The organism is Nostoc sp. S13 (assembly GCF_029379315.1).
In the GTDB taxonomy this organism is placed as follows: Bacteria; Cyanobacteriota; Cyanobacteriia; order Cyanobacteriales; family Nostocaceae; genus Nostoc.
Genome location: NZ_JAQYWQ010000036.1, coordinates 1 through 52,830, shown reverse-complemented (window position 1 = coordinate 52,830; position 52,830 = coordinate 1). Strand labels below are relative to the sequence as shown.

The 52,830-nt window shown below is 42.2% G+C and carries 53 protein-coding genes and 1 pseudogene; 21 read left to right on the top strand and 33 right to left on the bottom strand.

Annotated elements, in window-relative coordinates; translation table 11 throughout:
• The first annotated feature begins 579 nt into the window (after positions 1-579).
• Positions 580-1,524 carry a hypothetical protein gene (locus tag PUQ00_RS13800; protein ID WP_300417226.1) on the top strand — a complete coding sequence of 315 codons (945 nt, stop codon included), beginning with the start codon at positions 580-582 and terminating at the stop codon, positions 1,522-1,524.
• Between the two features lie 163 nt (positions 1,525-1,687).
• Here the strand turns inward: PUQ00_RS13800 and PUQ00_RS13795 are convergent, their stop codons facing one another.
• The 6 genes from PUQ00_RS13795 to PUQ00_RS13775 form a co-directional block, all read right to left on the bottom strand.
• Positions 1,688-5,053: a phytase gene (locus PUQ00_RS13795; RefSeq protein WP_300417236.1), complete on the bottom strand. Its 3,366-nt coding sequence runs from the start codon at positions 5,051-5,053 to the stop codon at positions 1,688-1,690.
• A 718-nt stretch (positions 5,054-5,771) separates the two neighbouring features.
• Complete coding sequence (locus PUQ00_RS32820; RefSeq protein ID WP_366145960.1) at positions 5,772-5,909, bottom strand: hypothetical protein; 138 nt, start codon at positions 5,907-5,909, stop codon at positions 5,772-5,774.
• A gap of 63 nt (positions 5,910-5,972) precedes the next feature.
• Positions 5,973-7,079, bottom strand: a complete 1,107-nt coding sequence (locus PUQ00_RS13790; RefSeq protein ID WP_300417224.1) for a hypothetical protein — start codon at positions 7,077-7,079, stop codon at positions 5,973-5,975.
• 30 nt (positions 7,080-7,109) lie between these two features.
• A complete protein-coding gene (locus tag PUQ00_RS13785) occupies positions 7,110-7,805 on the bottom strand; it encodes a hypothetical protein (RefSeq protein ID WP_300417221.1) in 696 nt (231 codons plus the stop codon).
• 326 nt (positions 7,806-8,131) lie between these two features.
• Complete coding sequence (locus PUQ00_RS13780) at positions 8,132-8,914, bottom strand: COP23 domain-containing protein (protein WP_300417219.1); 783 nt, start codon at positions 8,912-8,914, stop codon at positions 8,132-8,134.
• 281 nt (positions 8,915-9,195) lie between these two features.
• Positions 9,196-9,921 (bottom strand): Uma2 family endonuclease, encoded by a 726-nt coding sequence (locus PUQ00_RS13775; RefSeq protein WP_300417216.1) that lies wholly within the window; start codon positions 9,919-9,921, stop codon positions 9,196-9,198.
• Between the two features lie 208 nt (positions 9,922-10,129).
• Here PUQ00_RS13775 and PUQ00_RS13770 point away from each other — a divergent pair, with 208 nt between their 5' ends.
• Complete coding sequence (locus tag PUQ00_RS13770; protein ID WP_300417213.1) at positions 10,130-10,330, top strand: hypothetical protein; 201 nt, start codon at positions 10,130-10,132, stop codon at positions 10,328-10,330.
• Between the two features lie 337 nt (positions 10,331-10,667).
• Here the strand turns inward: PUQ00_RS13770 and PUQ00_RS13765 are convergent, their stop codons facing one another.
• Both PUQ00_RS13765 and PUQ00_RS13760 read right to left on the bottom strand, forming a co-directional pair.
• The gene (locus tag PUQ00_RS13765) at positions 10,668-10,880 is read right to left on the bottom strand and encodes a hypothetical protein (RefSeq protein WP_300417210.1); all 213 of its coding nucleotides are present in this window, start codon (positions 10,878-10,880) and stop codon (positions 10,668-10,670) included.
• A gap of 413 nt (positions 10,881-11,293) precedes the next feature.
• Complete coding sequence (locus PUQ00_RS13760; RefSeq protein WP_334740047.1) at positions 11,294-11,458, bottom strand: helix-turn-helix domain-containing protein; 165 nt, start codon at positions 11,456-11,458, stop codon at positions 11,294-11,296.
• Between the two features lie 588 nt (positions 11,459-12,046).
• Between PUQ00_RS13760 and PUQ00_RS13755 the strand changes: the two genes are divergently transcribed.
• The 4 genes from PUQ00_RS13755 (at position 12,047) to PUQ00_RS13740 (ending at position 14,974) form a co-directional block, all read left to right on the top strand.
• Positions 12,047-13,108: an SGNH/GDSL hydrolase family protein gene (locus PUQ00_RS13755; RefSeq protein WP_300417207.1), complete on the top strand. Its 1,062-nt coding sequence runs from the start codon at positions 12,047-12,049 to the stop codon at positions 13,106-13,108.
• Positions 13,060-13,185, top strand: coding sequence for a hypothetical protein (locus PUQ00_RS13750; RefSeq protein WP_300417204.1), 126 nt, complete (start codon positions 13,060-13,062; stop codon positions 13,183-13,185). Before PUQ00_RS13755 ends, PUQ00_RS13750 begins: the two co-directional genes overlap by 49 nt.
• A gap of 98 nt (positions 13,186-13,283) precedes the next feature.
• Complete coding sequence (locus PUQ00_RS13745; RefSeq protein ID WP_300417201.1) at positions 13,284-13,589, top strand: hypothetical protein; 306 nt, start codon at positions 13,284-13,286, stop codon at positions 13,587-13,589.
• A 320-nt stretch (positions 13,590-13,909) separates the two neighbouring features.
• Positions 13,910-14,974 carry a radical SAM protein gene (locus tag PUQ00_RS13740; protein ID WP_300417199.1) on the top strand — a complete coding sequence of 355 codons (1,065 nt, stop codon included), beginning with the start codon at positions 13,910-13,912 and terminating at the stop codon, positions 14,972-14,974.
• On the opposite strand, the gene larE is transcribed toward PUQ00_RS13740, so the two are convergent.
• From larE to hrmK, 3 genes are all read right to left on the bottom strand, one after another.
• The gene (gene larE, locus PUQ00_RS13735) at positions 14,964-15,791 is read right to left on the bottom strand and encodes an ATP-dependent sacrificial sulfur transferase LarE (protein ID WP_300417196.1); all 828 of its coding nucleotides are present in this window, start codon (positions 15,789-15,791) and stop codon (positions 14,964-14,966) included. The two genes, PUQ00_RS13740 and larE, sit on opposite strands and share 11 nt — an antisense overlap.
• Positions 15,792-16,010: 219 nt before the next feature.
• Positions 16,011-16,439 (bottom strand): hypothetical protein, encoded by a 429-nt coding sequence (locus PUQ00_RS13730; protein WP_300417193.1) that lies wholly within the window; start codon positions 16,437-16,439, stop codon positions 16,011-16,013.
• A gap of 156 nt (positions 16,440-16,595) precedes the next feature.
• Positions 16,596-18,416 (bottom strand): hybrid histidine kinase/response regulator HrmK, encoded by a 1,821-nt coding sequence (gene hrmK, locus PUQ00_RS13725; protein WP_300417190.1) that lies wholly within the window; start codon positions 18,414-18,416, stop codon positions 16,596-16,598.
• A 226-nt stretch (positions 18,417-18,642) separates the two neighbouring features.
• On the opposite strand from hrmK, the gene PUQ00_RS13720 reads away from it, so the two are divergent.
• Positions 18,643-19,509: a branched-chain amino acid ABC transporter permease gene (locus PUQ00_RS13720; RefSeq protein WP_300417187.1), complete on the top strand. Its 867-nt coding sequence runs from the start codon at positions 18,643-18,645 to the stop codon at positions 19,507-19,509.
• A 21-nt stretch (positions 19,510-19,530) separates the two neighbouring features.
• On the opposite strand, the gene PUQ00_RS13715 is transcribed toward PUQ00_RS13720, so the two are convergent.
• The 3 genes from PUQ00_RS13715 to lipA are packed head-to-tail and all read right to left on the bottom strand — an operon-like array spanning position 19,531 to position 20,894.
• On the bottom strand, positions 19,531-19,668 hold the full coding sequence (locus PUQ00_RS13715) for a photosystem I protein PsaX (RefSeq protein WP_292825478.1): 138 nt from the start codon (positions 19,666-19,668) through the stop codon (positions 19,531-19,533).
• Positions 19,669-19,696: 28 nt separating this feature from the next.
• Positions 19,697-19,939: a hypothetical protein gene (locus PUQ00_RS13710; protein WP_300417183.1), complete on the bottom strand. Its 243-nt coding sequence runs from the start codon at positions 19,937-19,939 to the stop codon at positions 19,697-19,699.
• 25 nt (positions 19,940-19,964) lie between these two features.
• Positions 19,965-20,894: a lipoyl synthase gene (gene lipA, locus PUQ00_RS13705; RefSeq protein ID WP_300417180.1), complete on the bottom strand. Its 930-nt coding sequence runs from the start codon at positions 20,892-20,894 to the stop codon at positions 19,965-19,967.
• Positions 20,895-21,219: 325 nt separating this feature from the next.
• Here lipA and PUQ00_RS13700 point away from each other — a divergent pair, with 325 nt between their 5' ends.
• A complete protein-coding gene (locus tag PUQ00_RS13700) occupies positions 21,220-21,903 on the top strand; it encodes a response regulator (RefSeq protein ID WP_300417177.1) in 684 nt (227 codons plus the stop codon).
• A 30-nt stretch (positions 21,904-21,933) separates the two neighbouring features.
• Here the strand turns inward: PUQ00_RS13700 and PUQ00_RS13695 are convergent, their stop codons facing one another.
• Genes PUQ00_RS13695 through PUQ00_RS13685 form a run of 3 tightly spaced genes read right to left on the bottom strand, consistent with a single transcriptional unit; the run spans position 21,934 to position 24,115 of the window.
• Entirely contained in the window at positions 21,934-23,130 is a 1,197-nt protein-coding gene (locus PUQ00_RS13695) for an AGE family epimerase/isomerase (RefSeq protein ID WP_300417234.1), read from the bottom strand.
• A 42-nt stretch (positions 23,131-23,172) separates the two neighbouring features.
• Entirely contained in the window at positions 23,173-23,388 is a 216-nt protein-coding gene (locus PUQ00_RS13690) for a hypothetical protein (RefSeq protein WP_300417174.1), read from the bottom strand.
• Between the two features lie 55 nt (positions 23,389-23,443).
• Positions 23,444-24,115, bottom strand: a complete 672-nt coding sequence (locus PUQ00_RS13685) for a LuxR C-terminal-related transcriptional regulator (RefSeq protein WP_300417172.1) — start codon at positions 24,113-24,115, stop codon at positions 23,444-23,446.
• Positions 24,116-24,216: 101 nt separating this feature from the next.
• On the opposite strand from PUQ00_RS13685, the gene PUQ00_RS13680 reads away from it, so the two are divergent.
• Entirely contained in the window at positions 24,217-24,873 is a 657-nt protein-coding gene (locus PUQ00_RS13680) for a DUF3386 domain-containing protein (protein WP_300417169.1), read from the top strand.
• A gap of 93 nt (positions 24,874-24,966) precedes the next feature.
• Here PUQ00_RS13680 and chlP read toward each other — a convergent pair whose 3' ends face one another.
• On the bottom strand, positions 24,967-26,187 hold the full coding sequence (gene chlP, locus PUQ00_RS13675) for a geranylgeranyl reductase (RefSeq protein WP_300417166.1): 1,221 nt from the start codon (positions 26,185-26,187) through the stop codon (positions 24,967-24,969).
• A 133-nt stretch (positions 26,188-26,320) separates the two neighbouring features.
• Between chlP and PUQ00_RS13670 the strand changes: the two genes are divergently transcribed.
• From PUQ00_RS13670 to PUQ00_RS13660, 3 genes are all read left to right on the top strand, one after another.
• The gene (locus PUQ00_RS13670; RefSeq protein WP_300417164.1) at positions 26,321-26,479 is read left to right on the top strand and encodes a hypothetical protein; all 159 of its coding nucleotides are present in this window, start codon (positions 26,321-26,323) and stop codon (positions 26,477-26,479) included.
• A 373-nt stretch (positions 26,480-26,852) separates the two neighbouring features.
• Entirely contained in the window at positions 26,853-27,590 is a 738-nt protein-coding gene (locus PUQ00_RS13665; protein WP_300417162.1) for a L,D-transpeptidase, read from the top strand.
• A gap of 57 nt (positions 27,591-27,647) precedes the next feature.
• A complete protein-coding gene (locus tag PUQ00_RS13660) occupies positions 27,648-27,992 on the top strand; it encodes an SH3 domain-containing protein (protein WP_300417159.1) in 345 nt (114 codons plus the stop codon).
• Positions 27,993-28,175: 183 nt separating this feature from the next.
• Here the strand turns inward: PUQ00_RS13660 and PUQ00_RS13655 are convergent, their stop codons facing one another.
• Complete coding sequence (locus PUQ00_RS13655; protein WP_300417155.1) at positions 28,176-28,331, bottom strand: hypothetical protein; 156 nt, start codon at positions 28,329-28,331, stop codon at positions 28,176-28,178.
• On the opposite strand from PUQ00_RS13655, the gene PUQ00_RS13650 reads away from it, so the two are divergent.
• Entirely contained in the window at positions 28,324-29,340 is a 1,017-nt protein-coding gene (locus tag PUQ00_RS13650) for a sulfate/molybdate ABC transporter ATP-binding protein (protein ID WP_300417153.1), read from the top strand. The two genes, PUQ00_RS13655 and PUQ00_RS13650, sit on opposite strands and share 8 nt — an antisense overlap.
• Before the next feature lie 285 nt (positions 29,341-29,625).
• Here the strand turns inward: PUQ00_RS13650 and PUQ00_RS13645 are convergent, their stop codons facing one another.
• From PUQ00_RS13645 to PUQ00_RS13600, 10 genes are all read right to left on the bottom strand, one after another.
• Positions 29,626-30,237: a DUF4360 domain-containing protein gene (locus tag PUQ00_RS13645; RefSeq protein ID WP_300417150.1), complete on the bottom strand. Its 612-nt coding sequence runs from the start codon at positions 30,235-30,237 to the stop codon at positions 29,626-29,628.
• Positions 30,238-30,386: 149 nt separating this feature from the next.
• Positions 30,387-31,031: a DUF4360 domain-containing protein gene (locus PUQ00_RS13640; RefSeq protein ID WP_300417147.1), complete on the bottom strand. Its 645-nt coding sequence runs from the start codon at positions 31,029-31,031 to the stop codon at positions 30,387-30,389.
• Between the two features lie 153 nt (positions 31,032-31,184).
• Positions 31,185-31,844: a DUF4360 domain-containing protein gene (locus PUQ00_RS13635; RefSeq protein WP_300417145.1), complete on the bottom strand. Its 660-nt coding sequence runs from the start codon at positions 31,842-31,844 to the stop codon at positions 31,185-31,187.
• A 387-nt stretch (positions 31,845-32,231) separates the two neighbouring features.
• Positions 32,232-32,876 carry a DUF4360 domain-containing protein gene (locus PUQ00_RS13630; RefSeq protein ID WP_300417142.1) on the bottom strand — a complete coding sequence of 215 codons (645 nt, stop codon included), beginning with the start codon at positions 32,874-32,876 and terminating at the stop codon, positions 32,232-32,234.
• Between the two features lie 1,138 nt (positions 32,877-34,014).
• Positions 34,015-34,599, bottom strand: coding sequence for a Uma2 family endonuclease (locus PUQ00_RS13625; RefSeq protein WP_300417232.1), 585 nt, complete (start codon positions 34,597-34,599; stop codon positions 34,015-34,017).
• 260 nt (positions 34,600-34,859) lie between these two features.
• Positions 34,860-35,594: an HAD family hydrolase gene (locus tag PUQ00_RS13620; RefSeq protein WP_300417139.1), complete on the bottom strand. Its 735-nt coding sequence runs from the start codon at positions 35,592-35,594 to the stop codon at positions 34,860-34,862.
• A gap of 192 nt (positions 35,595-35,786) precedes the next feature.
• Positions 35,787-36,974: a 30S ribosomal protein S1 gene (locus PUQ00_RS13615; protein WP_300417136.1), complete on the bottom strand. Its 1,188-nt coding sequence runs from the start codon at positions 36,972-36,974 to the stop codon at positions 35,787-35,789.
• A gap of 295 nt (positions 36,975-37,269) precedes the next feature.
• Positions 37,270-37,377, bottom strand: a complete 108-nt coding sequence (locus PUQ00_RS13610) for a photosystem II reaction center protein T (protein WP_084227385.1) — start codon at positions 37,375-37,377, stop codon at positions 37,270-37,272.
• A 113-nt stretch (positions 37,378-37,490) separates the two neighbouring features.
• Entirely contained in the window at positions 37,491-39,020 is a 1,530-nt protein-coding gene (psbB, locus tag PUQ00_RS13605; protein WP_300417133.1) for a photosystem II chlorophyll-binding protein CP47, read from the bottom strand.
• Positions 39,021-39,498: 478 nt separating this feature from the next.
• Complete coding sequence (locus PUQ00_RS13600) at positions 39,499-39,825, bottom strand: hypothetical protein (protein ID WP_300417131.1); 327 nt, start codon at positions 39,823-39,825, stop codon at positions 39,499-39,501.
• 294 nt (positions 39,826-40,119) lie between these two features.
• On the opposite strand from PUQ00_RS13600, the gene PUQ00_RS13595 reads away from it, so the two are divergent.
• The 3 genes from PUQ00_RS13595 (at position 40,120) to PUQ00_RS13585 (ending at position 44,287) form a co-directional block, all read left to right on the top strand.
• Positions 40,120-41,772, top strand: a complete 1,653-nt coding sequence (locus PUQ00_RS13595; RefSeq protein ID WP_300417128.1) for an ABC transporter substrate-binding protein — start codon at positions 40,120-40,122, stop codon at positions 41,770-41,772.
• Positions 41,773-42,207: 435 nt separating this feature from the next.
• The gene (locus PUQ00_RS13590) at positions 42,208-43,233 is read left to right on the top strand and encodes an ABC transporter permease (RefSeq protein ID WP_300417126.1); all 1,026 of its coding nucleotides are present in this window, start codon (positions 42,208-42,210) and stop codon (positions 43,231-43,233) included.
• Between the two features lie 436 nt (positions 43,234-43,669).
• A complete protein-coding gene (locus tag PUQ00_RS13585) occupies positions 43,670-44,287 on the top strand; it encodes a hypothetical protein (RefSeq protein ID WP_300417123.1) in 618 nt (205 codons plus the stop codon).
• Positions 44,288-44,457: 170 nt separating this feature from the next.
• Here PUQ00_RS13585 and PUQ00_RS13580 read toward each other — a convergent pair whose 3' ends face one another.
• Both PUQ00_RS13580 and PUQ00_RS13575 read right to left on the bottom strand, forming a co-directional pair.
• Positions 44,458-45,573 carry an ABC transporter permease gene (locus PUQ00_RS13580; protein ID WP_300417120.1) on the bottom strand — a complete coding sequence of 372 codons (1,116 nt, stop codon included), beginning with the start codon at positions 45,571-45,573 and terminating at the stop codon, positions 44,458-44,460.
• A 163-nt stretch (positions 45,574-45,736) separates the two neighbouring features.
• Positions 45,737-46,618 (bottom strand): Npun_R2479 family HD domain-containing metalloprotein, encoded by an 882-nt coding sequence (locus PUQ00_RS13575; protein WP_300417116.1) that lies wholly within the window; start codon positions 46,616-46,618, stop codon positions 45,737-45,739.
• 580 nt (positions 46,619-47,198) lie between these two features.
• Here PUQ00_RS13575 and PUQ00_RS13570 point away from each other — a divergent pair.
• Positions 47,199-47,576, top strand: coding sequence for a VOC family protein (locus PUQ00_RS13570; protein WP_300417114.1), 378 nt, complete (start codon positions 47,199-47,201; stop codon positions 47,574-47,576).
• A 55-nt stretch (positions 47,577-47,631) separates the two neighbouring features.
• On the opposite strand, the gene PUQ00_RS32815 is transcribed toward PUQ00_RS13570, so the two are convergent.
• On the bottom strand, positions 47,632-47,706 hold the full coding sequence (locus PUQ00_RS32815; RefSeq protein WP_366145959.1) for an excalibur calcium-binding domain-containing protein: 75 nt from the start codon (positions 47,704-47,706) through the stop codon (positions 47,632-47,634).
• Between the two features lie 191 nt (positions 47,707-47,897).
• Here PUQ00_RS32815 and PUQ00_RS13565 point away from each other — a divergent pair, with 191 nt between their 5' ends.
• The 4 genes and pseudogenes from PUQ00_RS13565 to PUQ00_RS13550 all read left to right on the top strand — a co-directional run.
• Positions 47,898-49,130, top strand: coding sequence for an acyl-CoA dehydrogenase family protein (locus tag PUQ00_RS13565; RefSeq protein ID WP_334761251.1), 1,233 nt, complete (start codon positions 47,898-47,900; stop codon positions 49,128-49,130).
• The gene (locus PUQ00_RS13560; RefSeq protein ID WP_300417112.1) at positions 49,127-49,876 is read left to right on the top strand and encodes a PIG-L family deacetylase; all 750 of its coding nucleotides are present in this window, start codon (positions 49,127-49,129) and stop codon (positions 49,874-49,876) included. The genes PUQ00_RS13565 and PUQ00_RS13560 overlap by 4 nt, the downstream gene beginning before the upstream one ends.
• On the top strand, positions 49,873-50,463 hold the full coding sequence (locus PUQ00_RS13555; RefSeq protein ID WP_300417109.1) for an SAM-dependent methyltransferase: 591 nt from the start codon (positions 49,873-49,875) through the stop codon (positions 50,461-50,463). The genes PUQ00_RS13560 and PUQ00_RS13555 overlap by 4 nt, the downstream gene beginning before the upstream one ends.
• A gap of 117 nt (positions 50,464-50,580) precedes the next feature.
• Positions 50,581-50,745 (top strand): annotated as a pseudogene (locus tag PUQ00_RS13550) (HlyD family secretion protein); the annotation flags it as partial.
• A gap of 487 nt (positions 50,746-51,232) precedes the next feature.
• On the opposite strand, the gene PUQ00_RS13545 reads toward PUQ00_RS13550, so the two are convergent.
• Entirely contained in the window at positions 51,233-52,486 is a 1,254-nt protein-coding gene (locus PUQ00_RS13545) for a glycosyltransferase family A protein (protein ID WP_300417107.1), read from the bottom strand.
• Between the last annotated feature and the right edge of the window lie 344 nt (positions 52,487-52,830).

Genomic DNA, 52,830 nt, shown 5'->3' with positions numbered 1-52,830 from the left:
GCGTCTCTACAAGGGTTCTAGATAACGCATATTTAATTTCACCAGATGTCTATTATTTATGGAAGACTTGATCACAGCCGTGTTTTGCGGCGTGGATGACCTGTTCAAGGAAGTAACTATCGCCCCATAAATTGAGTAAAGCTACTTCAAACTATCCGTAGGCTAATTGAAATAGTGATTGAACAACTTTAGTCATTTGCAGTCAGGCTAGTTGAAGTAATTAAGAGCAATGAAGCTAACTCTGTATTTCCGGTTTTCACGATAGTGTCACTACCCTGTTGCAATAGTGTTAAAGCACTAAACTGAGTGACGCCAATCCCGCCCAGCCCGATTTTATCAATGTCGATGGGTGGCTATCCTGACCACCCCTTAAAGGGATAGGTAGAAGCCGACTTTTTTGAGGGTGTCGTTGCTTGAGCCACTATTACAGGATATTTGTGATTGCCGATACTTAAGTACACCATGTAAACTTTTATAACAAATTCTTTTTTTTGTTGCCATTCCTTTTTCTTTTTGCCAGGATGTTTTCGACAGCCTATTAGCTGTCTGTAACAAATCAAATCTACCACAAGTTTTAATATGAGCAACTCTCCGTCTGGAAGACTTTGGGCGATTCAAGAGAATGGTGTTTGGACACGTTGGGCACCAGAATATAGCCGCTGGGATATTTTCAGTGAAACCCGTTTAGCAATTGCTGCCGACCCAACTACATCAAGTGCTTCCTATTACATCGATCCGGATGGAAGCGTTCACTGGCGTGATGTAGATAATAATGTCAACAAAGACTTCCCAGGTATTAAGGCTAAGGCAATTAGCGTTGGAGGAGCTAATCGTCTTTGGGCAATTCAGGAGAATGGTGTTTGGGCACGTTGGGCACCAGAATATACTCGGTGGGATATTTTCAGTGAAACCCGTTTAGCAATTGCTGCCGACCCAACTACATCAAGTGCTTCCTATTACATCGATCCGGATGGAAGCGTTCACTGGCGTGATGTAGATAATAATGTCAACAAAGACTTCCCAGGTATTAAGGCTAAGGCAATTAGCGTTGGAGGAGCTAATCGTCTTTGGGCAATTCAGGAGAATGGTGTTTGGGCACGTTGGGCACCAGAATATACTCGGTGGGATATTTTCAGTGAAACCCGTTTAGCAATTGCTGCCGACCCAACTACATCAAGTGCTTCCTATTACATCGATCCGGATGGAAGCGTTCACTGGCGTGATGTAGATAATAATGTCAACAAAAACTTCCCAGGTGTTAACGCTAAAGCAATTAGCGTTGGAGGAGATAATCGTCTTTGGGCAATTCAGCAGAATGATGTTTGGGCACGTTGGGCACCAGAATCTAGCCGCTGGGATATTTTCAGCGAGAGGCGTTTAGGAATTGCTGCCGACCCAACTACATCAAGTGCTTCCTATTCCATTGATCAAGATAAAAGCGTTCACTGGCGTGATGTAGATAATGATGTCAACAAAAACTTCCCAAGTATTAAGGCTAAAGCAATTAGCGTTGGAGGAAGGTAAATATTTTTGACTATCCTTCTATTCTTTCCTAAATCCCAGAGGCTGAGACCTCTATCCTTGAAGACACGTACTGCCTAAAAGCAGAACTCAAAGCTAAAATGTAGAAAATCGGTGATGATTTTCTACATTTTACCCACCTTCAAAAAGCAAGTTGTACTTTACACTAATCAATGACACTAGTAGAGAAAGTGAAGTCATTTGCCGTGAGGCTAGTTGATCTAATTAAGAGCAATGAAGCTAACTCAGTATTTCCGGTTTTTACCAAAGTATCACTACCTTTTTGCAATAGTGTTAGCCCACTAAACTGAGTAACACTAATACCACCCAGCCCGATTTGATCAATCCCGATCGCAAAGTCAGTAATAATGTTCTTGCTAGCTGGCAAACTGGCGTTAGCAATCCAGAATTGGTCAGCACCAGCACCACCAGTCAAGCGATTACCGCCCTGTTCACTAGCAAATAGCACATCATCACCATCGCCACCAAACAGCGAATCATTGACATTGGAGAAGAGTTTGTCATCACCAGAACCACCGTAGAGACGGTTATTACTACCTTGACTCTTGAGAGTGTCGTTACCGGAGCCACCGAAGGACAGTTGACGAGTACCTTCAACTACTGTCAAAGTATCATTCCCTGCTGCCCCAAATAGATTGTTATTACCATTGGCTTCAACTAGGGTAACTTGGTCATCACCAGCACCACCACTCAGGCGATTGTCACCTCCTTGACCGGCAAATAGCAGATCATCACCATCGCCACCAAATAGCGAATCATTAACATTAGAGAAGAGTTTGTCATCGCCAGAACCACCGTAGAGACGGTTATTGCTACCGCCACTGCTAAGGGTATCATTGCCTGAGCCACCGAATAATGATTGACGAGAACCTTCAATTACTGTGAGAGTATCATCACCTGCCGCCCCAAACAAATTATTACTAGCACTAGCTTCCACCACGGTAATAACATCATCACCATTGCCACCATCAGCACTAGTATTTTGAGCCGGGCCGTTTTGACCAATAAATATTTGATCGTTACCGTCATTCCCGGATACTGAGGAGTCACTGCCTACAAGCACTGTATCATCACCGTTTCCAGCCAGGATTGTGTTATTTTTAGTAGCTTCTATAAAGTCTGCTCCGTCACCTGCACAAAAGAATTGTCCTGGCTGAAGATTGACAGTATTGCTATTGCTAGAACCAAAACTAGTTAGGTTTATCCGGGCAACAGGATTGCGGGGATAGTAACCAGTGGGGTCGATATGCAGAGAATTGGGCAAGGCATTGGCTATATTCTCCCAAGGCACCAGCTTAAAGTTAGAGTTGACATTTTCGCCATCGATTGTCTTGGCAGATTCATTGGAGCCATCTTGAGTGACAAATAAACCAAATGGGAAATTAGGCCCCAGTGGCACGTTAATTACATCTGCACCGTCTGACTCTTGCACGCTGTCAATTGACCCATTGTTACCAATAGCAAAGTTACCCACATATTCGTTGTTACCTTCACGAGTGTAGGCAACAAAGGTGCTATCGCCTTGGCTGGATGCTAGCAGGTAGCCTGTGCCGTTTTTGCCGTAATAAATAGTCAACCCTTCTGCGTCATCGGTGAGGTGAGAACCACCCTCAAAACGAACGCGATCAATCAGTTTGCCTGTTGTACCACCGTCCGGTTCTGCCTGGAATTTCCAGATGCCGACATCTTCTTGGGCTATGTAGAGAAAGCCGGTTTCTTGGTCAACCACCATACCCTCTGTTTGGGGAGAACGCCCTTCTGTGATGGGTGAGGGGATGGTGAACTCCCGCACCAGTTCAGTTCCAATTTTGCCATTACCTTTGTCAATCAATTTGAACTGAGCTATATCTCCAGTTTCTCGGCGACTGGTAAAGACATAGTAATCATTAGTTACGGGGCTACGGTATAAGGTAACTCCGTAAGAACTACGAGTTGATGCGGAATAGGGAGGTTCAAAAGGTGATGCTTGGAAGATAGTACCAATATTGCTATCGGTGATATCTTCCAAGTATTGTCCGGGGGTGGTGGGGTTGGGGTTAATTTTGAAGATTGCTAGTTTATCATTGCCGCGATCGCTAGCTACGGCAATATCCATCGATTGATTGCCTAATTTAAAACCGTATTGCAGATCAATATTGTTGTAGCGAATACCACCAGGATTAACTGTTTGCAACAAATTACCAGACAAGTCATAAACCCGCAGTCCAGCATTTTTCACTGAGGTTAGTACTAGGCTATCGGCAGCCTTTGTGGCATTAACATAGATGGCAGGATCATCAGCATCTGCACGTTGAGATGTGGGAAGTGCTGGATCATCAAATAAATCGGGACGGGTTTCTACTGTGGGTGCAGCAGTGGGAACCAAGTCTGCGCCCAAGGTGAGGATTTGGGTATATTGGGTATTACCAAAGTTGTTGTCACTCACCAGCACAATGGACTGACGACCATCTGCTAGTTTGGGACCGAAGGTAATACCCTCAATGTTATCTACTCCTGTGGGGTGATTGGTGTCAGTAGGCAGATTTAGGTCATTTAAATTCAACAGTAGACGCTTTTGAGCAGGTTTTATCGCTGCTAGTTGTTCAGCACTCAAACTGCTGAGTGAGTCAATGGTGCTAATGTCCGTTGCACCTTGTAGAGAAACTTCGTAGATTTTGATGGTATTGCCTACACCCACAGAAAAAGAGCGTTCCAACGCTAAGAAGGTTCCCCGATTATCTATTGCGAGTAAATCTGTCAAACCATTGTTACTTGAGCCTGTGCTAGGGTTAGGCGCTTGGGCAATCCCTACGGGGGGCTGCGCCAACGCATCAGTAATATAAAGATATTCCTTTTCTGGCTGTCCAGTAACCAGATTGTATTGCAGAATTCGAGAAGGGCTACCACTGGTGAGTGAAGCGATTAATCCATCTTGGGATAGCGCGTTTTCAGTAGCGGTGAATAGGGTTTTCTGGTCAGGTGTAATCGTGAGGCTTTCAAATGCTAAGTTATTATAAACGCCTGATGTCTGCGTATCACCTGCATCTATAATACCATTGCCGTTGGTATCTTGAACTACTGGTAGAAACTTGCTGGGGACAAGTAGCGATGCCTGCGGCTGGCTACGCCTACGCACTTCTTGCCCTGTTGCTAAGGAAAATTCTTTAATAAAGGGATTGGTAACGCGACCTGCACTAGGATTAACTTCGCCCTCTGAAGAGATGAAGACTGTGCCATTGTTAGTTAAAGCAATGCCTTCTGGGTCGAGACTATTGAGTGCAAAGAAGTTGCCATTGATATCTTTCAAGGGTGTGACATTGGTAAAAGTCACCCCGGTATCGGTAGTGAAGGTATAAAAGCGGGCGGGGGCAACTTGGGAGCGATCGTCTGAGATCGCATAGTAGCGGTTATTGACAGCATCATATGTGACACCAGAAAGTCCACCCAATGGAGTCTGTAGCCCATTCACCGTTCCCGCCGCACCAGAGGGAATAAAGCCAGTAACGAAGGTAGTCTGCTCCTGGAATCCCACATTAGGAATGGTTTTACCTGCCTGAGTGCTGTGGTTTAAGGAAGGATTAAATTGGGAAAAGCGGATTGTACTAGTAGTTACCATAAGTTAGTTATGGGGTAGATTCAGAGTGGGTAAAGATGAGCGGATATTTGAGGCTGAAAAAATGAGTTGATTTAGCTGTAACTCCCAATTTTGTCAGTATCGATAATTAGTCCGTAATCGATTTAGTAATGCTGAGAAACGAACAGCATCAGAAGTCTCAGGGCTAATACTGGCAGCGTCAAGGCCAGATTCAAAATCCGAAGTGTGGAAAACTTCGAGTGTAAATAGCATTTTTATTGCCAGTCAAAGACCGTTAACTGCAAATATCCACTTTGCAGTTAGATCGATGGCTACGCCAAGACCTGCGATGAACACAATATCAACATGGGTAATATAAAATTTGCCTTCCAAACTCTTGTTTTTACAGGTTGTCAGAAGACAGCTACATAACTTTTTGGTATTAGTTCTTAATTGGGCATCCTCAAACTATCCCAGCTAGATTAAGAAACAGCTAGCAAAAGGTTAAAACAACAAATGTAATTCGTAATTTTTTAAAGTTACCATAACCGTAGAGGAGCCAGTTGGGCACTGCATAAGCATCAAATCAAGATGTTCGGTATCGGTAAACATTGCCCGCCCTACAAAAATAGCTTTAAGTAGCTGGACAAAGAGCTTCAAACCAGTTTATAAGATTTCACATAACTATTGTATAATTATTGCCACTTACAATTCTGTTTAACACAATTTCTAATTTATCTTTCAGCATAATCTCTAAATCAGCCTCCTGCGGAAAAGCACTAAGTAACACATCTCGTAAATCCTTTTTATCTATATTGCTTAAATTTAAAGTCTTAGGAGATGATTTATTAATAGGAACTTAAGAGATACTTTGTTCTTAGTGATCTTCCTCTTTAGTCCGAGGAACATCAGTCGCTTGCAACTGTTGTTCAATTGCATCCAACTTGTCAGCAAGTTCCTTTAGCGCGCGTTCCTCTGCCTGAAGCTGGTGTTGATATTGAAACTTGCGAGATTCATCAGTCTCAATCACTAACGCTATTCGCATCTTTGTAACTTTCTGGCTTTGGAGCTTGTATGTTTTTTCGAGTGAATCTCTTTCAGAGAGCGATCGCTGTCGTTGACTCTGTGATTGGGCTGAATTGTCTGAAGCCATCTGCTGCCCCATGTGAATATTCCAAATGTCGTCGCCAATTTTCCCAGCGTTTACAGCGTCACCATTGATTAACCCATTACCAAATTGGAAATTGGATAAGTGATCAGATGGCTTATTATCATCACAAGCATCAATCAGTATGATATGCGGTGAATCTTTAAGGTGTAGACGTTCCAAAATCCGGTTGATTTTGGCAAGTTCATCTTCTGAAAAATACAATATTACCTTCAATGAAGGATGTGTTGAGTCGCTAGACTTATCATAGATTTCACATCGCTTGGCTAGATTACTTTCTAATTGTGAATTCTTCCCAAGCTTAAATTCAACTAATGTCTTCTCTCCCTTGTCAGTTAACACCTTGAAATCGATAGTTTCACGTCCATCATTTACCTCTTTAATTACATCATAAGGATTGGAAAACCACATTAAACGATAGATAATTTTAAGGTCTACTTCCCGTCTAAGAGGTTTTTTATTAATATAAAAAAACCGATAGCCGCCTTTATTTTCAATTACATCTTTAATCAATAATATTCGCTTTTTTACCTCAAAATATGTGTTTCCTGGACTTTGATAAAACCCACTTGGCTTTAGGTACTCATTCACCAGTTGACCAATTTGTTCAACAAAAAGAGCTTTTACCTCTGCAACACGTTCTTCTGCAATAGAGGCTGCTTTATCGCCTTGCTCTTCCTTAAGTCGAATGTAATGATCAATAACCTCTGGAAATTTATCTACTGCTAAAGTGATAGCATCTTGAATCTCCTTTTTTTTTGCTTTTGAACCCGTAGGAATAACACGCAAAAGATACTCATTGACTTGAGCACGCAAGACTCCATTCGGTAATCCACCAGCAATTTCTTAAAAACGCTCTAAAAGTTCTGGTCTATTAATCCATGACTCATATTTCGTTAAGATATCTTTGGGAGTAAGAAGAACATAATCACCGTTAATGTATGGCAATTGAAAATTTGCAGAAGTCCAAGTACGGGTATTATAATTAAATTTTACCTTGTTTATTGTTATCGACTTAATTTGACTTTTAGATAAATTATTTAATACAAATTCTTGAGTGTATGTAGCAAGAAAATTTTTTATTAGGTTAGTTGTAAAGTCACTGATGTTATCACGCCCTACACCTTCACGAACAAGGCATAATTTTTCTAAATGGCTACTGCGCGTAATTGTCTCTTCGCCAAAACTTTTAAATACAGAATTTAAGTTTTTGTTCAGAGCCTTAGCAAAATCTTTTCCGAGTCCATGACCTTCATTGCCTTTTTCACTGAATCCAAGCCAGTTTTGCTTAACTTCAGGGAATGTAAACCAGGCATCTACTAAATGCGGATTAATCGCACTTGACAAAGACATTTCCTTCAAAAAACGCATATAGCGAATGATATCTTCGTGAAGCTCTTTATAGGTTGGGTTTTCACTGTTAAATAGCAAAAATGGATCTACGAATAAGGGTAGATCGTTGATGAGCGATATATTGAAAGCTCCATATTCCTCAATTAAGTCGGGTGAAACTTCAAAAAAATCTGAAAAGAAAATAGCCATTGAGTAATTTAAACGCTTTTTGAGGCAAATTCATAGACTTGTTTTAGTTTTGCCAAAAATTATTCAACCTATTGGGCGCTAGTTTAGTCTAGCGCATAAAGCGCTACCGCTACGCTAACACCAGTCGTCTACGGCGGGAAACCCGCCTACAGCCCTGGATTCACCGCAACGCACTGGCTTCTCTGTGCCTCTGCGGTTTGATTGTTCCGTCACTCGTACATAAGTCCTATACTTATTGAAATTGGTGCAAAATCTTAGTCCAATGAAAATTAGGGTAGGCTGTTTGCCCACCCTATAATTCTTCTTAACTGAACTGTTTTAATCAATTAGCGGAAATTACCAGGATTTAGACGAGCACCGTTAGGCTGAGACTGACGACGAATTGCTACTCCCCTCCGCAAATTGTTTCCAGTACCGCCATCTTGGCGATCGAGGAAAGGTTTCAAATTAATCCCATTTCTAGATGAACTAACCCGATTATTACCACTGCCCAGAAGTGTGCGTCCTAAATTATATAATTCGTTGCCTCCACTACTGCGATCGCCATAAGTGTTAACGGCTATAGTCTGTTGTCCACTGTCAGCAGTAGTCAAGTTTTGAAAAACGCTATTGCGGATAACATAGGGATCTTTCCCACGCGGTACTGTCAGCACAATTCTACAGGTTGGGTTAGCTTGAGTTGTGACGCAGACAATATTTTCGTTATTTTCTACAGCTGTCTGGAGTTCTTGTAAGCCATCTGGGCGATAAAGTTCTAAACGACTGGCAATTGCTGCACAACGCCTTTGTGCATCCCAACCACCGCCCAAGGCCGCAGGCGCCGCCCAAGGAAAGAATTGTCCTGATTGACTTTGTGGCTGATACATAACGGTGTACTGACCATTGTAAGTCTGACAGCTAAACCGAGTTGTACCGTCAGCCGAGGGTGAAGTTGGTATACCTGTTGATGTATCTATTGGGACTGGTTCTGATGTCCCACCTGATGGTACTGTTGGTACTACTACACCATCGCCACTAGAATCATATTGTGCCATTGCTGCTGAATTGCCCAGACACAAAGATAAGCCAAGACCGCCCAAAGATATAAATCGCAGCAGTTGTGATGACATAAATCATCCTCCAGTAGAAATAGGTCGGGAATTAATAGTTTAAGTGACGAATAATTTTGTTTTTTGATTCATCAAAAACGCTATTTTTTTCCTCTTTTACTTTTTTCTCTTCGAGTAGCTTTTTCACCCGTGCTTAAATTTCTGAATTCATCACCGATTAACCCAGCTAATTCTGCTTCTGAATTGGTTTTAGTAATGCCTACGGCGGTTAGCTACGCACCCCAGCAATTCTTTGCTTAAACTTAGTCAACTGAAATACTTGAAAAATTTTTCTATATATGCTATTGCAAATTATTTGGATCAATACCTTGAGATTGTAAATAGGCAATTAGCCGTTCTTTTTGCTGACGTTCCTGTTCAATTTGTTCCACTGCCCAAAGTAACAAATTACCTGCCTTATCCCACCAGCGTAACCAGTAACCAGTTCTAGCTTCTTTTGTTCCTCGCCAACTTCCCAGAAATAAACCCATTGAATTAATCCAATGACGACCATTTTCATCAGGTTGCTTTAACTCATAGCGCCTGTTTTCGAGTTGGTAAAATTCTAACAAACCGCCATTTGGGTCAAAAATCAGGTAAATTGGAACTTGAAGAATCTGCTCATAAAAAAACCATTTTCCTGGTGGATAGGTTCGCTTAAAAGAGTATTCTCCACCCTCAGTGTCAGATAGAAATTCCATCACAATTGCCGGAATATCACCCTCTAAATTGGGTGTATAGCTTTTGCGTTCTCCTAAAATCTGATTTACCGATGGCACATAAACCCAGTCGGGTGCTTTAGCAATAAATTGCCCGTTTATCGTCGCACAAAGTCCAAAATTCGAGGCTATCAACATCTGCGGTTGGATGAAACCACTTATCTCAAGGCTTTCGCGCAAAGCACCAGCCAATAGTGGCTGACCTGTATTTTCCACTGGTTCATCCTCTAGGTGAAAATCTGCGGGCAATGCCTCCCAAGATATTACCAGTTCTGTTGAAGATTTAGCTTCACCGAGTTGGGTTGCCATAAACACCCACTTTGATTGATTTCTCTTTATTTTATAGCTAATCTGTGACTTTTTGTCAGCTAGTATGTTGGGTTGAGGAACGTAGCTTTCTTCCCGCAGGGTAATCCAACATCCACAATCATCCTTTTAAAATCATCACCAACAATTCTACGTATTTCAGCTCTCACAACAATGATAGATGAACAAATATCATCTTAATCAATGGTGTTTGAAGAAGAATTCAGAAGTCAGAATTCAGGAGTCAGAATCAAGACGCTCGCGGACACGAGAAAGCGTGACGCTATCAGTCGGGGATTCAGACCCGCGACTGATTGAAGACCACAAAACAAGAAAATTTGGTGAGGGTGCAAAAACGCCGATTATTCATCCACCAGTCGTACAGAATACCCAACTGAATTCTGACTCTTGACTCCTGAATTCTGTTCGATAAATTAACAAATTATCTATGGAATCGCGCATAGCTAAGATAGTAGGAGGTACATTACTTTTTACTCAAGTAACCTACAACTGCCGTCAATTTCTGTGTAATGAAGAAAGTATTTTGCTGTGACGAAGAAATTTTAAACAAGTAATACAGCAGTATCCATTTATCGTAGATCCGATCGCTGCAACGCCGATGGATATCTTTTGAAATTAATCAGGATTATTTAATGGTAAGTCGTTATCGATTTAGCCAATAAACAAATTAAGCAAAGAGTCAGAAGTTATGAGTTAAGATTTATAACTCATAACTCATAACGACTCAATTAAATTTCTCCATTCACCTGCATTTGATGAACTTGATCCGCTAGCTGTTGACGACCTTGATCATCAAGGTGATCAATCGCTAACATCCCCATAAGAATAACTTCTTTCAGGGTTAAACGCGTCGAATGTGCCTGTTTTTGCACAATCTCCTTAATAATGGGACTGACACCAATCGCTGTACTAGCTCTAGCCACGGAATAAAAGAAAAACACTAATGATTCAGCCTAAATATTAGCACTTCTAATGAGGTTATTCTCTAGAGTTAAAACTTAATTTAAATGTGTTTCAACTCATACTTCAACGAGTAAACATAAATTTTAAATTAGGTATATAGACAACAACGGTTCTCAGCGCTGGGCAATCTATATCAAACCCTCAATCATTGCATCAAATGTAAGAGTTTACTTGTAGATGAAAATAAATTTAACTTTTTTCGTCCCAGCATAAGGGGTATAGTGTCTAGTAGTGCTATAGATGACTCTAGAGTTCTCCTAAACATTTTTGATTGGGGGTCTAAGCTCTTTTTTGAGTGAGTTCTCTTTCTTCTCAGTATGGCAAACTGGATACTTGCTGATTGAGGACACACATCGTATGATATTAATATTCTTAACAGTTAAAGTTTTGCCTATTCCTCTAGAATTTCTACTAAGTCTTCAATCGTCACATCAAAGGTGTGAGCTAATTTGTGAATGGCAGTAAAGTCAACTGTTGTCATTTTGAGACGACACTGATAACTTCTAACTGTGCTGTAAATTACCCCAGAACGGTGAGAAAGTTTTTTAGCGTCCATCCTTTCTATGGTGCTAGTTCTCGAATCTTTAATCTGACTAATCCCATATTTGATAAGTGATGCCTTTGCACCGCTCAATTTCAGATGAGAAATTAAAAAGCGTAGACGTGTACTCCTGCAATACAAGCAAGCTACGCTATTCGCGTTCGTAGAGAAACGGCTTGGTCTAGCAAACTCTCATGCGATCGCCACAATTTACTGAAATCTGGAAACCTAAAATCAAATGGTTATTTCTTAATATTAGCAACATCAAAAGCAAAAACCTCTGTCCTGAGATACTCAAAAATCACTCAGTAATCGCTGAGATTGCAAACACTTGCAATATTTGTGACAACTGAGTTAGGGAAAGTAGTCGGCTGATGACAACAGTGCTTTCAGTAGAAGTATTCTCATAAACCAGACTAGTATACCACTGATAAAACCGTACTTTAAAGAGATCGTAAATTGTCAAATATAATATTGTGAACACCCTTTACAGAACTACACAGCGTAAATAAGAATAATAACTTAAGAGAAGTAAAATTTTCCTGAATAAAGGCAACTAATGCTGTCATAGGGAAAAGCAGTGAGTAGAGGAGAGACAAAACGATGAAGGACCCTTATCTGTTGGCAGCAGGTTTGTTAACAGGATTGGCAATACCGGCATCGGCTCTTCCACATCTGTCGATTGTCCTGCCAGAAAATTCTCGATTCCTGTGGGATTTAAGACAGGGTTCGCAGACAATAGTCAGTACAAAAATTATCAAGAGCGTTGATCTCTCCTTACCAGAACTCAGCGGCCAAGTGTTGCAACCCCTAAAAAGTTCGCAGCTAACAGTAGGTGAGAAGAATGTCAAGAGCGTTGATATCTCCTTAGCAGAAACCGGCAGTCAGGAATTACCAGCGCCAACAGAGTCAGTACTTAACTCCACCGGTCAAGCAGCTAGTCTCTCACTGACATCCGGCAATCAACTTTACTACCAAAGATTGGCGGCTCTGAAAACAGGTCAGATTTATACACGCGTCGATAGTGATAATTTGCAATCTTTGTGGGAGTCGATCAAGAAACGTCAATTAACTTATGACGACTGGAAAAGTTTATTAGCTTTAGAAGCTAGAGCGATCGCTCAAGGTCAAGGTACAAATCATCTAAGTATCTTAGTTGGTGATTCTTTAAGCATGTGGTTTCCTAGAGAAAAACTGCCTGCTGGGAAATTGTGGCTGAATCAAGGCATATCTGGAGATACTTCCAGTGGTGTTTTAAAAAGATTAGGGGCATTTTCGGCAACGCGGCCAAATGTAATTTACATCATGGCTGGGATTAACGACTTACGAAAAGGCGCTAGTGATGAAACAATTTTGCGTAATTATCGCCGAATTATCCGCCGCCTACGGCAGACTCACCCACAAGCTCAAATCATTGTGGAATCAATTTTGCCTACTCGCCTACCAAAGGTTTCCAATAACCGCATTCGTCACATCAACATACAATTAACCATTATTGCCAAAAAAGAAGGCGCTAATTATCTAAATATTTATAGCTGGTTTACGGATATGGAAGGTAATTTGCGTCCAGAGTTGACCACAGATGGGTTGCACCTGTCTCAAGAGGGATATGATGTGTGGCGATCGGCACTACAGCAGATAGAATACAAGCTGACTCAGCGTTAGAATTGAGCGATCGCTTTGCCGAAACTTGGAGCGTTGGCGAAGCCATCGCCAGAGGCGAACGCATCACCATAAGTTAGTGAATTCTGAAATTGCGTAGATAGGCTGCCAAATAGTGCCTGTAAATATAAATATTTATAAATTCAATAGTAAATTTGCGTAAGTTCCTCAGAGAGGAATGAAATTAAACCTGTGCAGATCGCTCACAGAAATCAGCGATGTCTACGCACTTAGTGTAAAAACAGAGGAGAATATCATGGAAAACCGTCTGGAAGGACAAGACATTCAAGGCGACGAATTGTTTATCGATCTGACCCCAGAAGAACTAGAAGAGTTGAAAGGAGGAGGATTACCTTCTTACTCATACTCCATCTTAAAGCCTTTTCCTAATGGGGTTCCCGCCATTTATATCCTCAAGAAAGGGCTAGATATCTCTATAGCTATCCCTCCTATAGCTATCCCTCAGCAGGGGTTAGGATTCTAAGACTTGTTCCAGAAGTCAGGGAAGAGGGGTAGCGATGGAATTTTCCTTTTTATCCTTACCCTTTAATCGTTCTCTTAACCATTAGACCTCTTGCAAAATTATTTTGTGGTATGATTAAAAATTTTGTTAAAAATGCACATCCAAATCGATGCAGAGAACTTTTATTACCTCATTGGTATGTCTGATTCAAACGGAGCGCAAATTTTAAAATTTATCATTATACCATGAATTATTTTTGCAAGAGGTCTATTGCAAACGGTACTTTTGCAAAGCTTCTATAGAGTTTTAGATCAGAAAGAGTAATTGGAGTTAGTAAGCATATGACACCTACTGGAAAGTTTAACCGCATTCTGCAAATCCACCCATCCAGACGGTGCAATCTGCGCTGTCTCCATTGTTACTCTTCTTCCAGCCCGGAGGAGCGTGACCAACTCAGTGTCCCACTCCTTTTACAAACAATTACCGATGCAAGTGAACAAGGGTATACCATTGCCAGCTTTTCAGGAGGAGAACCCCTTGTCTACAAACCTCTGCCCGAACTGCTAAAACAGGCTCATCAATGCAAGATGCGGACAACAGTTACTTCCAACGGTATACTCTTGGACGAGCGACACTTAGAGCAGCTGACTGGAGCGGTTGATGTACTCGCCATTAGTCTTGATGGAATGCCAGCCTCCCATAACCGTATGCGTTCTTCAGAGCAAGCTTTTGAAAAAATGGCGGCTCGACTGGAAGGGGTTCGCCAATCAGGTATCCCATTCGGGTTTATTTTTACACTCACAAAACAAAATTTTCGAGAGTTAGACTGGGTTGCGAACTTCGCCTTGGAGCAAGGGGCGAAATTATTGCAGATTCATCCACTTGCGGAAGTTGGACACGCTAGTCAAAGCCTCGTCGGATATAGACCCAATCCGAGCATTTTATCCTATGCTTACCTAAAAGCCACGCGTCTGCGAGAAGCCCTTGGTCACAAGCTGTTTATTCAGATTGATTTAACTCACCAAGATTTGCTGCGTTCAAATCCCGATAGCTTTTTTGCAGACAAATCCCTAATAAATGAGCAAGACTATAGCTTTGCTGACCTCATATCGCCCCTAATTATCGAAGCAGATGGGACAGTCGTGCCAATGCAACATGGCTTTGACCGCAATTATGCTCTAGGAAATCTTAATGAGGCATCTCTGGGCGAACTCACTAAGCATTGGCGTCAAGAGCGCTACCGGGCTTTTCGAGAACTCTGCCAACACGTTTATCAAGAGCTAACAGCACCTGCCGATCTGCCGATTACCGATTGGTATGAGACACTGATGCAGTTGGCGAAGACAAGTGAGGTAGATGAAAACAACACAACCGTGTCTACAGTCCAGGAAAATGCTATAGTTTAGCGCCCAAAGGTTCTCGATTCAAAACCTGATTTAACTTACCACTGCGATAACCTTCCAAATCTAAGGTTACGTAGATAAATCCAAAATCTTGAAATGCCGAAACTAATGTTTGTAAATCCGTAATTAATACAAACTCTTTAATTTGTTCTGCTGGTAATTCAATGCGTGCTGTATCCCCTTCTGAACGCACCCGCAAATTCTGCCAACCTAGTTTACGCAGAAAAATTTCTCCTCTACCGACTCGTTGCAACTTAGCGACAGTAATTTCTTCACCGTAGGGAAACCGGGAACTGAGGCAAGGTTGAGCAGGTTTATCCCACCAAGGTAAACCGAGTTGTTGCGAAATTTGGCGAACTTCAACTTTGGTGACACCGACTTCTGCTAAAGGCGATCGCGCTCCTCTTTCCTTAGCCGCCTGAATTCCTGGGCGATAATCATGCAAATCATCGGCATTCACCCCATCCACTACATAGGGATAACCCAACTCTAAGGCTAAAGGTTTGAGAGTATCGTGCAACTCACTTTTACAAAAATAACAGCGATTAACAGGGTTAGAGGTGTAATTGGGATTTTCCATCTCGTAAGTCTGGACGATTTTATGAGGAATCCCAATCGTTGCAGCTTGAATTTTGGCGTCTTCCAATTCTTCTGGTAATAGCGAAGGAGAAACAGCAGTGACAGCCAAAGCGCGATCGCCCAACACATCAAAAGCAATTTTGGCAACCAAAGTGCTGTCAACGCCTCCAGAGTAGGCAATCAACGCCTGCTCCATTTCTTTAAATAAGCTTTTTAATTGCTCAAATTTTTCTGTCAGCATAATTGGCAAATCCTGTTAAAGCCCCATAGCACCCTGCAAATTCCATTCTAATAAAAACAGCAGCAGTGACAACAGAAAAACTCAGCAGAAGTCAATCAACAGCCGCAAAATCAAGCAACACCGTTTTCTAGGAAAGAAACCTCGGCTTTTCAACCAAAAATTCCTGACAGAGATTTACCATTTCTACTCATTCGGGCAACAACACCAATCATCAGAAATTTATTGCTTTTTCAATGTAAATGTACCTCGGTCATTATCAACATCTATTAAAAACCCAGTAATCGTTTGAGGGTCATTTAATCTACCGATAAGAGCGGCATTATAAGTAATTGGCGTTCCTGGCTGTGCAGTCTGAACAATAGTAATGACTGGCTTGCCGCGATTAGGAGTCGAATAAACATCAATCAGAAATAGGGAAGTATTGCCACTAGGTAAAATATATTTACCTGCATTGCCTGTAATCTGGATTGTGCAACCACCTTGTACATAGCAAGGACTTCCTATAAAGCTGTTTGTATAGTTCCATATCCCATCCAAATTGGCTGGTAAAGGAGCAGTAGCAATTGACTCAGATGCATCCTTAGCATAGATGATGCTGGAAGCTAACAGAGTCATTGTGGTAATGGCAAAAAATTTACGTAATAGCATGAACATCAGCTTCTTGAAAAAAGTAGTTCATAGCAGATTGTTAAATGTATTCCTGCTGGCTGATTAAAATGATAATATAGTTCGCCTATGTTGTTTTTTAAAATTAACGATATTATACATACTGTTTGACACTCCGCCGACTGAACAAATTTCGCTTTAGGTTGGCGCTATGCTGTATTTAGCCACCAGACTGGCTAAAAGTATTAAATCAATCGGTTTAGAAATATAGTCATTTACTCCAGATGCTAAACAAATTTCGCGATCGCCTTTCATCGCCATTGCTGTTTGGATAATTATCGGAATCGCTGCATATTGCGGATTTTCTCGCAGTTGTTGCACCAACTCAAGACCATTTCCATCTGCGAGGTAGACATCCATTAAAATCACTGCTGGGTCTAATTGTGTTAGAGCAGCCCACATCTGACTAGCATTCTTGGCCCAAGTCACCTGATATCCCAACTTATGTAGATAAATTTGCATCAAATGAGCGTTGGGTAAGTCATTTTCTACCAGCAAAATGTTTACACAGGAACTAGGGGTGAAAGGCAGAGGAGATGAGGAAAATTTTGCTTCCTCTACTCCCTCATCTCCCACCACTCCCGCCTCTTGCTTCAGGGGAAGTACGAGGGTAAAACGGGAGCCTTTATCTACTTCCGATTCCACTTTCACAGAACCACCCTGAATTTGGGCGAGTTTCCGAGTCACTACTAAACCCAAACCAGTACCTTCAACACCATCAGCTACAGCCTTGGCAATTTGGAAATAGGGTTGAAACAGTAGAGCTTGGTCTTCTTGGGAAATGCCAGTGCCAGTATCCCAAACTGTAAAATGCCCAAATTCACCTTTAGGAGCAACCTCTATGCCAACACTTCCTTTACTGGTAAACTTTAGGGCATTGAAGAGTAAATTCAACAGCATTTGCTTGAGTCGTAAGGAGTCGGCTACTAGGGTTGTAATATTAGGGTGAATTTCTACGTACAGTCTCAAACCTTTATTAGCGGCTTTCTCTTTCACCAGCGCCAAAACATTGATACACAACAGCCTCACATCTATTGTTTCCCAGTGCACATCCAGCTGATTTGCTTCAATTTTAGAGAGATCCAAAATATCATTAATTAGAGCTAGCAAGTGCTTGCCGCTAGACTGAATGATATTTAAATACTCTTGCTGGCGTTCTCTAGTTGGTTCGTACCCTGGGGCTAAAAGCAGGTTGCTAGACAGCATTATAGAACTAAGCGGTGTGCGAATTTCGTGACTAGTATTTGCCAGAAACTGATTTTTTAGTTGATTGGTGCGCTCCAATTCTTGATTAGAGCTACTTAAGTGTTCATACCGTTGCTGCCAAGATAGGATGTGCCTAAGTTGTCGCAAGGCTGTCGTACAGTGCATGGCAGACCTTGCCATCAATTGTGATCTGAGTTGAGCCTGTGATTCTATCAGCGACTCCCGATCGCAGTTTAGGGGCGTTGTGGCGATAATTAGCCAGCCCATGACACTGCCAGAATCATCAGCTAATGGCCAAGCGCTCGGTGGCTGTTGATTCTCAAGCTGTTGCAAATCTTCGACTTCTATAACCTCTTGCAATCTCAACAGCAGCTTTTTTTCTGCTGTCAGCACTTCTAGAAATAAAGGTTGTGAGTTTGCGGATGGAGAAGGAGAAACATAGCAAACTGTGGCAATAGTTTCTTGTGGTTCAAACAGAACGATACCTACAGCAGAATCTGTAAGCGCCAGATTACTGCTGTGAACAGCACTGTTAATCTCGTCAAGCACAGTTTGGAAAACTTCCGCTTGTGCGACTTCTGCCTGTGGGACAGTTTTACAAGCAGAAAGCAGGCAATCATTAAGGCGACTTTGCAACTGGTTCAAGCTGCTCTCCAACCACAGCTGTGTACGAAGTTGCTCAATTGTTGTCAAAACTTTTGGCGTTGCATCTATCTGTGAGTTCTGGTCTGGTAAGCTTGAATACTGCTGCATGGTCAACTAGACCGTTGAACAAATTTAGCTTTACATAAAAATCCGAACAGGATTCTATGTATATTAGCTGACAATTCTTTATTTATTTATAAACCATGATTTTAATTTATAAACCATAAGTTATGTTGTTATCAACCATAACTTATGATGTCGAGTTTAGCTGCTAAACCAAAAAAATTATTTTATGAATCACTGAACTAAAATTTTTTAAAGCAACTTAAGACTTATGGATACACAATTCGCCCAACTAATCGTTAATGGGATTGCGGTCGGGAGCATTATTGCTCTAGCCGCAGTCGGACTTACTCTTACCTATGGAATTTTACGGCTATCTAACTTTGCTCATGGTGACTTTCTAACTTTAGGAGCCTATTTGACTTGGCTAATCAACTCTATTGGAGTCAATATTTGGCTGTCGATGCTCCTGGCGGCGGTGGGAACAGTAGCAGCAATGCTGTTATCGGAAAAATTGCTGTGGTCAAGAATGCGCTCTATGCGTGCTACTTCCACTACGCTGATTATTATTTCTATCGGACTTGCCTTATTTCTCCGCAATGGGATTATTTTTATTTGGGGTGGCAAGAACCAAAATTACGATTTACCTATTACCCCGGCTTTAGATGTTTTGGGTTTAAAGGTGCCGCAAAATCAATTATTGGTATTGGGGTTGGCGATGCTAGCAATTTTGGCGCTGCATTACCTGTTGCAAAATACCAAAATTGGTAAGGCGATGCGAGCAGTTGCTGACGATCTAGACTTAGCTAGGGTTTCAGGTATTAATGTTGACCGAGTAATTTTCTGGACTTGGCTAATTGCTGGCACTCTTACGTCATTAGGCGGCAGTATGTATGGGTTGATTACAGCCGTACGCCCGAATATGGGATGGTTTCTAATTTTACCATTATTTGCCTCAGTCATACTTGGTGGGATTGGCAACCCCTACGGTGCGATCGCAGCAGCTTTTATTATTGGCATCGTCCAAGAAATCAGCACTCCTTGGCTGGGTTCACAGTATAAACAAGGTGTAGCACTGTTGATCATGATTTTGGTGCTGCTCATTCGTCCCAAAGGTTTATTCAAAGGGACGATTTGAGCAGCACCACTCCACTTCTAACTATTGAATAATGTGGAAATAGTAGGCTGCGACCAAGAAATTGATAGCTAACAAGAACAGTGCCCAACCTGTGCGAAAGGCGTAGGGAGGTTTAGCTCCACTGTCGGCAACTGGGGAATTCTTAGCTTTAGCAGTCATAATGCGATTCTCCTAATGTCAGGACTTTTTAAGAAATACCAAACTGCTGTACCAAATATTCAAATTCTTTAAGAATATTTGTGTGAACTTGGGAATTGGGCATTGGGCAATTCAATTTTGGATTTTGGTGAAGCAGCGCGGGAACAGGGGGTTTCCCCCATGAGCGACTGCACCAAGCCGTTCGCGTAGCGTCTCCCCTTGGGAGAAGGGATTGACGATTTTGGATTGACGATAGCGCCACGGAGAGCGAGTCTACAAGCGTCTTTTGCATTAAATTTCAATCTAAAATCCAAAATCTAAAATCTAAAATTCTTACTCCCCACTCCCTCCTCTCCAGCATGATAAGAACTGCGAACCAGAGGCCCAGAACGAACATGATTGAATCCCATTTCCCATGCTAATCTGCCGAGTTGATCAAATTCCTCTGGAGTCCAATATTTTTGGACTGCCAGATGTTCTAGAGAAGGACGCATATACTGCCCGATAGTCAAGCGATCGCACCCCACAGCCCTGAGATCAGCCATTGCTTCCACAATTTCATTAAGTGTTTCTCCATGTCCCAGCATCAAACCTGATTTGGTGGGAATTGTCGAATCGATTTCTTTGACCATAGCCAGCACCAAGAGCGAGCGATCGTACTTGGCTCCCCGACGCACTGGCCCAGTTAACCGTTGCACTGTCTCGATATTGTGATTAAAACAAGCTGGTTTGGCTTTCACAATCATCGCTAGGCGCTGGCGTTGACCTGACTCCCCAACACCAGCACCACCCCAAAAGTCTGGGGTCAGCACTTCAATTTGAGTCTCTGGGTTCAACTGGCGGATAGTCGCGATCGTCTTCACAAAGTGCCCTGCACCCTGATCGGGCAAGTCATCACGGGCTACGGAAGTCAGCACCACATAATGCAATCCCAAAAGCTGCACCGCCTCGGCTACCTTTTGGGGTTCCTCTAAATCAAGGGGCATTGGTGCATGACCTTTATCTACTTGACAGAAAGCACAAGAGCGTGTACATGTAGGCCCCATTAGTAAAAAAGTTGCAGTTTTTTGGGCATAGCACTCTCCCCGGTTGGGACAGCGGCCTTCTTCGCAAATCGTGTGAATTTGGCGCTGCTTAATAATGCGTTGTACGGTAGAGATTTCACTGGCTTTGCCAATCGGGCGACGTAACCAGCTAGGCATTGCCGTAATTTCAGACTTTAGTTCGGCTTGTTGTGACGAAATCATAGACATCTAGGCAAGATACGGATATAGAGTACTGGTCTGTCAATTAACAAATGATAGATAAGAATAGACACAGGGAGCAGGAATGCTCTTAATGAAGTCTCCATGTCCCTTATGCCCTAGATCAAGGCTAAAGCCTTAAATATCACCATGACACAAATTGAAAAGAGCGCCAGCAAAAGTTTTGCAAAACACCTCTAGGAATGTTATTTATACCGAAATATACTATCCCCCAATTTCCAGAAATTTTGTATATAGTGGGAGAATTCTCAAGGACAATCGGCAAAGTCGCTATTTACACTTAAAGTTTCTGTTAGAGAAAAGAGTCGTGGCAAGTAACAAAATTTTAGTTATCGATGACACTACAGTTGTCAGGGTAAAAGTACGAGAAATGTTGCCTCCGGGCAATTTTGAGGTACTGGAAGCAAAAGACGGTTTGGAAGGATTAAATTTCATCCTTCAGGAAAAACTCAGCCTGATTATGCTGGATTTTCTGTTGCCTAAAATGAGTGGCTGGGAGGTTTTCCAGCAAGTTCAAGCCAACCCAGAGTTAAGAAAAATTCCTTTGGTGATCATGTCTGGTCGCAAGGAAGAAGTTACGGAGAAAATTACAGAACCATTTGAATATTTTGAATTTCTGGGCAAGCCTTTTGATCAGAAGCAACTAATTAGTGCAATTAAGTTAGCTATGAGTAAGGCGAAACTGCCACGCCCAGAACTAGTCGCAGTCGGAGCAGCAACTGCTGTCAAAAATAGCACATTTACAACTCCTAGTGTGGCTAATGCTACGGCAGTAGCCCCTAGTGTAGCCAATCCAGCGATGCCTACGGCGGCAAACAACGCAACTCCTAGTGTAGCCAATGCAGCTCCTGCAACCCCTAGCGTCGCAGGAGCTTCCAACGCCGAAATTAAGGCATTGAACGAGAAAATGGTTACAATGCAAGCAGAAATTGATGGCTTGAAGAAACAACTAACTCAGGTTGTGGCTTTTATTAAACAAAAAATTAAGTAGTATTTGTACTCATTATTAAGAGGGCTGCTACTACAAACTTAACGCCTCAAACTGCTGCCAGCAAAGATACAATGCACGCGGTACGTGAAAACATCCTTTCCATTTGCCGCCTTTTAGATTCAACAATACTTCCCCACGCCGATTAAGATAGCCAAACCACTCACCGTACTCTGAATCAGCAAAATGTGACCAGGTGTAATCGTGCATTTTTTGATACCATTCCCAACACACCTCACGCCCAGTCAGGCGATAGCCCATCGCTAATGCAACCAAAGCCTCTAAGTGAACCCACCACAGCTTTTGATCCCATTCCAATTGTTGTAGGGGATGACCATCTGCATCCATAAAGTAATACAATCCGCCGTACTCGCTATCCCAAGCAAAATTCAGGATATTTAATACCACATCAACGGCTTGGTTAATAGTTTTGGGATCATTTTTGCGACGGGCGATGTCCATGATGAACCACATAGCTTCGATACCGTGACCTGGATTAATCAGCCGTCCCTCAAAACAATCAATGTGGGAACCGTCAGGAGCAACGTTTTCGTACATTAATCCTCGTTGTTGGTCGAGAAAATCGGTCATCACTTCGCCCTGAGTCTCAGCTAGGACATTCTCTAGTGTTTCCTTTGGCAGCAGCCATTCCATTTCTAGAGTCAGGTTGGCTAAAATCATCGGTACAGCCAATGATTTCATCGGGCGTGTGCCGGGATAGTTTTTATTATATTTGCCCTTCGGGTTGTCCTTGCGGCGTAATACGTTGTTGTAAGCCTGCATTGCCACATCTTTTGCCCATTCTTCGCCCCCAGCGAGTGCATACTGACTAAATGCCATCGCCGCAAAGCAATCAGAAAAGATATTGTAAGGTTGAACCAGTGGTTTCCCTTCACGGGTGAGAGCAAAGTACCAGTTACCATCACTATCTCTGCCATGTTTGGCGAGAAAATTAGCGCCATTACTGGCAATTTTTAGCCAGTTTTCGCGTTTTTCTAGTTGGTTGCAAAGCATGGAAAAAGTCCACACCTGGCGGTTTTGCAACCAGATAAATTTGTCTGTATCATAAACCTGTCCCTGGCGATCGAGGCAGGTGAAATAGCCGCCTTGCTCCCAGTCGAGAGAATATTTTTCCCAAAATGGGAGTACGTCGTTGAGGAGGGCGTTTTTGTAAAGTTCAGCGTAGGTGTAGCCCGCACTTCTACTTAGCTCTGTTACCACCGGAGGCATTGCTTCAAAATTATACCCCATAAATTTCCTCCCCTTTTGTACTCAAACCAACAGCTTACCAGTTATCACATTTTGGCTCGAACATAGAGCGTAGGCGTAGCCCGTCGTAGACATCGCGTCAGTTATGGGCAGAGTATTCACTAATTTTAAATTCTGAATTCTCACCTCTGATTCATTGAAAGCGACGGGAAACTCCAACCCAAGAGTGGGTGGAGAGGGATAGTCGCCCCGTCGCTTGGGGCATTGGGCATTGGGCAAACAGGTAACTTCTTCCCCATGCCCAAAAACTCCATCCCCTTGTGGGTGGAGTTTTTTATGAAACTTCTATATATTGCAGCTTTGCCACCATTTCCGCACGCGCCGAAACCTTCAACTTCCGAAACATCCTTTTCAAGGCTTGTTTGACGGAATTTTGCGTAATCCAAAGTTTTTCCCCAATTTCCGCATTTGTTAACCCCTGCGCTACCAACTCGGCAATTTCTAACTCACGCGCTGTTAGAGGATTTACGATCAGTGAATTGGATATTTTTGGTTTCGTCCGTAGAGTCGCCATTTTTGCTGACAAATGAACGCATAAGGCGCTCAAGTCAGCTAAATCGTTGCCATTAAAAGCCGGATTTCCCTTGTCACGAGCTAAGTTAAACGTTCCGACAAGACGACCATTGCAAACAATTGGCCCAGTCATTACGTGTTCGTGATCCGAACGTGAGCAAAAATGTTTCCAGTCTCCTGGTGATAAGAATAACTGCTCATGGGCGGGAGCATGACGCTCAACCACGTAACGGCCGACTGGATTGCTTTCTAAGCATACTGCCGGAATACCCTGAACATCAATTTCAGTGGTTGACTGCTCATTTAGGAAATAAATACCCCAATTTTGGACGCCAAAATGCTCACCAATTTTGTCTGTGAGAGCTAGTCTTAATTCTTGCTCATTTCGGACATTGGCGATCGCATGAAATACGGCGTGGAGAGAATTAGCCATAAGTGTACCCAGTTGGGGACTATCCAAGCCTCAACAATTACTTCTATGCTAATACCAAGAAAACTAAAACGCTAATTTACAGTAGCGACTAGGAGAAGCACATGACAGTTACACAACTCTCTGCTCAGGAACTTTTCCGGGCTGCTTATGAGAACCGCTATACTTGGGACAAGAATTTTCCCGGTTATACCGCAAATATTACCTTTAAGCATGATAATCAACTGTTTACAGGCAAAGTTATCATCAACGCCAATCTCAAAGCCGAAGTTTTGGATGTAGATGACGAGTCAGCCAAGCAGGCAATTCATGGTCAAGCATGGGAGATAGCTATTCACCGCATCCGCCGTAGCTTTGAAGACACTCACAGCGCCAATACGTTTAGGTATGGTAAAACTGACGAAACTGGTGCGGTTGAGCTTTTAATTGGTGGTAAGGCTGAGGGCGATAAATACAAAGTTCGCAACAATGAAGTATGCCATGTTCACCGTCTAATCCACGGTACTTATGTGACAATTGACACCTTTAGCAGTCACGACACCGGGTCAGGCTACCTGTCCCACCGCTATGACTCTGTGTACCATGACCCCAAAACTGGGGAACAAAAGGGCGGTAGAAGCGAATTTACGGATGAGTATGAAAAAGTTGGTGACTATTTCATCCTAAATCGTCGGGAGATTCGTACCGAGACAGCAGGACAAATATCGATTCAGGAATTTGTCTTCTCTGATATCAAATTGTTGGAACCTGTTGCTGCTTAAGCTGTATTCTGGATTATAAGTAAAAGCGATCGCTCCTTTCAACTAAAGAGCGATCGCTTTTATTTGTTGCAAGTCCCAGTATTTCACACTCAGTTAAGGTGCAAGGGCATTACCGCGAATTAGGCTACCAATAGTTTTGGCAGTAATTTTCAGTTGGGTGATGGGATTAGCTGGGACAACCGTCTTATATAGATAGCTATCGAATGTCAATCGCTGCACATCGAGGTCATCGCACATTTCCACAAATGCCTCGCGGGTAGCGTCAGAACGATAGAACACGCTTTGCAGAATGTCCAGCACCTTGTAAGTAAGTCCGTATCTTTTATCCCAACGTTTCAGATAAACTTTCAGGTCATTTTCTGTAGGAATACGGCTACCACTGTTAGATGCTTCGACAATGGTTTCAGCACACATCCGCCCAGATTTAGCGGCAAAATAAATACCTTCACCAGAGGACTTGGTAACGTAACCAGCAGCATCTCCCACCAAAGCGATGCGACCGACAACACGACGGGGACGGGGATGTTCAGGAATGGGGTGGGCTTCGACTTTGATGATTTTACCGCCTGCTAGCTTCTCGGAAGCACGGGCACGGATACCAGCTTGTAACTGTTTGATGCTGGCCTTATTGATGTGCATTGTACCAGTACCGACAGCTACGTGGTCATATTTGGGGAAAACCCAAGCGTAGAAATCGGTAGAAACGTCATCACCGACATACATTTCGGCGAGGTCGTTATAGTACGCCATTTTGTCTTCGGGTAAACGAATCCGCTCTTGGAAGGCGATCGCATAATTATAATCTCCAGCGTCCATTTCTTTAGCAACGCGGGAATTAGCCCCATCCGCCCCAATAATTAGATCCACCTTCAGGGTTTTGGCAATACCCTGTGATATCCCATCTGTATGGTCAATGTAATGGATGGTATAAGGGTCAGTATTGTTTCCGGGTATATCAAGTTTATGAACAGTGGCATTAATTAAATTTGCGCCTACTTTTGCCGCCCGATCCCGCAAAAAGCCATCTAGCACTTCCCGGCGGCACATTCCTATATATTCATCTTCTTTTACCAGATTGATATCAACCTCGCGATTGGAAGGCGAAATCATTTTCATCTTCCGTACCCGGCGATCGATAATCTCTGGTGGTAGATCAAACTCACTTACCATACATAGGGGAATTGCACCCCCACAAGGCTTTGCATTGTCTAGCTTCCGCTCAAACAGGTAGGTTTCAATCCCAGAGGCTGCCAGCGTTTCTGCGGCAGATGAACCAGCAGGGCCTGACCCAATAACAGCAACCCGTAGTGTCAAAGGTCTTTCTCCCAATCTTCACATTTACCGAGAGCATACTATCACGGTCTTTCGGGTGATTTGACGCTTTACCTTCAGCTTTCTGTTGAAATGCAATATTCCTTAATGTTTCGATACGAATGGGGAGTAGGGGATGGAGAATTTGGTTAATGAAAAATTTACCGAATTCTGGGAGTTTAAGTTGCTTGAGCTTCTAACAAGACGTTCGGCGATCGCCTTAATTTATCAGATTTTGATGGCAATTTTTCGCCGCAGCTACGCCTGTCGTAGACATCGCTCTCCTACCCCTTGAACGATTACAATAATTTTCATAAGATTCGGCAAATCTAGGGTAAATTGGCGTGTTAGTGGTTGGACTACCTGGGGAAAGAGGTATTTCGGAAGTTCAAAAAATTCTGAGGGAAGCGAGTTGAAAAACTTTCTTCCCTTTTTTTATGATTAAAATACTTATTTTTATTGTGCCTAAGTTAAGTATATTTTTCTTTACGTGTTACTTGCTATATCAAGTTAAAGATTGATTTAAAGGTACTAAAAATTACATAAATTACCATCGAATAAAAATATTCAAAATCCGAATTATTCCTGAAGCTCTAGACTAAAAAGCCAGTTTATATTCAAAACAGGTAAACAAGTTTAGAAATCTCATGTTGTTTAGATCCCTCGTGATGTCTTTAACCTGTTTAGCTATTGCAGGTAGCAATGGAAATGCAGAAGTTAAAGTAGCAACAAATATCAATTCATTACAATCATCTGAAAAAATCCCAAATTTCGCAGATAAATTGGCATCGGTTACTGGAGATAAAATCAACAGTTATAATACTGCAAAATCTCTGAGATTTGGTGAAAATAATAATTCTGTATTACCCGAAAGTTCTATATCTGATCTATCAAAAGATATAGCTATTCAGGAGTTGAGTAAGGATAACCATAAGTCGCGAAAAATATCAACTCAACTGGGGTATCAGAGAAATAGTAACTATATGACTCTAACGCCTACAGGGAAAGCAAATTCACTAGGAAATCCACTTTATGAATTGGACTTGTTCGCAAATGGGCAGTTGATTGGTAAATACATAAGTGTATCTGGAAGGGCGTATACCCAAACCAGAGATCGTAACCGCTCTGGAACGGAAGCACCGTTACCTGACGGAAAATACAAAGTTGCCACAGCAACTACTCGCGGCTCAATTCCGGAAGCGGGCGATCGCTTTCTTCCAATACAGCCCCTATTTAGTACTGGGCGTTCTTCTTTGGGGATTCATTACGATCCATCATTTGATAAAAACAACGGCGAAGACGGTACATCAGGATGTGTGGCATTAACAAACCGTCAGGATTTGAGCCAGGTGTTGGAATACGTCTATGCTTACAGACCTCAATTTCTTGAGGTTATCATTCGGTAATTTTTTACTTTTTTGATTCAATTTAAAAATTCTTTTTTTACAAAAGGAGTCTCAATCATGTTGAAAACTTTTTTTGCAGGTACATTAATTCTCACTGCAATATTACCAGCAGCAGCAGAAGAAGTCGGACCCGGAATTGGTGGCAGAAACTCTATATCTGCTGAAGGTTATTCTGCTCATGTTTGTACTAATGAGTCCGATGGTAGTCTCTCACTGCGTACCAAACCTGGAAAGAGTAGTAGAAAGATTACGGAACTTTCCAACAAGACGAATATTAGGGTGATAAATACCACAAATGGTCAAGATGGTTTTGTGTGGTTTAGAATCAGAAAGGATGAAATAACGGGTTGGGTTCGTTCTGATTATATTTGTAATGGATACTCCATTGCGGATGAAGACTAATTGTTATTAGTAGTGTAAGTATTAGATATAGCAATTCTGCTTGATTTGTAAGAATTGCAACCCACAGATACCCGACTTGTCAAAGAAGTCGGGTATCTTGTTTCTCACGAATCGCGATCTTTGAATGATTATTGGCGAGTCTTTGGGAAACAGGTTAGGGAATTTCTTCAACCCCACAGATCCTCACACTTTGCTCCTCATTGTAGCTTCCTCGATCGCAGCAGCTCCGGTAGCTAAATCTTGTTCATCTATAAATAACAATGTATGGTATATGTAAGACACAGTAATCCTACCAAGGATCTGTAGATTTAGTTGCAGAGGTATAGTAGCAGTGGGCATAGTAGTTGAGAATGTCTCCAAACAATTCGGGAGTTTCAAGGCAGTTGATCAGGTCAGCCTGGAAATTAAGAGTGGTTCGCTAGTTGCATTGCTTGGGCCATCAGGATCAGGTAAATCTACGCTACTACGATTAATTTCAGGTTTAGAAATGCCAGATAGCGGCAAAATCTTGCTCACCGGTAAGGACGCTACATACCAAAGCGTGCAACAAAGGAATATTGGGTTTGTGTTTCAGCACTATGCCCTATTTAAGCATCTAACTGTCAAGCAAAATATTGCTTTTGGCTTAGAAATTCGTAAGGCACAGCCAAAAAGGATTAAGGGGCGGGTAGAACAGTTACTGGAATTGGTGCAGTTGACTGGACTAGGCGATCGCTATCCATCACAACTTTCTGGTGGTCAAAGACAACGGGTAGCATTAGCAAGGGCACTGGCAGTAGAACCGGAAGTATTACTGCTAGATGAACCTTTTGGCGCACTTGATGCTAAAGTCCGCAAAGACTTACGGGCATGGTTACGCCGCCTCCATGATGAAGTTCATGTTACCACGGTTTTCGTCACCCATGACCAAGAGGAAGCAATGGAAGTCTCCGATGAGGTTGTGGTGATGAATAAAGGGCGTGTCGAACAAGTGGGCACACCAGCAGAAATTTACGATAATCCTGCCACCGCATTTGTGATGAGCTTCATCGGCCCGGTGAACATATTGCCCAGCACCTCAAAGATTTTTAAAAGTAGCGCCTTTGATGCGCCACACCCTCAAGTGTTTTTGCGCCCACAAGATGTTATTTTGGAAAAGGTCGCCAATGGTACCACTACACCTGCAACAGTGAGCCGATTGGTACATTTGGGTTGGGAAATTCAGGTGGAATTAACTTTCGATGATGGACAAGTGCTAATGGCGCATTTAACACGCGATCGCTTTAATGACTTAGAGTTAGAAACGAAACAGCGAGTGTATGTGAAACCAAAAGATGCGAAGTCCTTCCCACTGTCTTATTCAATTTAGTTAGCAGTATTGCTCGAAATTCTCAACCATTTACGTACCTCACGCAAGCGATGTGCGACTTATTCTTGAAATTCCGCTTCCATTCCTCTCCCCCAGAGGGAGAGAGGCTTTAATTCTTGCTCCCCAACCCTAAAAGGGTTGGGGTTGAGAGAAAGTCGCATACTGCATTATCTCTCTAAATATTCTGGGTTTATAGTCAATAAATTGTTCGCGGATATTCTCCGCGAACAATTCTTTTTTGTCGAAAGTCTAAACTTTCTACATGCGCCGGTATATCTGCCCCTATTAACAAGGAGTAAAAGTAAACTTAATTTGATAGCCCTGAGAAATTAAAATTTTTGTTTGCTGCCCCGCAGCTACATCTGTGGCACGCGCTATCAACGTTGTGTTGATGCCGAAAACCGAATTCACTGGGTTAGCACACGCGTCTATTGCATCTGGTGTAATAGCTACATTTTTTACCCATCCATTTAAAAAGCCACCGGGGAAATTTGCGTTTGGATCATTACTAGAATTTGGAACATTTTTGCCTTGAAACACTAAGCTAACTCTTAAATCAGCACTGCCGCCCTTAGGCACATTTGCAAAGCCATTATATTTGATGTTAATGGGCTTGACTTTGTACCCTTTAGGCACATTAAGACCAATCCTCAAACTGCAAGATTTGGATACAACCTTAGGAGATAAAGCTATAACCTGAAATGGAGGTAAAGTTACAGACAGAGTATCTCCTTTCAAACTTGGTTGGGGATTTCCCGACGGGCAACCATTTCCGAAAAGAGTTACTGGAACTTGTTGAAACTGAAATCCTTGTGATTGAGCCTGTACCTGAGATAAACCGACAACATTTAAACTCAGTAGCGTTAAACTGGAAACAAGAGTGGTTAAGACTTTCATATCAAATAATGAGATAAAAACAGCTTGTCAGCTTTGTTGTCAATACTATTGCTAAAGACAGAGAGTCGAAGATTTCTTCGGAATCATTGGAAGAAATATTTCGATAAGTTGCTAAACCAGCTTTTGAGGGTTCAGCTTTTGCGAAAAACCTAACAAGGTTTAAAAGCAAACTTGATTTGGAACAATACAGGGCCGATTGTTGTGTCGATTGTATCGATTCGGATTTGAGTTTCTAGTTGTGGTTGATTTGCAGGTATATTTTTTGGAGCTCTTGCCGTCAGATTTGTATTGATACCAAAAATCGAACTCACAGGATTCTTACATGCATTTATTGTCCCTAATACAACACCTACATCTTTGCTCCAGACATCTGAGAAGCCAGGGCTAAAGGTTGCGTTTGGATTATTGTTAGTTGGAACTATTTGACCTTGAAAGAGTATTCTAACATTCAAATTAGCACTGCCTCCTGGAGGCACATCTGCAAAGCCAAGATACTTGACGTTAATCGGCTGAACGTTCAATCCAGAAGGTACATTCAGACCGATCCGCAGATTACAGGATTTTGATACAACCTTAGGAGGTTCAGCTAAAGCTTCAAACTCCGAAAATGTTATTGAAAGAGTATCTCCATTCAAAATTCCCTCTGCTGTTCCCCCTGGGCAACCATTTCCTAAAAGAGTTACTGGAACTTTTTGAAACGTAAATCCTACTGGTTTAGCCTGTGCCTGAGACAAACCCACAATATTTAAACTTACTAGCGTCAAACTGGAAATAAAAGCACTTAAAATTTTCATACAAAGACTCCGCTAAAATGTGTAATTTCCTCTGCATATTAGCTGCAAGTTAAAACTCCGTTGAAAGAAATCTTTCGAGAAGTTGGTAGAGCAGCTTTTGAAAGATCAGGTTTTGTGAAAACTAAATGCAAAACTTACTATGCATTTAAAAACCTAGCAAGGGTTAAAATCAAACTTGATTTGGAACAATACAGGACCGATTGTTGTGTCGATTGTATCAATTCGGATTTGGGTTTCTAGTTGTGGTTGATTTGCAGGTATATTTTTTGGAGCTCTTGCCGTCAGATTTGTATTGATACCAAAAATCGAACTCACAGGATTCTTACATGCATTTATTGTCCCTAATACAACACCTACATCTTTGCTCCAGACATCTGAGAAGCCAGGGCCAAACGTTGCGTTTGGATCATCGTTAGTTGTCACTTCTTGACCTTGAAAAAGTATTTTAACGTTCAGATCAGCACTGGCTTTGTTAGGTACATTTGCAATAGGTACATCTGCAAAGCCAAGATACTTGACGTTAATCGGTTGAACGTTAAATCCAGAAGGTATATTCAGACCGATCCGCAGATTGCAGGATTTTGATACAACCTTAGAAGGTGTAGCTAAAGCTTCAAACTCCGAAAATGTTATTGAAAGAGTATCTCCATTCAAAATTCCCTGTGCTGTTCCGCCTGGGCAACCATTTCCTAAAAGAGTTACTGGAATTGTTTGAAACGTAAATCCTTGTGGTTGAGCCTGTGTCGGAGATAAACCCACAATATTTAAACTTAGTAGCGTCAAACTGGAAATAAAAGCACTTAAAATTTTCATACAAAGACTCCGCGAAAACGTGTAGTTTCCTATCTACATTAGCTGCAACTTAAAATTCCCTAAGATACTTCTAAACAAAGGAATTTTACCCAGCAGGCTCTCTGGTGTTTGGGGATTTATAGCAATTATTAGTTGTGTGCAATACGCTCTGGTTAAAGGAGACAGAAATAGGAAAAAACAAGGAATTTCTGAATTTTAAATTATTTATCAGCGTATTTCATTTATTTGAGAATTGCTATTTGCTTGTCAATACTATTTATCAAGACACACAGTCAAAGATATCTTCAGAGCGATTGGAAGAAATCTTTCAAGAAGTTGGTAAAGCAGCTTTTGAGGGTTCAGCTTTTGTGAAAAATTAAATGCAAAACTTACTATGCTTTTAAAAACCTAACAAGGATTAAAAGCAAACTTGATTTGATATAATACATGACCGATTGTTGTATCGATTGTATCAATTCGGATTTGAGTTTCTAGTTGTGGTTGATTTGCAGGTATATTTTTTGGAGATCTTGCCGTCAGATTTGTATTGATACCAAAAGTCGAACTCACAGGATTCTTACATGCATTTATTGTCCCTAATACAATACCGACATCTTTGCTCCAGACATCTGAGAAGCCAGGGCTAAAGGTTGCGTTTGGATTATTGTTAGTTGGAACTATTTGACCTTGAAAGAGTATTCTAACATTCAAATTAGCACTGCCTCCTGGAGGCACATCTGCAAAGCCAAGATACTTGACGTTAATCGGCTGAACGTTCAATCCAGAAGGTACATTCAGACCGATCCGCAGATTACAGGATTTTGATACAACCTTAGGAGGTTCAGCTAAAGCTTCAAACTCCGAAAATGTTATTGAAAGAGTATCTCCATTCAAAATTCCCTCTGCTGTTCCCCCTGGGCAACCATTTCCTAAAAGAGTTACTGGAACTTTTTGAAACGTAAATCCTACTGGTTGAGCCTGTACCTGAGACAAACCCACAACATTTAAACTTACTAGCGTCAAACTGGAAATAAAAGCATTGAAAATTTTCATACAAGGACTCCGCTAAAATGTGTAATTGCCTGTGCATATTAGCTGCAACTTAAAATTCCCTAAGACACTTCTAAACAAAGGGATTTTACTCAGCAGCCTTTTTGGATTTGGGGATTTATAGCTATTCTTAATTGTGTGCAATACGCTTTGGTTAAGGGAGACAGAAAATAGTCAAAAACAATGAATTTCTTTTCTGGCTGTTAGAGGATGTTTGAAAAGTCGCAAAGTATACTACAAACCCCGTTTCCATTCCTCTCCCCGTTGGTCTGCCGTTAGGTAAGCAAAGAGAGGCTTTGAAACCCCCATTCCCTTGTAGGGAAGCTAAGGGGGTTAGGTTTGGAGGCTACCAAAAATACTTTTCAAACATCCTCTTAAATGATTTTTCAGCGTATTTTATTTAATTAAGAATTGCCATAAAAAGATTCTGTAAAAAATAATAACTAACCTGAGAAATAGATTGAATCTATCCAAAGACATAGGCTGTGTAAAAAGTTACACATATTAACTAATAACTGAATATTTACTCATTTTTTATAAAGTTAAAAGAAGAGTCGAGTATACTCTAACGCTCTATTTTTTTACTCTCATGACATAATATTTAAACGCTTGTTCCTTTGTGCTTCCTTTCAAACAAAGATTTTTTGGGTTTGCAGGTAAAGCGAGGCTTTGAAAAATATTCAAGTTCAGCAGCTTATTTTTCTCTTTTCAAAGACATAAAAGAGCGCTAAAGGGCTAAAACCTGGACTTTTTTAAAAGATTGAAAATTGAGAGCTAGGAACAATATCCAGCTTTTGCTTTTAATCAGTGTTAGCAGTGGCAATATGATTAGCATAGGCGCAGCCCAAACTAGGCATCGCTAACTTAAAATCAGAAAAGTCAGTATAGTATTTTGAATACAAGTATTCATTTCTAACAAAGCACCAAAAGCGTTCAATCAAGTTAAATTCTGGTAAATATGAAGTTAACCTTTGGTGAATATAAACTTAAGTAACAGAGTTCTATACCCAGTTCTTTGGCCTATATTTGAACAAGTTAGCACAACTGAAATTTGGCGTTATCTAGAATCAGTGTTATGGGTATATTCACTTCTAAACTTAACTACTATTTAACATTAGCTGACAAATACTTTGCTTCTTACCTAAGATCCTCTCAACGGTGGTAAAATTTCCAAAACTGCAATGCTTAAATCAGGAAACTGTAAAGGTGAAATAATCCCATCTTCCTCTACAATTACTTCACTTTCATAGCCATCCTCAGTTGTTTTCCGAAAAACGTGCAATTGCCGGCCAATCACATCTAGCACCCAATAATCTATAATTCCCGCCTTTGAGTAAGCTTTTCCTTTAGTTTCACAGTCTAGTTTAAGGCTGCTATCTGCTACCTCAATAATTAGATAAACCTCAGAAGGGGTAGGATGATGGTCTGCATAGTCGAGTGGGTCTACTTTAACGACAGCAATATCCGGTTCTGGTTGAGACCGTTCATTTAACTTTACTGGGTCTTGAACACATATCAAAGCCCGATTCCTGAAACTGTTTTGCAGCAATCTATCTGGCCTCCCCACTGCTGAACGATGGGCTGTCCCTTTTGCAATCATCCAAATAATCTTTCCTTCTAGGAGTTCCACTCGTTCATCTGCACCAAAAATCCCAGCCTTAGCCATCCGGTGGTATTCTTCTACTGTCCACAGGCGAAGTGGTAAGGTCGTTTCTGTGTTTTGCATGGCTTTAGCAACTGTCAGAGCAATTAATATCCTAGCATCTTTAACTTGACACACCACTAATAGTATGATATACGGAGGATATTTGGCTTTATTAGGGTTGACAGATGTGCATTGGTGTCAACTTAAAGCCAGAGCAAATAGAATTCGCGTGCCAGTTGCTCATGGGGAGTAATTTGACTTGTGTATACACCGTAGCTCCCAAATTTGGGAGAGGGATTTAGGGTGAGGGTGAAAACTACGGTTCTCAACTTAGATGGGGTTTAATCCTCTAAAATCTGGATTTCATCAAGTTGATTAATCACCACATCCGCACCTCGGACATTATCTGACTTACCCACCCAAGTGATACCAATACAACCTGCGGCTTTAGCATCACGCGCCATTTGCATATCACCAACTGAATCACCCACCATCAATGTAGCGCCTGGTTCGACTCCCAAAACTTGGCAAGCTTGTAAAAATAGCACTGGATCTGGTTTACTCGGCCCCTCATCAACTCCCATTTCCAACTGGATATAATCACTTAATTGGTGATTAGCTACAAACTTACGTACTTCTTGAGTTGTCGCAGCTGAGAGAATACCGAGTTTTAGCCCACCTTCCCACAAAGATTTCAAAACTTCTAAGCTACCCACAAACAGTGGTGAAGGAGTTTGTCCAATGTATTTGTCTGCTTCATCCAAAGCTTGACGGGCTATTTTTAAGGACTCAAACCATCCTCTTCCCGTCTCGGCTATATATGCTGCTGCTGCCACTTCTGTTTCGCGGCGGCTTGCTACTGATATTAAACCTGCGGGATCTAGAAGATTACCATTGATGCCAAATGCCATTAATAGGGGTTCCCCAGTTCCAGGAATTTGAGCATCTATTAATCTTGCTGCCTTTTGTGCGATCGCTCGCAAATACATTTCCGAATCTTCTAGAGTACCGTTTTTGTCAAACAAAATTGCCTGGATGTTATCAAAAGTGATGTTTCTACACTTAATAGTTGCCACAATATTTCACCCCACTTATTTAGTTAGGAGTTAAGAGTTAGAAGTTAGGAATAATAACTCCTAATTTCTAACTCTTAACTACTGCCAACTCTTCACTTTTACCGATTCTCCACATAAAAAAAGAGGGTTTTCCCTCTTTTTAAAATGATTTGATACTCTTACTTCAAAGACAAGTAAAACTATAAAAATTTATTACTCTTCAATAGCTGCTGGAATCTCCTTTTCAATTTCCGCAACTACTGGAATTTCTTGTTCAAGTTCTGCTGCTGGTGGAATTTCTTCTTCAATTTCCGCAACTACTGGAATTTCTTGTTCAAGTTTTGCTGCTGGTGGAATCTCTTCTTCAATTTCCGCAACTACTGGAATTTCTTCTTCAAGTTCTGCTGCTGGTGGAATTTCTTCTTCAAGTTCCACTGCTGGTGGAATTTCTTCCTCTGCTACAACTTCTACAGCTGTAGCCGCCGCAGCAGTAGCACCTTGCTGCTTGGCTAGTAGTTGTTCACGATACTTAGCAGCCATTTCTTCCGCCTTATCGTAGACCAAATCCCGGTTTTTAATCATATCGCCGGGTTCGGGTTCTAGCTGCTTGGTAGATAGGGAAATCCGACCCCTTTCTGCATCCAAGTCAATGATCATAACTTTCACTTCATCATTGACATTGAACACGCTATGAGGTGTATCAATATGTTCGTGAGAAATCTCAGAAATATGTAGTAGACCACTAACGCCGCCGATATCGATGAAAGCACCGTAGGGCTTAATACCACGAACAGTACCAATTACTACTTCGCCGACTTCTAGGCGGTTCATCTTGCGCTCAACCAGCGCCCGACGGTGAGATAAAACTAGGCGATTACGTTCTTCGTCCACCTCTAGGAATTTCAACGGCAGATCCTCGCCGACCAATTCTTCTTTAGGTTTGCGGGTACTGATGTGGGAACCTGGGATAAAGCCACGTAATCCCTCAATCCGTACCAATGCTCCGCCGCGATTGGTTGCAAACACGCCAGAACGTACAGTTGCATCTTCTGCTTGCAGCTGTCGCACCCGCTCCCAAGCCCGCATGTATTCAATACGGCGAATCGAAAGCGTTAATTGACCATCTTCATTTTCATCAGTAAGGATGAAAAATTCTCGGGTTTCGTTTGACTGTAATACTTCTTCCGGGCTATCCACCCGGTTTATAGACATTTCTTGTATAGGTATATATGCTGCGGTTTTAGCACCAATGTCAATCAGAGCGCCGCGCGGCTCTATACTGAAAACTGTTCCTGGTACAACATCACCAGGGCTAAAATGATAATCGTATTTGTCAAGTAGAGCAGCGAAATCTTCGTGAGTGAATCCAATTTCTGTAGCGGTTAAATTCTGATTGACCATGCTGATTTGTTCCTGGTTCTAGTCTCCGTAAAGGTTGTGCAACAAACGCGATGTCTTATGCAAGCGCTTTTATGGCAGCCTACACTTAAACATCCTTTTTCATCCTAGCGCAGAAAAGCTAGTATTAACATATATCTACTCCCAAGATTGGAAATTATATCACAATATTAAAATGATTGATGATTTACTTAGTAGTTATAAATAACAAAGAACAAACACAATAATATCCGTTGCTACCAAGGATGGTAGCAACGGATATTAAGATTAAATCTGCTTAAAGGTCTGGTAATAGGATCTACTTATCTTTTGGTTTCTCAAAACGAGGGGGTTCGCGAAATGCGATCGCAAAGAAGAGAGTACCTATACACAGAGTAAAAATCAAGATGTACGCAACGCTTTCCATATTAAGATTTCCTGCCTATCGAGCCAGTAATTAAAGTTCTGAGTGCTGAAGTTACCTGAGTGCTGAGTCAGAGCCTTAACTCAAAACTCAGCACTCAGAACTTAGCACTGAAATTAGAGAGCTTCCTTCCGGCGGGTTGACTTGTCACCCACTTTCTGGAACAGACCCCACTCAACTTGCTCTTCTAGATCCGCATCAACACCAGCAAACACGTCTCGGTAGATTGTCCGAGCGCCATGCCAGAGATGACCAAAGAAGAACAGCAGAGCAAATACGGCATGTCCAAAGGTAAACCAACCTCTAGGACTGGTGCGGAATACACCATCAGAGTTCAAGGTTTCCCGGTCAAATTCAAAGATTTCACCGCCTTGAGCCTTACGGGCATACTTCTTCACATCAGCTGGTTCTGTAAAGGTCTTACCGTTTAGATCACCACCGTAGAAACTGACAGTGACACCAGATTGCTCAAAGCTGTACTTAGATTCTGCCCGACGGAAGGGAATGTCAGCGCGGACAATTCCATCTGCGTCGGTCAAGATCACTGGGAAGGTTTCAAAGAAGTTAGGGAGACGACGCACGGTCAATTCCCGTCCTTCAGAATCTTTGAATACGGCGTGACCTTGCCAAGATTGGGCAATGCCATCACCCTTGACCATTGGCCCTGTACGGAATAGACCGCCTTTAGCGGGGCTATTACCGACGTAATCATAGAAAGCTAGCTTTTCTGGAATCTGCGACCAAGCTTGGTCAAGGGTTGCACCTTGAGCAACGCTAGTTTGGGTGCGGCGTTGAATTTCTTGACGGAAGTAGTTTTGATCCCATTGATAGCGGGTAGGGCCAAACAATTCGATGGGAGTAGCGGCGTTACCGTACCACATAGTACCAGCAACAACGAAAGCAGCAAAGAAGACTGCTGCAATACTGCTAGAAAGTACTGTTTCAATATTCCCCATCCGCAGGGCTTTGTAGAGCCGTTCGGGGGGTCTAACTGTGAGGTGGAATAAGCCTGCAATAATACCAACAACACCAGCAGCAATGTGGTGAGCCGCAATACCACCAGGGTTATATGGGTTAAAACCATCTGGGCCCCATTCCGGTGCTACTCCCTGGGCAGCCCCAGTTATTCCATAAGCGTCAGAAACCCAAATCCCCGGCCCAAATAGTCCGGTGACGTGAAAAGCACCAAAGCCAAAACAAAGTAGACCAGATAAGAACAGGTGAATGCCAAACATTTTTGGCAAGTCTAGGGCGGGTTCACCAGTGCGGGGATCTCTAAAGAGTTCCAAATCCCAGTAAACCCAGTGCCATACGGCGGCTAGGAACAAAAGACCGGAAAGAACAATGTGAGCGGCAGCAACGCCTTCAAATGACCAGAAGCCAGGGTCAGTTGCTGGTCCACCAGTAACATTCCAGCCACCCCAAGATTGGGTGACACCCAAACGTGACATGAAGGGCAGAACGAACATCCCTTGACGCCACATCGGGTTGAGAATCGGATCGCTAGGGTCAAAAACAGCCAGTTCGTAGAGTGCCATCGAACCAGCCCAGCCTGCTACTAAGGCTGTGTGCATTAGGTGTACAGAAATCAGTCGCCCTGGATCATTCAGAACGACTGTATGTACTCGGTACCAGGGTAGTCCCATTGACTACGCTCCTCCTCGATGAGTTAGTTTACAAAGCAATTTTCTTACTGAGATTCTGAGAGACGAAAGCCGACACTCAGAAAACTCTCTCTTGTTTTTTGTTATTGCCAGAGCCAGAGTCATACCACAGCTTAGTCTTATAAGTCAGACAGCGTGGGCGCTTTGGCAATGCTTACTCGCTTCGGGAGGTTTACCTTGTAGGGTAGCCATCGCCAAGCAAAAATGAGAATGTTTTAAAAAGTGTAACTATTGATCGAATTGTTTGCAAGCGTGTAAATTAATGCGATCGCGTAGCATGTCCAAGTTTTTTCGCTACCAATCCCTCTCAGAGATTAAATTTGCTTATCTTTTCTTGATGAAGAGGGCGGGGATGAGAGAGATGAGGGAGATGAGGAAGAATAAATAATGCCCCATGCCCCATGCCCCATGCCCCATGCCCAATGCCCTATGCCCTATGCCCCATGCCCCATGCCCCAATCTATTGAACCACCAGATGGATATTTTGCAGTTGACACTTCGCCTCAGCGGTACCCAGGCGTTCAATTACCTGTTCAGCACTCATCAGACGCTTGAGTACTACTTGACCTATGCTCTTACTGGCAATTACTGGTGTTGTTGGCTTGACTTCCACGGTTAAAATAGCTTCTTCAACTCGATAAAGCCATAGCAATTCGTTTTGTTCCACTAAACAAATATTCATTCGCTGAATATCTGGTTGGCGTCGCCATGCAGTTATTTGCCATAGTCCATCAGATGCCCATACTCTAGCAACTGCCCATCCCTCAGATAGAAAGAAATACTTCACGGTCTTAGTCTCACTTTTGGACTTTCTATTTGCTATTTACCATATCTTATATATATCATTTGTTAATGTATAACTAATGAGATTTTAAATGAAGGCGATTTAATTTATTGCCCATGTTTTAATAGGAAAAGTCCTGATTTACAATTATTATTTAATAATCCCAAATATATCTATTTATTGGAGTAAAACCTTGTATCAAAAGTGGGTAAATTAGTAATTAATTGTAGAATATGCGATAAAACTAGCGAACATATAGTATAATCACTGACCGATCATTAGATAAAATTTAACTGTATGACTTGGTTTTCCTTGTCCGTGAAACGGTGGGGTCGGATTACACAATTCCTATCTTTGTTCTGTCTATGTTTATTATTAGTTGTTAGTTGCGCTCCTCGTCCTAAGCCTTCTACGCCACTATCCAGTTCTATAAATAGCCTTACAGGTGATGGTCGGATTACTATAGGTACAACAGCAAAGCCAAGAACCCTTGATCCGGCTGATGCCTATGAGTTAGCATCTTTAGGTTTGGTGTTTAATATGAGCGATCGCCTCTACACCTATGAACCAGGAAGCACGGAAATTAAGCCCCAGCTAGCTACAGCATTACCGAAAGTCAGTCAAGATGGCTTAACTTATACCATCCCTTTACGTCAGGGAGTACTTTATCACGATGGGACTCCCTTCAACGCCCAAGCAATGGCCTTTACCATCCAGCGCTTTATTGAAAATAAAGGAAAACCCTCATTCTTACTAGCTGATATAGTAGATTCGATAAAACCTACAAGCGAGTATGAGTTAACCATTAAGCTGAAAAAGCCCTTTGCAGCGTTTCCTTCACTGCTGGCGTTTCCTGGAATATGTGCAGTTTCGCCAAAAGCTTACGAACTCGGTGCTGGGAAATTCAAGCCGAATATCTTTGTGGGGACTGGCCCTTACAAATTAGCGCAGTATGGCACTGATTCACTGCGATTTGATGTGTTTGATAAGTATTGGGGAGAAAAACCAGCTAACAAGGGTGTTAACGTCCAAATTCAAACTAGTCCGGTTAATTTGTTTAATGCTTTCCGTACAGGCGCAGTCGATGTCGCTTATCTGTCGCTGCAACCAGATCAAAATCGGAGCTTGGAAGAAGGGGCTAAAAAAGGGGATTGGCAAGCGATCGCAGCTGAAGGTAGTGTAGTAAGTTATCTAGTATTAAACCGGAATCAAAAGCCTTTAGATAAATTAGAGGTAAGACAAGCGATCGCCTCAATAATTGACCGTCCACTTTTAAACGAGCGAGTATTACTTGGTCAAGCAGATCCGCTTTATAGCATGATTCCTACGACGTTTAAAGTTTCTGTGCCATTATTCAAAGATAAATATGGCGATGCTAACTTTGAGCAAGCTAAAAAATTGTTAACTACTGCTGGTTTCTCCAAAGAAAATCCCGCAAAAGTGCAAGTTTGGTATCCTTCTAGTTCACCTACTCGTAGTTTGGCAGCACAGACACTTAAATCTCTTGTTGATGCCAAAATGGATGGAATGCTACAATTTGAAGTCACCCAAGCGGAAGGCCCTGCCTTTTTTAAAGACATTGCCAAGGGTTTGTATCCGGGAGCTTTACTTGATTGGTATCCAGATTTTTTAGACCCAGATAATTACGTCCAGCCGTTTTTATCTTGTGACAAAGGTTCAGTTGTGAAAGGATGTGAAGATGGAGGCAGTCAAATTCAGGGTTCGTTCTACTATAGCGAAGCCGTGAATAAACTGATCGATCAGCAACGCAAAGAACAAAACCCCGAAGCGCGTCAGAAAATTTTCACAGAAATTCAAACGCAAGTAACTACTGATGTACCTTACGTTCCCTTATGGCAAAATAAAGACTATGTATTTGCCCAAAAAGGTGTTAACAGCGTACAACTTAACCCCACCCAAATTCTGGTTTACCAGACAATTAAAAAGTAGTCATTAGTCATTAGTCATTTGTCCTTAGTACAGAACACTACAAAAAGGGTTTTGTAGCTTGGGTAGAACGAAGTGAAACCCAACATCAAGTCTGAATCTTTCCGAACCCCTTTTACGGTGACGTGTACTTAGTTATTGGTCATTAGTTATTATAGCGGTTTGCAGTTAAGTCCAATACAGACCTAACCCCCAACCCCTTACGCCAGGTGCTTCAAGTCGGCAAAGCCGGGAAACCCGTCCAACGCACTGCCTCCCCAACGCACTGGCTCCCCTACAAGGGAAGGGGAGTAAGATTCAAAGCCTCTCTCCTTGTAGGAGAGAAGTTTGGAGAGAGGTCAAAACTGTACTGCACTTAAGGGAGAATTGCTATAGTCATTGGTCATTTGCAAATGACAAATAACAAAGGACAAAGGACAAATAACAAACAACTAAAATATGTCTCGTTCTAAAGCTTTACAATATTACATTGTTTCTCGGTTGCTTCTCGCGCCACTTCAGCTATTAACAATCATCACCATTGTATTTCTCTTACTAAGAGCAACACCAGGAGATCCAGCAGATGCAATTCTCGGTGGACGTGCGCCAGAAGCTGCTAAAGAAGAATTGCGAAAACAACTAGGTTTAAACCTTCCCCTATGGCTACAGTACCTCAATTATTTAGGAAGCATACTGCGCTTTGACTTGGGAACCTCTTTAATGAGTCGGGGAGAGAATGTTTGGGACATAATTGGGCAATATTTCCCAGCGACGGTGGAGTTAGCAGTATTTAGTATGGCGGTTGCACTCATCGTCGGAATCGCGGTTGGGACTCTTTCGGCTTCCCATCCTGGGACATATTTTGATGTCGGTGGACGCTTATTTGGTATCATCACCTATGCACTTCCCATGTTTTGGGCGGGAATGCTTTTGCAGTTGATTTTCTCAGTACAATTGGGTTGGTTTCCTAATTCCAACCGCTTTCCGCCCAATCTTCCGGCTCCCACTCCTGTAACTGGATTGTATACAATTGATAGCTTACTCGGTGGAAACTTCACCCAGTTTTTCACATCTTTGCACCATCTTGCCCTACCGTGTCTCACACTAGGAATTTTGCTCAGTGGGATTTTTGAGCGAATTGTGCGAGTTAATTTAAAGCAAACATTGCAAGCAGATTATGTAGAAGCAGCTAGAGCCAGAGGTATTGGTGAAAATAAGATTTTAGTCTCCCATGCCTTAAAAAATGCGCTAATTCCAGTGATTACAGTGTTGGGATTAACTTTTGCATCTCTGTTGGGTGGGGCAATTTTGACAGAAGTGACATTTTCTTGGCCTGGGTTAGCTAATCGACTATATCAAGCGATCGCCGATCGCGATTATCCCACAGTCCAGGGAGTGCTAGTATTTTTTGGTGCGATCGTTGTGAGTGCCAGTATTTTGATTGATATTTTAAATGCTTATATAGATCCGCGAATTCGATATTAGTAAAGAGTTATTAAAATAATTCGTAATTCGTAAATATAGTGTTTTTCGTTTACTCTGACCTCTCTCCTTTTAGGAGAGAGGCTTTGAATCTTACTCCCCTTACCTCTCTACGAGACGCTGCGCGAACGTAGGGAAGGGGCTGGGGGTTAGGTCTATATTCGACTCAACCCAGAAGCGCTATAGGACTAGTATTTGATTTCTACCTCCTGCCTCCTGCCTCAAAACCGATAGCTTTGTACTTCATGCAAAAGAAAAATGCTGTATGTCTTCTTTTATATAAAAATGAGAAGAATTGGTTTTTTATATTTACACTAATTTGATATTACGAAATTGTATGCTTAGTAGACAAAATTATAAAAACTTTCAGATGGAATGGATAATTATAAACACTGTTAATTGTTTTTTAGGTTTTTTAATCTGATTAATTTTAGGAGTATTGATAGATAATGTTCAACTTAAACCAGATTTAGCCTTCTATCTTATTCTGTTTGTTTTACCTGGTGTTGTAATTGGACTATCACAGTGGTTACTACTTCTAAAAAAGATTCCCACCATAAGTTGGTTATGGATACTATCGAATGTACCCGGATTGTATCTAGCTTTCATATCTACAGTTGTAGCGTGTTTTGTTAATTGGGCATTTATTATTAATTTGTTACAAGTTAATCATGAACTAACACAGACATTTTTAATAGCCAGTATAGGAGGTGCGATTGGAGGTGCTGTAGGAGGAATTATTACTGGAATAATTCAACATCTTTTAATTAGAAAGAATTTTTCTGTAAATCGTTTGTGGATAATCACTAGTACTCTCGGTTGGTCTGTAAGTTGGAGTCTAGGTTGGACTGTAGCACTTGTTATAGACTTTCACTCTCCTATTTTTAATGCAATTGTTAAAGCAGTAGGTTCTTTTTCCAGTATATTACATAACTCAAACTTTGCATTTGGTTTTACATTGCTTCCTTTTGCAATTATTTTTGGTTTTGTAAATGCAATTATTACAGGAAAAGTACTGGTTCGGTTATTGAGACAATCTAAACAAACCCATTCCTGAAAAGTTAAAAGTGCGTCAATTTTTTCAATACGTGAAAGCGAATACAAAGCGAATAGAATTCGCGGCTACACAGGCAAAGTCCGCCTTTCCTTCTCTTCTCTACAAGAGGCTGCGCGAACGCGGACTAATTTCAGCGATGCCTACGGCTGGCTACGCCTACGCATTTGCTATTATCTTCTTAAACTACGAGGATCAAGTGCATCTCTCAGCCCATCACCGAGTAAGTTGAATGCTAACACTGTGAGGATAATCAGCACAGCAGGCGGCCAGATTAACCAAGGTTGCAATACCAAAATTGAAGCATTGCTAGCCAGAGAAAGCATATTGCCCCAAGAGGGGTCTGGTTGTTGAATTCCTAAGCCGATGAGACTTAGTATCGCCTCTGAACCAATAAAGCTGGGAATTGCAAGAGTTGCAGAGATAACTATATAACTAGCCGTTTGCGGTAAAACGTGGCGGACTACGATATAAAGTGGATTACCGCCCATTGCGCGTGCCGCTTGCACAAATTCTCGCTCTTTAATTGATAGTACCTGTCCGCGAATTACCCGTGCTAAACCAGCCCAGCTAATAACCGAAGTAATCACCACAATCAGCAAAAAGCGCTGGGTACTGCTTAAACCAGGTGGTAAGACTGCCCCCAAAGTTACCAAAAGATAAATACTGGGGAAAGTCATTAGCACTTCTGCCAAGCGCATGATGACGCTATCAGTCACACCGCCGAAATAGCCAGAAATTCCACCGATAAGCAAACCAAGCGGATAAGTGATGATAATGCCAAAAATCCCGATAAACATACTGATGCGACCGCCATGCAGCAGGCGACTAAATTGGTCGCGGCCTTGGTCATCAGTACCCAAAATGTTGAATTTTGTCCCACTTGTTGTCCCAAATAAATGCCAATTTAAGGGAATACCAGCAAAGATTGTGACTTCATCCCACTTCGGGGGTAATGGCAAACTCATCTGCAACAATCGGTATTCTGGCCCAGAGACAAATAGACGCAGGGGTGAAGGCTTTTTGAAGTCTACAATGAGTTGGCGATCGCCTGTTTCTAAATTCGTGTCTCCCTGAGTCGTCGGATAAACATGAGGCCCGGTAAACTGCCCTGACTGAGAAACCCAGTGTATCTTAGTTGGTGGCAGCAGTGAACCATTGGCCTGTGAAGCATAGGGATCATAAGGAGCAACGAAATCAGCTGCAATTACTGCTACGTAGAAAATTAACAGCAAAATTGCCCCAAATCGTGCCAAAGGATTTTTCTTCAGTCGTCGCCACCAATCCATAGTAGTTAGGAGTTATAAGTTATGAGTTATATAAGCTTTTATTTTAATTCATAACTCATAATTAATAATTCTTAACTCTCAACTCTCAACTCTGCCGATTTTGGATTTTAGATTTTTCCTTCAATCTAAAATCCAAAATCCAAAATCCAAAATTGAATAACTCCTAACTCGCAACTCCTAACTTCTCTAAATACAACTGTTGTTCTTGCTGTTGTTTTTCGTGTTCTACAACAAACACATTTGAGTAGAGATTAGCCAGAATTTGTTTTCCCTGCTGTGTCAGTGATAGATAATGCAGTCCCTCTTGGATATAAGGAAAGACACCATTCCAGTAAAACTTAGCGTAGTTATTACGTAAATCGGCAGGGGTTTTATAGCCCAAAACTTTATTTACACCAGTTTCTTCAAACTCGTAAAATAAAGAAGTAATTTTTTTCAAGTAACGCGGGTCGCTTAGTTGCCCAATCAAATCAGCAGCACGTACTAATCCTGCAAAGCACTTTGTATCTTGCTGATCTTCTGCCGCAGGCACGGGAAATCGAGTCAATTCAATATTGCTCTTAATTGCCTCAGCATCTATTAACTTATGACCGCCAAAACGCTCATCAATAAAAAGCTTGGCTCTATCAACATGATACGGCGTAAGACTGGCATCAGAAGCGCCAGAAGCTACAGAAATCATTTTGCCATTTTTACCTGTGGCATATAAGTCTATTGTTTCTCGGTCTTGTCGGCAAACTCCCTTAACGTAGCCAATATCATGACACACTAAGGAAATGATACAATGCAACCAGTCTTCACTGGAAACACCGCCTTCTCTAATGTGTTTCCCACGTAAAATTTCTTGCCCCACTAGGGTGACGAGGACAGTGTGTTCAACATTGTGATAAAGGGCATCGCTATTAGCAATGTTTTCCAAAGCCATGTTACCAGCCCAGGCGATAATGTCCTGATAATCATTTTTGAAACAGCCATAGGTGCGACGGTAGCCTTCTCGAATTTCATTTACGAAGGCATCAATTAAAATTTCAGTGGCATTGAACATATCTGGTTACTCTGGTAAATACCAATTATTTATTGATTTGATTGATTTCAAAATTCCATAATCAGGCTACCCTTGCTGGAATTTAGCGCAATGGAGTTTGCTCCTTTGTAACTCATGTATAGCTGTAAACGCTAGCTTCACCTACTGAAGTTCCTGATGTTGATTGACCAATATCGCAAACATCCCCACTGTTCCATTAGTCGAAAGCTAAAGCAATACCAAACCGACTCAAGATGTTATCCCGTGAAGCAGAGCCATAAAATACATTATTTGTCAATATTTAGAGGGCTGGCATTAGATACCAGTTGTCAGATTGAGTCGCAACGGAATTAGTCTATGAATAATCTTTGGGCTGATCCGCGTTAGCGGAGCTGAACGAAGGGGAATAGCGTCTGTCTGCGACACGCTATTCCCCTTCGTAGAGAAGTTATCGCTACTCGAAGAGATGGGCAACATGATTATTCCTGTGGGAGACGGTGCTGATTAGGGGGCTTCTTGCTGGATGAAAGCGGTGTAGATTGTCAATCAAAAAGGTTGATAATATCTATATTGTAAAAGTATTGGATTCGCAAAATAGATTATGACATTGGAAAACACCTTTGGTGAATATAGTTTTGTCACGAAAGTAGACGTCACGAATCTGGAAGCTAGTGTCCAGTGGTACAAGGCTAAACTCGGCTTAATTCCTGAAGAGAAATATGACACCCCTAGCTGGAGACAGTTTAGTCTACCTGATATTGGGCGGGTTGCAATTGGACTAAACTTAAGTAACTCAGTTGAAACAGGTAGTACTGTTAGTACTTTTGTTGTAAGCGATATAGTTACTGCTCGTCAAAGCCTTATTGAAAAAGGAGTTGAAGTTGGCCCAATTACAGATGTCGGTCATGGAGTGCAATTATCTGTCTTCAAGGATATTGACGGAAACTTGTTGGGGCTTCGGCAGAATCCGCAGTCTTAACCATTAGCTGCAACAAATCGGCGATTAAGCAGCAACATAAGTTTAGTTGCTGCTTCTACCGTTCACACGCGATGCCATCTCGATCTCGGTCAAACTTACCCCGTCTGTGTTCATTCGACTTGCGTTGAATTGTTAACTAAATGCCACGTCGCCGCAAATAGCGATATATTGAGATGCTTGGTTATGCTAACTATAAAAAGCAAAAGAGGCTTTTAAAACATCCTCTTAGACGTATTTTAATTTTATACCTTTTTATTGAGTATAGAATCACACAAAAGATAGAGGTATTAACCGACTTAATTTTATTACTATTAATAAAATATAAAGAAATATTACAGAAAGGAGTCAGCTATTAGCATCCAATTATCAAATAATGTCGTCATCCCGAAATCGCATAATTCCAACATTGCTCTGGATCTAAAACGTGCCACGGAAATTGCTGAATATTGTGCAAACAATGCCAGTTCTATAGATTGCAATAGTGCTTTTCCCAAGCAGGAGTTTGAGCTGATTGCTAAAGCTGGGTTGTTAGCTGCACCATTGGCGAAAGAATTAGGCGGATGGGGTGCAGGAATTGATGCTAATGTTACCTACGAGCTTTTAATGCTATTAAAGCAGATGGGGCATGGCAATCTGGCAGTTGGCCGAATTTATGAAGGACATATCAACGCCCTGCAACTAATTCAGACTTTTGGTTCTACAGAACAAATCACAAGCTACGCGCGTGATGCCCGCGATCGCCAGAAAATATTTGGCGTTTGGAATGCTGAAGCCTCTGATGGTGTTAAGATAATTCCTTTTGAAAATGAACGTTATCGGCTGGAAGGTTCTAAAACCTTTTGTACTGGTGCAGGCTATGTTGAACGTCCTTTCGTGAATGGAGTATTGTCAGAAGGCGGTTGGCAAATGTGCATTGTATCGATGGACGAAGTGACAACAGTTAGTGATCCAACTTGGTGGCAACCTTCTGGGATGCGAGCTACTGCTAGTTACAAAGTGGATTTTAGCGGTGTAGAGTTGGATCAGAGCGCTTTAATCGGCGGGCCAGGAGACTACTTTCGACAGCCTTGGTTATCTGTTGGGGTGATTCGGTTTGCTGCTGTGCAACTAGGTGGGGCAGAAGCACTGTTTAACCTAACTCGTCAGTATCTCCAGAAGTTGGAATATACAAAAGATCCATATCAACAGGAACGGCTTGGCAGAATGGCGATCGCTATTGAAAGTGGTAATCTCTGGCTGCGGGGGGCTGCGGATCAGGTAGCAGCCTATGCGCCTGTGTTTGGTGGCGATCCCACAGTTACCCACCCGCAAGCAGACCAACTTGTTGCCTATGGAAATATGGTGAGGACAGCAATTGAACAGATTTGCATTGATGTGATGAATTTGTGCGAACGTTCTGTTGGGACTCGCGGCCTACTACCACCAAATCCGATGGAACGTATTATCCGAGATTTGACTCTATATCTGCGTCAACCAGCTTTTGATGCGGCCTTGGCAAATGTCGGGCAGTATGTCTTGCAGCAAAGTAAGGAAAGCTTATTTGCTTTGGAATGATGAATAAATTCGGCTTGATTGGATTACCACTAAGCAATCCTAGTGTTTTGCCCTGGCGTTCAATTAACGAGATCGCTTGTAGTCCGGCATTAATCGTCGCACCCCATCCTGATGATGAGACGTTAGGTTGTGGGGGTGCGATCGCTCTGTTACGGTCTTTAAATTGTCATGTGCAAGTTTTAGTCATCAGTGATGGTACTCTTTCACACCCCCGTTCACAGAAATATCCCGCAGAGAAACTCCGGGATTTGCGGGAAGCTGAAACGCTATCAGCATTAAAATTGCTGGGTGTAGAGGTTAATGATGTCACCTTCTGGAGAATGCAGGATGGGTCAATTCCAACACAGTATGAAAGTGCAGTAGCTAGTTGTCGTGCTTACATTACAGAAGTCGCCCCACAAATTATCTTTTTACCGTGGCGATATGACCCTCATGCAGACCACCGAGCGACCTGGAAGTTAATTCACGCAGTGCTGGATGATTTACCTTTATCCCCCCGATTGATTGAGTATCCTATTTGGGATTGGGACTCACAGCAACGGGGGAGTCTGCCAACATCTCTTCAGGTGACAACCTGGCGGTTGAATATTAGCACGGTAGTGGAGTTGAAACAGCAAGCGATCGCTGCTTATCGTTCCCAAATTACAGACTTAATTGACGATGATCCAGAAGGCTTTCGCCTGAGTGCCGAAATGTTAGCCAACTTCACTCATCCTTGGGAAGTTTATATAGAGGAAAACCTATGAATCCCTTACAATCCAATTCCCTACCACCCAGCTACTTTGATAAACTTTACAGCGAAGATCCTGACCCGTGGAAGTTTGAGACGAGTGAATACGAAGCTAACAAATATGCTGCCACAATCGCAGCTTTACCCAAAGAGCGCTATCAGTCTGCCTTTGAAATCGGTGGTTCCATTGGGGTTTTAACTGAGAAGCTACAAAAACGTTGTGACAGATTGTTCTCGATTGATGTATCAAAACTAGCTCAGGATAAGGCAAAAGAGCGCTGTCAGCACCTAGAAAAAGTGCATTTTGAGATTATGCGCGTACCTGAGCAATATCCTGACGAAATATTTGATTTGACCTTGATTTCGGAAGTTGGCTATTACTGGAGCTGGGAAGACCTGAAAAAAGCAAAGCAATGCATTCTGGAACACCTGGAACCTGGAGGGCATCTACTTTTAGTTCACTGGACACTCTATGCCCGTGATTATCCGTTGAGTGGGGATGAAGTTCATAACTCGTTTTTTGAGTTGACCCCAAATAAACTGCGGCATTTAAAAGGTCAACGTGAGGAAGAATATCGACTTGATTTATTTGAGCGAGTCTGAGATAGTTTTCTTCGGCGTTGCTGAATCAACGGATGATTTTTGTAGGGTGGGCCGAAAAGCCCGCCCCGAAATACAAGGGACGGGCTTTTTGGCCCATCCCGCAAATATACAACGCCCAAAATTCATACGCGAGTCGGAGAAAAAATTAATGATTCTGGCATTGCAGACTTAGCGCAAACAGATCAGATGATGGCAGTAGCAGAAGTTTATCAAACCGATATCGGTAAAGTGAAACTAGGACAACAGGCAGTGATTAGCAGTCAGACATTTACCGGTGAACTGCCAGAAACCATTGTCCAAATTAGCTTGACCAGAAATAAAACCCACATTCTGCATGAGTAATTGTACTCAAAATTTTGCCCTCCGCAGGTTGTTTTGTCAAAATCTGAATTTTTATAAAAGGACTTACGCAAAATATCTCACAAACTCTGATTTCCACCGTTCGCGCAGCGTCTCCCTTTGGGAGAAGTTCAGAGACGCTAACGGCGGAAGCCGCCGCTCCGACTTCTCTGTGTGTCGCGCCAGTTGCTACAACGGGGAGCCACTGCGTTGGACGGGTTCCCCGGCTTATTCGCGTAGCGTCTCCCCTTGGGAGAAGCAAGTGGCGTGGGAACCCCCCTTCTCCTATCGGAGACGCTACGCGAACGGGTGACGCTCGCGGACTCGCTAACGCTACGCTAACGGCAGTTCCTCATGGGGGAAACGCAACGCACTGGCTTCTCTACGCCTCTGTGGTTCGTTATTCCGTAACTTTTGCGTAAGTCCTATCTTAATCCAACCCTATTGCCCCAACCCTAAAGTCCCCTTGTCCTCTTTGTTGACGCAAACTCTCAAGACGCAAGCGCAAATCTCCAATTGCTTGTTCAATTTCCACAAATTTCCAGCGCGAAGCCCACCTTTCTTCTTCCTGCTGGCGTTCTTCGACTTGTTCAAACAACTGACCAAAGGTATAAGGTTGGCTCAATTTCTGCACAAGCCATTGAGCTGAAACTCCCAGCATCTCTGCCAAGGACGTGACGTTAGGATGATCTGGCTGATAGCCATTGAGAGCGCACCACCACATCACTCGTAATTGGCGACGTGCAACAAAACGAGTTTCGATAGCTGCTGCTGACTCGACTACAAATGATTGCTGTTGCCGTCCCATTTCTATCCATTTACTCAGCTGATTTGCTAAACCAACATTGGTACGTCCGATTTCTCTTGCTGAAGTTACTACCCGCACTAGCGAACTGTGGCGGAAACGAGCATTTACCCGTACCAAGGCACGGTAAAAAGCTACATCTTCAGGAGTCCGCACTGGCGGTAAGCCTCCTGCCAATGCATACATTTCTGCTGTTACTGCCAAACTGGCTCCATAGTGTTGATAGTGGCGGGGAAAGCTATCATGGGGGTCGGGATCAAGATAAGTTTCTAATTCGGTAATTAAATAGCGGTAGCCTACTTCACGCAGATAGCAAGCTCTGGCGTAAGGCTCTAGTGAAGCACGACCAGCGCGCTCAACAAAAATTCGCCCACCGACAGCATCAGCACCACAAATAATTTCGTACAGGTTGGCAGCAATCCAAGTTGGGCTTACCTGCGAGTCTCCATCAGTTGAAGCAATTACCCCCCTTGTGCGTCCTAAGCTAGACAAACGGCGGTATGCTTCATCCATCAAAATCTGACGCACTCGACCAATATAGGCTTCCGTAGGAGGCAGAGTTTTTTCAACTACATGCAGTGCTATATCTGGATGTTGTTCAGCGAAACTCCGGGCTAGAGCTGCTGAATCATCACTACAATTATTTGCTAACAAAATTATTTCGTAGCGTTTGGGATCTAAAAGCTGTCCTTCTAGATCAACTTGATATATTAGGGCAGTAAGGGTTGCTGCCAACGTCTGAGCTTCATTGCGAACTGGTACAATTACACAAACTTCACAATGCGGTGACGGCGGTATTTGGACTAAAGGTTGATAAAGGTCTTTATCGAGTTGTACAGATGGAAAGTCAGCAACGAAGAGCAAGCGCTTACTTTCCATAAAAACCATTTTTCCTTCTCCAGGAATAGCGACACAGTATTTCATTCACAATCAAAAATTATTAATATTTGTAACTCCATTTTCGATATTTTCTCATTTTCTTGGAATCTATCTATAGTATGATTAGTGCTGATTAAAACTCTCTGAATCTCAGCTATCAAATACTAACCTCTATCTGCTCTCACTCAAAGCTTTACTAATCAACGCATAGTATGCATAGTATTTATATATTCTTTATATATTTTTGCTAACCTCAAATTTAAGACGATAAAATCATACTTAAATCATCTATAGGACTCCTATTTGATTTCTGAACAAGACTAAGAGAGAATACGGAGAGGTTT

Excerpts from the sequence above, each read along its gene's own strand:
- PUQ00_RS13800 (WP_300417226.1), top strand. The coding sequence starts at position 580 with ATGAGCAACTCTCCGTCTGGAAGACTTTGGGCGATTCAAGAGAATGGT.
- PUQ00_RS13785 (WP_300417221.1), bottom strand. The coding sequence starts at position 7,805 with ATGGCTATTTTCTTTTCAGATTTTTTTGAAGTTTCACCCGACTTAATT.
- PUQ00_RS13780 (WP_300417219.1), bottom strand. The coding sequence starts at position 8,914 with ATGTCATCACAACTGCTGCGATTTATATCTTTGGGCGGTCTTGGCTTA.
- PUQ00_RS13775 (WP_300417216.1), bottom strand. The coding sequence starts at position 9,921 with ATGGCAACCCAACTCGGTGAAGCTAAATCTTCAACAGAACTGGTAATA.
- PUQ00_RS13760 (WP_334740047.1), bottom strand. The coding sequence starts at position 11,458 with ATGGACGCTAAAAAACTTTCTCACCGTTCTGGGGTAATTTACAGCACA.
- PUQ00_RS13755 (WP_300417207.1), top strand. The coding sequence starts at position 12,047 with ATGAAGGACCCTTATCTGTTGGCAGCAGGTTTGTTAACAGGATTGGCA.
- PUQ00_RS13745 (WP_300417201.1), top strand. The coding sequence starts at position 13,284 with ATGAAATTAAACCTGTGCAGATCGCTCACAGAAATCAGCGATGTCTAC.
- PUQ00_RS13740 (WP_300417199.1), top strand. The coding sequence starts at position 13,910 with ATGACACCTACTGGAAAGTTTAACCGCATTCTGCAAATCCACCCATCC.
- larE (WP_300417196.1), bottom strand. The coding sequence starts at position 15,791 with ATGCTGACAGAAAAATTTGAGCAATTAAAAAGCTTATTTAAAGAAATG.
- PUQ00_RS13730 (WP_300417193.1), bottom strand. The coding sequence starts at position 16,439 with ATGCTATTACGTAAATTTTTTGCCATTACCACAATGACTCTGTTAGCT.
- hrmK (WP_300417190.1), bottom strand. The coding sequence starts at position 18,416 with ATGCAGCAGTATTCAAGCTTACCAGACCAGAACTCACAGATAGATGCA.
- PUQ00_RS13720 (WP_300417187.1), top strand. The coding sequence starts at position 18,643 with ATGGATACACAATTCGCCCAACTAATCGTTAATGGGATTGCGGTCGGG.
- PUQ00_RS13715 (WP_292825478.1), bottom strand. The coding sequence starts at position 19,668 with ATGACTGCTAAAGCTAAGAATTCCCCAGTTGCCGACAGTGGAGCTAAA.
- PUQ00_RS13710 (WP_300417183.1), bottom strand. The coding sequence starts at position 19,939 with ATGCAAAAGACGCTTGTAGACTCGCTCTCCGTGGCGCTATCGTCAATC.
- lipA (WP_300417180.1), bottom strand. The coding sequence starts at position 20,894 with ATGATTTCGTCACAACAAGCCGAACTAAAGTCTGAAATTACGGCAATG.
- PUQ00_RS13695 (WP_300417234.1), bottom strand. The coding sequence starts at position 23,130 with ATGCCTCCGGTGGTAACAGAGCTAAGTAGAAGTGCGGGCTACACCTAC.
- PUQ00_RS13685 (WP_300417172.1), bottom strand. The coding sequence starts at position 24,115 with ATGGCTAATTCTCTCCACGCCGTATTTCATGCGATCGCCAATGTCCGA.
- PUQ00_RS13680 (WP_300417169.1), top strand. The coding sequence starts at position 24,217 with ATGACAGTTACACAACTCTCTGCTCAGGAACTTTTCCGGGCTGCTTAT.
- PUQ00_RS13670 (WP_300417164.1), top strand. The coding sequence starts at position 26,321 with ATGGAGAATTTGGTTAATGAAAAATTTACCGAATTCTGGGAGTTTAAG.
- PUQ00_RS13665 (WP_300417162.1), top strand. The coding sequence starts at position 26,853 with ATGTCTTTAACCTGTTTAGCTATTGCAGGTAGCAATGGAAATGCAGAA.
- PUQ00_RS13660 (WP_300417159.1), top strand. The coding sequence starts at position 27,648 with ATGTTGAAAACTTTTTTTGCAGGTACATTAATTCTCACTGCAATATTA.
- PUQ00_RS13655 (WP_300417155.1), bottom strand. The coding sequence starts at position 28,331 with ATGCCCACTGCTACTATACCTCTGCAACTAAATCTACAGATCCTTGGT.
- PUQ00_RS13645 (WP_300417150.1), bottom strand. The coding sequence starts at position 30,237 with ATGAAAGTCTTAACCACTCTTGTTTCCAGTTTAACGCTACTGAGTTTA.
- PUQ00_RS13640 (WP_300417147.1), bottom strand. The coding sequence starts at position 31,031 with ATGAAAATTTTAAGTGCTTTTATTTCCAGTTTGACGCTAGTAAGTTTA.
- PUQ00_RS13635 (WP_300417145.1), bottom strand. The coding sequence starts at position 31,844 with ATGAAAATTTTAAGTGCTTTTATTTCCAGTTTGACGCTACTAAGTTTA.
- PUQ00_RS13630 (WP_300417142.1), bottom strand. The coding sequence starts at position 32,876 with ATGAAAATTTTCAATGCTTTTATTTCCAGTTTGACGCTAGTAAGTTTA.
- PUQ00_RS13625 (WP_300417232.1), bottom strand. The coding sequence starts at position 34,599 with ATGCAAAACACAGAAACGACCTTACCACTTCGCCTGTGGACAGTAGAA.
- PUQ00_RS13615 (WP_300417136.1), bottom strand. The coding sequence starts at position 36,974 with ATGGTCAATCAGAATTTAACCGCTACAGAAATTGGATTCACTCACGAA.
- PUQ00_RS13610 (WP_084227385.1), bottom strand. The coding sequence starts at position 37,377 with ATGGAAAGCGTTGCGTACATCTTGATTTTTACTCTGTGTATAGGTACT.
- psbB (WP_300417133.1), bottom strand. The coding sequence starts at position 39,020 with ATGGGACTACCCTGGTACCGAGTACATACAGTCGTTCTGAATGATCCA.
- PUQ00_RS13595 (WP_300417128.1), top strand. The coding sequence starts at position 40,120 with ATGACTTGGTTTTCCTTGTCCGTGAAACGGTGGGGTCGGATTACACAA.
- PUQ00_RS13590 (WP_300417126.1), top strand. The coding sequence starts at position 42,208 with ATGTCTCGTTCTAAAGCTTTACAATATTACATTGTTTCTCGGTTGCTT.
- PUQ00_RS13580 (WP_300417120.1), bottom strand. The coding sequence starts at position 45,573 with ATGGATTGGTGGCGACGACTGAAGAAAAATCCTTTGGCACGATTTGGG.
- PUQ00_RS13575 (WP_300417116.1), bottom strand. The coding sequence starts at position 46,618 with ATGTTCAATGCCACTGAAATTTTAATTGATGCCTTCGTAAATGAAATT.
- PUQ00_RS13570 (WP_300417114.1), top strand. The coding sequence starts at position 47,199 with ATGACATTGGAAAACACCTTTGGTGAATATAGTTTTGTCACGAAAGTA.
- PUQ00_RS13560 (WP_300417112.1), top strand. The coding sequence starts at position 49,127 with ATGATGAATAAATTCGGCTTGATTGGATTACCACTAAGCAATCCTAGT.
- PUQ00_RS13555 (WP_300417109.1), top strand. The coding sequence starts at position 49,873 with ATGAATCCCTTACAATCCAATTCCCTACCACCCAGCTACTTTGATAAA.
- PUQ00_RS13545 (WP_300417107.1), bottom strand. The coding sequence starts at position 52,486 with ATGGAAAGTAAGCGCTTGCTCTTCGTTGCTGACTTTCCATCTGTACAA.